This is a genomic window from Myroides sp. C4067 (assembly GCF_038039665.1).
GTDB lineage: Bacteria > Bacteroidota > Bacteroidia > Flavobacteriales > Flavobacteriaceae > Flavobacterium > Flavobacterium odoratimimum.
Window position 1 is genome coordinate 173015 of the sequence record NZ_JBBPHJ010000003.1, and the last position, 57671, is coordinate 230685.

A 57671-nucleotide genomic window follows, 5' to 3' on the forward strand; every position below is an offset into this window, starting at 1 on the left:
TTAAAAGGCGTTAGATTATAGTCATTTTATAAAGAGGCATTTATAAAAATGACGTATTTTTACGCAGTTTTGTTCTCTACCCAGTCATTGGGAATAAAGGGGCACAAAAATAGTAATGTAACTGATATAAACTTTAAAAATTGAAAACATTTTCTTCTATAGCTGATTTTAATTGCGATAAAAAAGTAGTTGCTACATTAGGTACTTTTGATGGAGTACACGTAGGACATCAGATGATTATCAAAAAGCTTGTTGATTCTGCTAAAGCTAATGGTGGCGAGAGTTTGGTGTTGACCTTCTTTCCTCATCCTCGCATGGTTTTAAAGCAGGATAACAGTATTCGATTACTGAATACTATAGAAGAGAAGAAAGAGCTTTTAAAAGGATTAGAATTAGATAATCTAGTCATTCAAAAGTTTGACTTAGAGTTCGCTCAGTTATCAGCAGAAGAGTTCGTAAAGCTGGTATTAGTAGATAAATTTAATATCTCTAAAATAATTATAGGCTATGATCATCGCTTCGGAAAAAATAGAACTGCTGATATTCATGATTTAAAGGCATTCGGTGAGAAATATGGCTTTGAAGTAGAGGAGATCTCTGCTCAAGAAATAGATCATGTCTCTATTAGTTCTACTAAGATACGCGTTGCTCTAGAAGAAGACGGTAATATGATGTTGGCGAATGAGTTCTTAGGGTATGAGTACTATTTCTCTGGTACAGTAGTACACGGTAAGAAATTAGGCCGTAAGTTAGGTTTTCCTACAGCGAATATTGTTGTGGACGAAGATTATAAATTGATTCCTGAGAACGGTGTGTATGTGGTAGAATCTGAGTTAAATGGAGCGAAAGTGATGGGAATGATGAGTGTAGGTATTAACCCTACCTTTGCAGACCATCCTTATACGATAGAAGTAAATTATTTAGATTGGGATGGTGATTTATACGACCAAAAGTTAAAAGTTCGTATCTTAGACAGAATAAGAGATGAATTAAAATTTAGTGGACTTGATGAGTTAATCGCGAAGTTAAAAGATGACGAACGTGTGACTCGAGAGTTCTTCAGTCGTTATGAAGGAAAAACTGTACCGTCAGATAGATAATTCTCCGTTAATTATCTTTCGAATATTCTTTGGTTTCTTATTCGCTTGTGAGTCATTCGGCGCGATTGCTACAGGTTGGGTAAGAGATAATCTAGTCGATGTAAAGATTACATTCTCCCATATCTATATGGACTTTCTACAGGTGCTAGTAGGTCCTCAGATGTATGTCTACTTTTTTGTGATGGGCTGTGTGTCAGTGGCTGTTATGCTTGGGTATCGATATAAGTGGACTATGCCACTGCTAACGATATTATGGGCAGGCGCTTATTTTATACAGAAGACATCTTATAATAATCACTACTATATGTTATTAGTGATCTGTGTGTATATGTGTTTCGTACCTGCTAATCGATATGCTTCTCTTGATGTAAAAAGCAACAGGGTAACAGAAGAACACTCCATGCCTTATTACATCTCTTGGCTATTTATCTTTCAGGTATTCATGCTTTATGTCTATGGTACTGTGGCTAAGTTCTATCCAGATTGGTTAGATGGTACGTTTACAAAGTTGATGTATCAAGGAGCTAATATTCCTGATGTGTTTAAGCAAGTATTTACACAGGATTGGTTCTATGTCTCTATTGCTTATTTAGGGATTATATTTGATGGACTAGTAGTGTTCTTATTGTTGTATAAACGCACGCGTACTTTAGCCGTTATAGCCTCATTGGTATTTCACTTGTTTAATTCTATCACCTTACATATCGGTATATTCCCTTATTTTGCATTGAGTTTTGCTGTGTTTTTCTATGAACCAGAGCAAGTAAGAAGTTGGTTCTTTAAGAAGAAAACTCCTTTAGATGAGGATACTTTAAAAGAAGAACAAGCTGTGGCAAGGCATTTCTCTCCTCAAGTGAAGTATTTCTTATTGGCATTTATGTTTGTACAATTAGTGCTTCCTCTAAGACATTATTTTATCAAGGGAGATGTGTTATGGACTGATGAAGCTCATCGTCTTAGCTGGCGTATGATGCTTAGATCAAGGAGTGGTTATACGAATTATATAGTAGAAAATAAAAAAACAGGGGATAGAAAGTATTACGATATAGAAGATGTGCTAACTAATAAACAGATGGCTCGCCTGTCTTCTCCAGATATGATCTGGCAGATGGCACAATATATCAAAAAAGAATATGAAGCAAAAGGAGAGGACGTGGCAGTATATGCTGAAAGTTATGTATCCATTAATCAACGTGATTTAAGTCAATTCGTAGATCCTAAAGTAGACTTAGGAGCTGTGGGTTGGGATTACTTTACGCACTGTGAGTGGATATTAGAGAAGCCTTTTTAGAATAAAAGAGATAACAAAAAACGCATACTGATCAGTATGCGTTTTTTGTTATTGTTTAGCTTCAGCAAGCTCTTTCTTATATTCTATTAGATGTAGACTAGTATCGTACTTACCATAGGTGAAGTAGCTAATCCAATCTCCTAGGTTGATGTATTTAGACTGGTCATTTAAGTCAATAATCATTGGTAAATGACGGTGCCCAAAAACGAAGTAGTCGTAATGAGTGGTTTCTAATTTGCGTTTAGCATATAGAATTAACCATTCGTTATCTTCGCCTAAGAATTTAATATCTTCATCTCCTGATATCAGTTTATTCTTAACAGATAGGTAAGAACCAAGTCTAACGCCGATGTCTGGATGTAACCATCTGAACAGCCATTTAGAGAAAGGATTAGTAAAGACTTTCTTCATTCTCTTATAGCCCATATCTCCAGGTCCTAGTCCATCTCCATGTCCGATAAAGAACTTCTTACCATTAATGTCAAATACTTTAGGCTCGTGATATACTGGTATTCCTAGTTCTGTCTGAAAATAGTCATCCATCCATAAGTCGTGGTTTCCTACAAAGAAGAAAACAGGAATGCCTCTATCTTTGATTTCAGCCAATTTACCAAGTATTCTTACAAAACCTTTAGGTACTACAGTCTTGTACTCAAACCAGAAGTCAAATAAATCTCCTAGTATGAATAAGGCGCCCATATCATCTTCTTTCTCGCGTAGCCACTGTAAGAATAACTCTTCTCTAGGAAGGCTTTTCTCTCGACTAGGTGCTCCGAAGTGCTGATCAGAAGCGAAGTATATACTCTTATCTGTATTAATTGTAAAACTCAAGTCCTATAAATTATCTGATTGATGCCATTCAGCGTATGATGATTCTGTTTCTTGTAATCTTAATGAATATAGTTCTATCCCTTCAGGTAATTTGCTTTTTATCTTCTGAGCGAAGTCAATAACCATGTTCTCGCTAGTTGGTTGATAATCGACAAGAATAACGTGGTGTCCGCGTTCTTCTAGTTCTTTTGCTAATTCTATATGAGGGGTATTTTTATTGAAAACAGTAGCGTGATCGAATACATCTACGATATCTCCTTTCACTATTTTTTTTAAGTCTCCAAAATCTATAACCATACCATACTTCACATTATTAGTATCCTCTATCGGAGTACCAATAACTGTAACAGCTAGCTTATAACTATGACCGTGTACGTTACGACATTTACCATCATAACCATATAAGGCATGTCCTGTTTCAAATGTGAATTGTTTTGTAATTCTAATCTTAGGCATAACTAAAAATTTTGGCAAAGGTACACAAAAATATAGTTGACCTCCTATATTTAGCGTAGCCTTTTCTCTTTATCCTTAAAGAGATGACTTCGTTTAGAATAATCTATATCTAACTTGGAAGGATACTTTAGGCCACCATTTAATTCGATTTAACCATTTCTCTCCTTTTTCGTTGTATTCAAAACTGTCTTGGAGATTGAAAAGCACTTTGCTTCCATCTTGTTTTAGTTCATAGTCCCCTTGGTACATCATCCCAAGCTCGAATGAGAAGCCTAGCTTTTTATTCGTTACCACTCTTCCTATTCCTATCCCTAGATAAGGCTTGATAATACTACCGAGTGTAACATCAGCTTCCATATTCCCTTCATTTAACTTGATTTGGTTCCCTTGAAAATCTAAGTATTCTGGCCATTCTCCATATAGAGGTTTTGCTCTATCTCCTTGATGATTGATTAGATATCCATCTAAGGCTGTTTTATTTTGACCAAAGTAGAAACCACCTGAAAGGAAGAATAGACCATCAGGTACAGGATAAAAGTCAACTAAGGTGTGAGCATGTATCATATGATTTTTACCTTTGATAGCAAGATTTGGTTTATAACCAAAAAGACGAACTAAATCCCCTTGAGGATCATCAATACCAACGTCATAGTGCTTAGAGTTAAAGAAGAATAAGTTTATACCTCCTCTAAGTTTTAAATAGCTGTTGATAAGAGTCAATGCTTCAAGCGTTAGCCCCATCGTAGATACTCCTGCACTTAATGTCCATTCATAGAAGCGTTGGTCAGAGTAGTGCTTCGCTATATTATCTCTCACGAATTCGTCTTCACCTACATGTAGTAAGTAAGCTGTAGAATTATTGGGAGGTAAGGTAGGAGGTCCTGACTTCTTTTTCTTCTTTTTGTCTTCTTTAGGTTGTTGTTGATCTGTTGTTTTCTCTTGACTTACTTCTTCTACAGTATTTACTGCTGTACTCTCAGTGGGTTCTTCTTGTGCGTAAGAGTTTGTAGAGTAGATAAATAAGCAAGATAAGATGACTGTTGTGATATACTTTAATTTCATGATATTTTAGAATATTCGGTAATTAATTTGAAAGTTTACCATTGGCCATAGTTTTAGCCATTTGGTTACTTTATCTGCATCTTCTATTGAAGCATTAAGGTCGCTTGTAGAAGCAACTGTTCTACCGTTTTGTTTTAAAGTATAGTCTCCTTGGTATAATACTCCAAGTTCAAACTTAACTCCTAAACGTTTTTTAGAAACAGCTCTTCCTAATCCAATACCTATATATGGTTTGATTACTTGACCTAATGTTAGCTCTGCGTTTATCTTACCATCTATTACTGCTAGTTCTTTGCCATCGAACTCTATTATAGGCCAGTCATGACCAGGTTTTAGTTCAGCTGGGGTACCATTACCATCTGTTAATAGTCCATCCGCTTCAAGTTTAGTACTTCCTAAATAGAAACCCGCAGTAAGATGAAATATTCCTTTTCTAAAAGGGTAATAATCTACTAGTGCGTGTCCATGAATAGCTTTTATACTACCATGCATTTCATAAGTAGGTGTATAACCAAAGGCTTCGTGTAGTATTCCTTCTTGATCATCAAAGTTTACATCGTACTTCTTAGAATTGAACTCAAAATAATCTAATCCTGCTCTAAGTTTTAAACTTGAATTAATAGGAGTCGCTGCTTCTATGGTAAATCCTAATGTAGAAACTCCGGCAGCAATATTTAAATGACTTAGAAAACCTCCTTCATAATGTGAGGTACTGTACCTCCCTTTATCTCTGTAATCATCTAGCTTTAGCGGTTCTGAAGCAACAGCTTTGCAAGCGATTAAAAGTATTGGAAGTAAGTACTTTAGTGATTTCATAGTTTTATATTTTTTAGCAAATATAGTACAATGAGTTAATTAAAATTAACATTATTGATAAAGAGATGATTATTGTAAGTAAAAAGATTTTATATTGACATGTTTTTATTTAATCTTGATGTATTGTGTTTTGTTTTTAAGAATAATGGTGTTTATATATAAAAAATCCTTCTAGAGATATTGTTCTAGAAGGATGAGATATGTTATTTAGCTTTAAATTGGTTAAGCGCATTTATTGTAAATTCTGATAATACTAGTCTACCTGATATTTCAGCACGTTGATGTAATAATTCTGTCCAATGGTCTGTTCCTTCCCAGAATATTTTCTTCATTTCGCATAGCGCTTCTGGGTTATATGAACTTATCTTAGTAGCGAAAGTCTCTACTTCTAAGTCAAGTCTGTCTACAGTATCATATACCTCGCTATACAATCCGTGATTCTGTGCCCAAGTAGCTGTTTTCCATTCGTGTGCTGCAAGAGACATTGCTGTGAAGGCTGTTTTACCTATTTTGCGTGAGACCGCAGGCTCGATTACAAAAGGCCCTATCCCGATGGCTAGTTCTGATAGTTTAATAGAAGCGTTCGTTGTTGCAAAACAGTAATCACATGCAGCTGCTAGTCCTACTCCTCCTCCTACAGTTTTGCCATGGACACGACCGATAAATATCTTCGGACTTTTGCGCATTGCATTGATAACATTAGCAAAACCTGAGAAGAAAGCCTGTCCTGTAGTAGTATCTTTAATAGAAAGTAATTCATCAAAAGACGCCCCTGCACAGAAGGCTCCTGTTCCTTCACTTTTTAGAATGATTGTATTAATATGAGTATTGCTACTAAGTTTAGTAATAATACTAGTTAGCTTTTCTAATTGTGAACTTGGAAATGAGTTACTAGCTGGACTATAAAATGATATAGTTGCTACTTTATCTTGAATAGATTCTGTTATAAAAGGTGTATTATGGTCTTGGTTCATGGTTAATAATTTTATTTTAAAAATAGTAAATAAAGATTAGAATGCCTTATTTTTCTGAGTTTCCTTTCTTTGATATAAATTTAACAGTCACATAATGTGAATATTAGGTGTTTTAATTTAGCAGTAAAAAGAGCTTATGGATAATGATACCTTGTTCACTTTCTTATAATTTAATTATTAAATCATATTTTATCAAAAAATAGTAATTTTTCACTTGCTTTTAAGGAATTGTATTCTGCTTTGTGTTGTATTAAATGTTAGGATGATGAACTGTTTTGAGTAAATTTGCACAAAAATAGAGTGTTTTTTATAATCTGTAATAAGCATTATTACAGATAGTTATCGGTTGTTGAAGAAAGTAATATATCACAATAGGTGATTTTTTTTCACAAAAAAACAATTATGGCTTAATATTTGTTTTTAACTATAGTGACGGTTAGTAATATTTGTTTTTTATATTATTAATTTAAGATTTAAGTAATTGATTTGAGAATATATTCTCAAATAAAAAGAGTAGAAAAGGAAAAAGAATAATAGTATCATAAAAACAACAACTATTTCTCAGTTGTAAATCACAATCAAGTTTAATGGGATTTTAAACACTTTGTAAAAGGTGTGGACTTCTATTTTCTAAATATCTGATGTCATGTAGAATATCAGCAAGGGAATCTTTGTCTAAAAAAATAGTGTTTTGTTTATTATGTTATTGTAAATGTGATTGTTATTGGTAATATGTTAGAGAAGTATAGATATGTTTTAGCGTTTGTACTATGTGTTTTATTAGGGCAGCTATCTCCTTTATATGCACAGTTTACAATACAAGAAAGTTTTACTCATCAAACAGTGAATAGCAAAGTAGTATTAGGGGATCATGCTATACTAACAGCTTCACAAGGGTTAGATCGTTCTGGAGAAGGATGGCTAAGACTTACTTCTGATGGAATGAATCAGAAGGGGTATGCTATTATAGAAGAGAGTTTTCCTTCTGATAGAGGAGTATTGATTGATTTTGAATATAAATCATGGCGTAGAAGAGACGGAAATACAAAAGGTGGAGCAGATGGTATCTCTGTATTTCTATACGATGGGAGTATTCCTAAGGGAAAATTTAGATTAGGTAGTTATGGAGGTTCATTAGGGTATGGGTCTGGCAATAATACATATGGTGTAACGGGGGGATATATAGCTGTAGGACTTGATGAGTATGGTAATTTTACTCATGAAGCTGTTGGAAGACCAAATACGAATGGCTCGTTTGCCCAAAGTGTTGTATTAAGAGGAAAGGTTACAAATGACCTCAGAACAACAGCTAGATATCTGACACATATAAAGAAACCGGGAGGTAAAAATATAGATAATTCTGAATTTATATACTCTAGACCTGATGACTATAACTTTTATAGAAGAGTACAGATCGAGATGAAACCTATCTTAGAAGAAGATAGAAGCAAGAAGAAACCCGATGGAAGTTACGCTCTTAAAAAGAAATTCCATATCAAAGTACGCTTACAGTCAGAACATAAAGGGGGATTTGTAGAAGTATTAGACTATAAATATGATGAGTTGCCTTACGAAACACTGAAGATTGGTTTTGCAGCTTCTACAGGGGCAGCTGTTAATATTCATGAGATAAGAGATTTAAATGTCACAACTCCTGAAGGATTAATGATTAACAAATCTGTCAATTTATTAGAAGCTAAGAAAGGAGATAAGTTAAGTTACACTCTAGAGATGTCTAACCATTCATCTGATTTGTATAAAGACTTCAAACTAAATGATTATTTATCCACGATAAAAGAATTCTTTAGAGTAGATGAGATCTTCTTTGATAATAGAGGTAATTATAAAAACACCTTGACACCTCCTTCTAATATTCCTAGTATATATAGTGCGAAGAGTATTGAGAATTGGAAAGTGAACCTAGACGCTCACTCTTCATCTAGAGTCATTATTAATGGAACAGTGATAGGCTACCCTGGTTTAGGAGTGTTATCTAATGAAGCTTATCTAGATGTAAGTAATCTAAAATTACCGTATGTAGATCCTACGAAGATTCGTTCTATAGCACATACGAATATTGTAGGCAAACCACATCCTAAGCCTTCTATCTCATCAGATGTAAGCGTAATATGTGAAGGAGACGAAGCGATATTAATTGCTAAAAAGCCATTGACTACTATTGGTACTGTAGAGTCTTACCGCTGGTTTAAAGACGGTAATTTATTTAAGGTACGCGAAGTAGGAGATGACTTAGAAGATAGAATAATCGAGGAGTTATTGCCTATAGAGAGCATTAGAGTTACAGAGCCAGGAGAATACAGTGTAGTATATGTTATCAATGGTGTGAGCTCAGAAGAATCTGCTATAGTGAAGATTAATGTAAATCCTATACCTAAGCTAAAACTGAAGAATAATTCTGATGTTCTAAGCTATACTTTGAATGTAGGAGATTCTTTTGTATTGCCAATTATGATAACTGATAATGCTAGAGATGTAATCACTTGGTACGACACAAATGGAGAAGAGATTATAGATAGAACGAGTCCTAAGGTATTTAACCAAGCAGGAGTATATAACTATACGGTAGTTGCTGAGAATGCTAATGGATGTTCGGATATCAAGAATATTCAAGTCAATGTATTTAATAACGAAGACTGTCCACCGACTTACGAGAGATACTGGGCAACAGATTATACAGCGTGGTATTCTGCTCTGACAGGAGGAGTATCTAATAAGAGTAATGCTATTGATGGACGACCAGATACTTATTCTACAATCACAGTAGGACTAGGACTATTAGGATTAGGTACTACATGGCAGAATATTTACTTCAAAGAAGACCAAGCCGCAGGAACTCCTGTGACAGTGAAGTTAGGTAAAGAATACAGTGGTTTAGTTGCCCTAGGCGGTATTACAGTAGTAGGACTTGATGCAAATGGGAAAAAGATAGGAACGTTACAAGGAGTAGATGGAGGACTAGTAGATCTATTAGCAGCAGATAATGTGTTGGAGTATACATTCGTACCATCGAATAAGAAAGGGCCGCAGAAATATAGAGGAGTACAAGTTGTCTTAGGATCTACAGTAGGTGTAGCTCAGAACGCTAAGGTGTATGGAGCTTATGTGACTAAGACTGTTGATAACCCTAGTTGTGCAGCTGTATTACCTAATATTAATCCCAATGTACTAGACGTACTCCATGGAGTAGAAGATATAGGACTAGGGGTAGCGAGTGCCACAGCCTCTGTTAGCCATCCTTGGAATGCAGTGGATGATGATCCTAACAGTTATGCAGTAATAGCAAGAGGGGTAGCAGTAGCGAATATGGCAAGTCTAACCGTAGTGTTTAAACAAACTGCTTTACCAGGAGATGAGTTGCATATTACAGCAGAAAATAAGAACCCAGGAGTGCTAAGTTTAGAATTAGTCAAAGGGTTTAAGATTCAACGCTATTTAGGAGATAAGAAAGTGGGCGAACCACTTACAGAATCTAATGGAGCACTTCGCTTGAGATTATTAGGGATAGGAGGTAGAGATAGATACAGAATTATAGTAGCTCCTTCTACAGAACCTTTTGATAGAGTGAAGATATCGTATGGCTCAGTTGTAGGAGTATTAGGAGATTTTACTCATATCTATAATGTAGATCTAGTCCCTAGAGTAGAAGTAGGTATGGAGATAAAGACTGATCAGTACGGTTATGAACTTGAACAAGTTCTTCAGTTATGTGAAGGAGAACCGTTGAGGATACAACCACAGAATAGTCACTGTACGAGTTATGAAGTGTACACTTCTGAGAAAGGAACGACTAGACTACCTGCTTTAGAAGATATGTTTACGATAGACTTGTCTAAGAACTATAAAGCAGGTGATGAGTTTACAGTATATGTACAGGCTGTTCGAAATGGCTGTACCATTGGCTCTAGAACTCCGATTAAGATTAAGATAAACAGTCTGCCTTCTGTAGAACGTGTAATCGCTAAGGATCACAAAGGAAAACAGACTACGGTAGTAGATCAAGTAATGATTAAAGGAGGGCAGTCATTACAACTTAGCTCTATAGTGTCAGGAGAGATACAGCGATATGACTGGGAATATTTATTAGATACAGAGAATGAGTGGAAGGCGTTTCCTTTCGCTACTGTAGATAATCCAGAAGTAGAGGTTAGATCAACAATATTAGAAAGAGATAAGGATAACAAGGTAATATTTGATCAGAACGATAGGCCTATTATTAAACAGCAGGGAGGAGTATTTATTACCAAACATGGAACAGGTGTGTTAATAATAGCCTTTCCTAAAGATGCCAAAGTTAATGGAGAGAACTGGCACAATAAAAAAGGAAAAGTGAGATTAACCATAACTAATTTGACGGGGTGTAGTACATCTGTAATCTATGATCTTACTTTTCTTAGAGGATTTAGAGAAGGAATATTCTCTAACCCGATGTTACCAAGTAAAAAGACAAAATAACAAAACAATACAGATATTAAATAGAATTTATAATCATGAAGAAAATTATCATTTTAGCCGCTTTCTTAGGAACGTTTTATACAGCATCAGCACAGGTAGGTATTGGTACACCAGATCCTGAAACATCAGCTGAACTTGAAATTCTTTCTAGCCACAGAGGGGTATTGATTCCACGTGTAAGTTTATCAGACTTAAATGTTTTTGCACCGATAGATGGAACTCAAGTAGAGAGTTTATTGATTTATAACCTTAATGAAGATACTTCTAAAGAGATATTAAAAGGATTCTATTACTGGACAACAGAAGATGGAGGACAGTGGAATAGAATAGTGAGCAAAGCGGAACTAACTACAGTTATCAATGGATTAGATAATAATGTGACAAAATTAGAAGGTGACGTTAAGAACATCCAGAATGTAATCAACTATATCGTACCTACTAATCCTGACAATAAAGATGCTGCTAAAGAAGGGCATTCTACTATTGTGTTTGATCCAGTGAAGAATGAGTTTAAATATGTGGTTTATAACACAGTTGATAATAAGTATGAGACAGCGAATGTAGACTTTGAAGATCTAGTATTAAAAGAAGAGACTAAAACATTCTTCCGTGAAGTAGCAGTATCTGATACTGATAAGACAAAGAAATTCCTTTTCTTCTCAGAGACGACGATTCAGAATTGGTTAGCTCAGAAAGGAAATGAAGGAAAGACTGAGATCGATGTGCCTAATGACGCAGATGGAGTAGTTACAATAGATGTAGTAGGAGAGATCGCTTCTAATGTATCGAACTTTTTTAATAGTAAAACGACTGTCCTAAAAGAAGGAAGTACTAGCGAGCACTATACTATAGAAGAGTTAATCAAGAATATCTCTACGAAGGTAGATGGTAATGTTATTTATAAGAATACAGGAGATAGTACGAATGCTAATTGGGAGTTCCAATTTTATAACAATGGCAAGTATGAGACTATTAACCTTAAAGATTTAGTAGCAGATACAGAGACGACTACAGTAGTAGTACCAGTAGTGAAAAATGGAAAGACTGTAGGGTATAAATATTTCAATGAAGAAGCTGTAAAGGCATTCTTGGCTAGTAATGAAGGTAAGACTGTTGCTGATATTACCGGAGATACTACAGGAGGTACAGAAGTAAATGTAGTAGGTGATATCGTAAATAACTTTAGTGATATTCTAAACCAAGAGGTAAAAGAGGGTGATGTTACTTATAAGGTAGGGGATCTAATCTCTAAGTTTATTAATAAAGGGGGGAATGTGTACTACGGAAAGATAGCAGACGATAAAGAAGAAGTGTTCTATACGATTGAAGATAACGGAGCGAAGAAAGAAATCAGCTTTGACTTTATCACGAACTATATTACGAATAATGTGGATAAGATCAAGAATATCTTAGGTGATCATATCGATGTTCATAATAGTAAAGTAATCTTCACTGGGAATACGATTAATAATAAGAAGGTATATAAGTTCATAGGGACTACTAATATCGCTAAAGCTAACTCCGCTAGAACATCAGGTGTGGCTATTCCTGCAGGTGCTACAGTAGGGGCAGTAGTAAGCATCCAAGTATTACAAGGAGAAATGTTGAAGACTACAGCTACTACGGATATTAAAGTGAGTGGTAGTACCTTAAACTTTAATATCGGATCTGGTAACCAGTATATCATGATTGGAGAAGGGAACTATAATGTAATTGTAGAGTTTACAGAATAGTTATATACAATATAGACAAGCAAACAAACAATAATCAAACAACTCACACCACACTGTGCGAGTCTTGTATTGAGACTCGCACTTTTTTTTCAATTACTTAAAGATAAATGATGAAGCAATTATATTTCGCAATGCTTGCTGTGCTATTCAGCGCTCTAAGTTTTGCACAAACTAAGATTGGTACATCGCCAGATATAAATAAGGATGCCATGCTAGAAGTAGAGTCTGCTGATAAGGGGTTATTACTACCTAGAGTAGAGCTTACATCCACTACACTAGCGAATCCTTTAAGTGCTCACGTAGCAGGTATGACAGTGTATAATACGAAGGCAGTTAATGATGTAGTCGTGGGGTTCTATTATAATGATGGAACGAAATGGCAACAAATGGTAACCAAAGATTATAAGGCAGTGAAGTTCTTCTATATGCCTTCTATTGTATTTGATACTTCAGAAGACAGAATAGGACAAACGATAAACTTATTTGAAGAATATAAGAAGCAATTCTCTTTACAGAACAGTAATCACTTTGTCAGTGAAGGAGCTCCTACTACAGGTATCCCTTATTTTGAGAAGCCGACAGACTTATACTATTATGTGACGAGTTATGATACAGATGTGTTTACGATAAAGTCAATATCTAAAGAAGGTGTGATGACTTATGATGTAAAGGCAGCAGCTACAGACTGTACGATTATGAATATCATATTCGTAGTGAAAGACTAATACTAGCGATAGAAGAAATGAAGATATATTTGAGATTATTACTGTGTATGGTGATGCTACCGACTATAATTTATAGTCAGGCAGTGAATAAAGGTATGTTTTATATTAAACCGGGTTCTATGGTCTCTGTATATTATACGCTGGAGAACCAAGGAGAAGGAGATTTTAGAAATAACGGTGAACTTTACTTACATCGTGACCTTGTTAATAACGGTAAAATATTTGACTATAAAGGAAATATTCCTCAGGGGAAGACCTTTCTTATCGGAACTGCGAAACAAACTATAGAAGGACAGGCAGGAACTCATTTTAATACTTTGATTCTAAATAACCCTATAAAGGAAAGAGCTTTTGATATCAAGACATCTGTGAGTATTGCGGGTGCAGTTGAGTTCACTCAGGGTATTGCTAAGGTAGATTCTCTTCAAGGAGCTTTTACCTTCTTAAATAAATCTAAGGTTCTTCATGTCAGTGATGCCTCTCATATCGAGGGAGAAGTAGAGAAAGAAGGAAATGAGGAGTTCACCTATCCTAAAGGAGATAAAGGATTCTATAGACAAGCAATAATATCTGCTCCTAAGCATCAGAAAGATATCTTCGTGGGAAAATATAGCTTAGACGATAAGCAGTTCTTCAAAGTCCGTAAGGCAGGTTCTGGGATAGTTGATAAGATTAATACGAGAGAGTATTGGCTGATAGAACATTCACAGACCACAGCGAGTAATATTGTGCTTACGCTGACTTGGGATGAGCGTACCACCCCTAAAGAGATTTATGAGCATGCAACTGATAATTTGCATATTTTGAGATGGGATGCCATAGAGCAGTTATGGGTAGATGAAGGGGGGATAGTAGACTTAGAGAATAAGACTGTGACTACACCTACGTCATTAGAGAAGTACGGCTTCTTTACACTAGGGACAGTGAGAACTGATAAAATGCTGAAGGGAGATGTAGTGATCTATAACTTCGTCAGTGCGAATGGTGATGGAGATAATGATTACTTCAGAATAGACAATATCCAACGATATCCAAATAACCGTGTCGAAATATTTAATAGATGGGGGGTCAAGGTATACGAGACTGCAAATTATAATAGTAATGGTAACGTGTTTAGAGGCTATTCTGATGGTCGAGTGACGATAAAGAAGAATGAACTATTGCCGACAGGTACCTATTTCTATATTGTCTCTTATGAGTATAAAGATGATAGAGGATCTAGTATGATTAAGAAAACGGGATACCTCCACTTAGAAATAAACTAATTCAATGAATAGAAATATTGTTGAGATTTTTTATATTACCTTACCGTAGTTAGAGAGAGCTAAGACATTGTGTTTTGGCTCTTTTTTTTGTTGTAGAATACAGAAGAATGCGATAATGTAGTAAAACAAATAATATCAGAAAGGATACTGTATGTTAAATATTTGATTATTATACTAAATTGTTAAGAAAAAGTATCTTTTTAATCTATGTGCCTAAGCTTATCTTTGTATAGTATATAATAGAAATGTGGTCGTTATATAAGAATAAAGAACACTATACTATAGGAGGAGGATCTACTAAGGGTATATATGGTGTTGAATGGATGACATGTTTATAATAGAAGGGACTGTAGTGATAAGTAACTTTTTGTTTTGTATAGACTGCTAATTCTAATTGATTAATAAAGAAAGTTTCGCAGGCTATTGTAGTTACTTTATGTGTATCAGTATCCTTCGTATCAGGATTAGATGAGTGTGATGTGTTTTTATACACAGTGTACACATACATATTAGCAGTAGGACAGTACATTAATTTTTTGTCACAAGTCTGCTCCACAGCGAAGTTTATCTTCTCTGCGCCGAATAAGGCAAAAATGATAATGAGTAGCCAGGCTATATGTCTGTTATAAAGATTCATCTGGTCACAAATATATTTGTTTCTAGATTACTTTATAGAACAGTTGTTAAATAAGAAAGGTTTTTTAACATATTTTGAATAATGAAAGAGAAAGTTTTATTTTTTGAAGTCTTAACACAAGAGGAGGCAGTAGAAATAGCTTATAATTGGAAGTATGAAGGAATATTGAGCTTTTATAATATGACCTCAGATTTAGAGGACTTACACGATTTTTTAGACGAGAATGTAAGAGGACAGAATACCTTCAGTGTACGTACTCCACGAGAGAAGGATATTATAGCCTACTTCTATTATGACTTAGTAGATCATAATACAGCAGAAGTCATATTAGGTATCAACCCAATCCACCTTCATAAAGGATATGGAAGGGAGATTATACAGTATGCAGAAGAAGCTCTACACAAGCGAAAAGCTGTGGAGAAAATAACTGTTGCTGTAGCGAAGTTTAATACTTTAGGAGTTGACTTCTATCAAAACCTTGGATACGCTAGCGTAGGTAAATTTGAGAATTATACTAATGGTGGGCTGTATACATTCTTAAAAATGGAGAAGAAACTATAATGTTTATTCTTCTGCCATTTTTTTGACAGAATAGTTTAGCCCTAGAGCAGCTATGATTACTAATGCAGCTGTACCTAACCATAAGACATCATATCCTAGTGTAGAAGCTACCTTTGTCCCTAGGATAGGTGAAATAATAAATCCGATAGCGAAGGTCAACCCATTCACGCCCATATAAGCACCTTTATTCTTACTACCAGCACGCATCGCTGTCACCGTAGAGGTAAATGGCATTGCTAGCATCTCAGAGACACATAAGATCGTCATAGATATATAGATAGAGATATAACTGTGGTCAAAAGCTAACATTCCGTATCCTAAGGCACTAATCATAACCCCGTAGAAGATAGTCTGTCTGATCGTAAAGAATTTTTCTGCGACATGTACTAATAACATCTCTGTTAAGAAGATAAGTAGACCACTGTACCCTAAGATAAGCCCTATTTCTACTTCATCCAGCCCTACAGCTTTCTCATAGAATATAGGTAGTGTACTTAATAGTTGTAAGAAGGCAATAGAGTATAAAGTACAGAATACACTGTATATTAAGAACATCTTATCCTTATATGGAGATTTATTAGAGACATCTTCTATCTCATTCAGCTCAGTGATATCTTCCTGTTCTAATAATAATTCTTTGTTCGTCTTTCTATTTCTAAAGAAGTAGATGAATACGACAGCTGCTAGAAACGCCGCAGTAGCATTCACGTAGAATAATAGCGCATACGATATCGCAGCTAGAATACCTCCCATAGCAGGCCCTATAGAGAACCCTAAGTTCACTGCCATTCTATTTAGAGAGAAGGCACGGGTGATATTCTCAGGTTTAGCATACATGGTGATGGCTACAGAGTTCGCCGGTCTAAACATTTCACTGACTGCACTCTGTAATAACATCATCAGTGCTAGACTGACTACAGACGTGAAGTGTGGTAACATGATAAATACTGGAATACTACCTATTAAGCTCAAGTACTGTACTTTATAGTTACCTATCTTATCAGTTACCCATCCGCCTACTGTAGTTCCTATAATAGAACCTACCCCAAAACAAGCTAATACATACCCCGTCTGTTCTTGACTAAAGTGAAGTTCTTTCGTCATATATACACCTAAGAATGGTAATACCATGGACCCCGATCTATTGATTAACATTACAATTGCTAGCATCCACGATGCTGATGATAGACCTTTGTAAGAGTCGATATAGATTTGAGCTATTTTTTTCATAGGTGTGGTAGTCGTTAAAGTATTATTCTATTTGTTCTGGTGGTATTGTATTTTGTTTTTCTGATTTTGATATATCTACACCTCTCAGTGCATTGAAAAAAGCTGCTCTACTCAGCGGCTCGTATTCTTGTGTTTCTCCTAGCATGACGATATCCTCACTAGCTGCCTTTCTGAAACTATAATTAGCTAGATTTCCTGATCTAGTACAGATAGCATGTACCTTAGTTACATACTCTGCAGTAGCCATTAAGTAAGGCATTGGTCCAAAGGGATTTCCTTTAAAGTCCATATCTAGCCCCGCTACGATCACTCTGATACCCGAGTTCGCAAGGTCATTACATACTCTGACAATTTCTTCATCGAAGAATTGGGCTTCATCTATTCCTACCACATCACATCCATCAGCTAATAATCTGATATGTGCTGCAGAGGGTACAGGCGTAGACCTAATCTCATTAGAATCATGAGATACGACGAATTCATCGTGATATCTTGTATCGATAGCAGGTTTAAAAATTTCGACTTTTTGTTTGGCAAATTTGGCTCTTTTCAGTCTGCGAATCAGTTCTTCAGTCTTACCAGAGAACATAGAACCACAGATAACTTCGATCCAACCAAATTGTTCTTTGTTATTAACGGGATTTTCGAGAAACATTTTGTAAATTTCAAGCTGAAACCAGCGGTTTTTTCTGTTATTTTTGTATGGAGCAAATTTATCAAAAAAAGCTCGTCAATTTACTAATGCAAAATAAAAGTTATGAAGAAAGTCTTAGAAGGAGAGTTGTTAAGTCTGGCTCATCGTGTATTACAATTGAAAGACAAGGAAGTAGATAGTTTATATAGAGAAGCTAAAGAATTATATGAGAAGCTTACCATCTTAAAATTCTATCAAGATCATTTTGAAGCAGGATTAATCAAAGAAGTTTCTCCTGAGCAATTGGACGATGCGCTAAAAGCCATGGCGATTAATGATTCGAATTCAAATACTGTAGATGAGGTAGTACGTCACCAGATGCCTATAGATCTAGTGGAAGAAGAATACCCTATCGTTGCAGAAACTGAAAAAGAGGCAATTAATACTATAGATGATAGCCTTCTTGCGGATAAAGTGAATAAAATAGCACCTGAAGTGGTAGAAGAACCTTCTATTATTCAGAAAGCTGTAGTCTATGACGAACCATTTATTACAGAGGTGTATATAGATGATAGTGCTAATGAAGCGGATGATGCTCAACTTCACCATTATTTAGATCAACATGAGGCTATGCTAAAACAGCTAGATGAACGTGAGGTAATCGCTAATATCGAAGTAGAAAATCCTGTGGTAGAAGAAGAGGTAGTAGCGCATATCACTGCTGAAATACCTGTAGTAGAGCAAGAAGTAAAAGAAGAGGAAGAAGACGAAAATGATGATATCGAAGTAACTACTTTCTATGAAGAAGAAGTTGTGGTAAAGGAAGAAGTGATAGAAACACCAATACCATCTATTGTAGAAGCTGTTAAAGAGGAGAGCATTGAGGAGGCATTAGTAAATATAAACGAACAGTTCGCTCCTGCTAAACTAGAAGAAACAATAGAGGAAACTACGATTACTTCTACCTATAAGGTAGAAGAAGAAGTAAAAACAGTAACAGAGAATAAACCAAATACGGATGATCCTTTCTTTGGATTCGACTTCAGTGATGTAGAGTTTGTGAGAGTAGAAGATGTGGATAAACAAGAGGTACAGAAGTTCAATACAGAGTTTGTACCTAAAGAACCTGTTGTAGAAGCTAGCTTTACACAACCAGAACCTATCGCTCCTGTAGAACAACACATCGAGCCAACTGTAGAAACTCCTGTGCCACAGAACACATTATTTAATGTAGAGCACACTTCTGTACGCGAACCAAAGATCAATAAACCAAAGTCTATTAATGATATTTATAGCTCTACTATCGTAGTAGGCTTGAATGACCGTATCGCTTTCGAAAGACATTTGTTTAACGGAAGTGCAGAAGATTTTAATAGAGTATTATCACAGTTAAATACAGTGAGCTCTTTTGATGAGGCAAATAGCTTAATAGACCATTTAGTAAAACCAGAATACAATAACTGGGAAGGAAAAGAAGAATACGAAGAACGCTTTATGACGTTAGTAGAAAAACGTTTTATATAATTATGGGGAAACTTTACTTGGTACCTACACCAATTGGAAATTTAGAAGATATGACGTATCGCGCAATAAAAGTATTGCAAGAAGTAGATTATATCTTAGCAGAAGACACACGTAATAGTGGAAAACTATTAAAACATTTTGAAATCTCTACACCGATGTTTAGTCATCACATGCATAATGAGCATAAGACTGTAGAAGGATTAGTAAAGAGAATGCAAGCAGGAGAGACCTTTGCACTGATATCAGATGCAGGTACACCAGCTATCTCTGATCCAGGATTTTTATTGACACGTGCGTGTGTAGAGCAGGGTGTAGAAGTAGAGTGTCTACCAGGGGCTACAGCATTCGTACCTGCATTAGTGAATAGTGGTTTGCCGAATGATAAGTTTGTCTTTGAAGGGTTTTTACCTGACAAGAAAGGAAGACAGACGAGATATCTAATTCTAGCAGAAGAAACGAGAACGATGATCCTTTATGTATCTCCTCATAAGTTAGTAAAGACCTTAGGAGAATTTAAAGAATACTTCGGTGAAGATAGACAAGTATCTGTCTCTAGAGAATTGTCTAAATTACACGAAGAGACTGTAAGAGGTACAGTGGTAGAAGTGTTAGCGCACTTCGAAGCGAAGCCTCCTAAAGGAGAGATTGTAGTGATCGTAGCTGGAAAAAGTAAATAATAAATAACCACCTGCCTTAGCAGATAGGTTATTACAGTATAGAGAATTGCCCGTAGCAGATTGCTATGGGCAATTTTTTTGTTTAAAAACGAGTGATGTTTTTTGTGGTGAACTTAGTCTAATAGTTTAGTTTCTGATAAGAAAGAGCAACCTCTTCAATACCGCTACAAGATTTCTTCAACAGTTCTTCAAGAAAGAGGCTTCTAACTAGAGCAATCTTGGGGAAATGTTGAAGAAGTGTTGAAGAGAATGCTAGTAATGCTTGTATTCAGTGACTTGAGTAGTAATAGACGTTAGATTGTTTTATAATCTGATTATTTGTTAATGTATTGATTGTTAGGTTGATATTTGATTTTGTTCACAGTATGAGGTGTAAAAAAGTGAGCCTTTTTTTATGTTTTTTTGCTTTGATACGGTTTTGTAGTCAGTTTTTTGATTAAAAATTACCCATAAAAGACATTCTATTAAGCAAAATAGCTTCTTTTGAGGTAATAAAAGAGGATATTTAGTCAAAGAAAGTGTTTTAGACTAAAAAAAGGGATATGCATATAAAGGACTGTTTATAGCGTTGTACTTTATCTTGTTATGTACATATTGTCTTGTATGTAGTGAAGTGTAGTATAGAATTTATCTGTTTAGCGAATAATTTTGTTGTAAGGAGAAATAGTTAGGCTATATCAGATAGTGAGAGGAAGGTTGGGCATTAGATTCTCTTTTTGCGTCTTCATTAACTAGTGAACATTGATTTTTTTTTGATACATTTGATAAAAACAGAACATTATGTCACATAAAGTAACTACAAGTTGGATAGAAAACATGCAATTCGAATCAACTAATCCAAGTGGAGGAACGATTAGAATAGATGCAGGCCCTGAAAATGGAGGAGATAATAAAGGTCTAAGACCTAAAGTATTAATGCTATCTGCTCTAGCAGGATGTTCAGGATTAGACGTAGCATCACTGATTAAGAAAATGAGATTAGATGTTGCTGATTTTAAAATAGAAACAGAAGGACTACTTACAGAGACAGATCCCGCTACTTATCATACTGTGATGGTAGATTATCACTTCTATGGAGCTAATCTAGACGAGGCGAAGCTAAAAAAAGCAGTTGATTTATCGATCGAGAAGTATTGTGGAGTAATGGATATGTTTAAAGAATTTGCAGAAGTTAAAACCAATATTCATTATCATAAAGAGTAATTAATGCGCTGGTATTTAAAACAAGATCCAGATGAAAAAATAGTTGCTCATTTACAAGAAGTTTTAGGTGTAAGTCCTATAGTAGGGAGGTTATTAGCACAGCGTGGGATAGAGACCTTCGAAGCTGCTAAGAAATTCTTTAGACCTTCTTTAGAAGATTTGCACGACCCCTTTCTGATGGCAGATATGACAGAGGCTGTCCATCGCATTCTAAACGCGATTAAGAATCGAGAATCTATCTTGGTTTTCGGTGATTACGATGTGGATGGAACTACGTCTGTCGCCTTAATGTATTCCTATTTAAAGAGCCTAGGTGCTCAGGTAGATACGTATATTCCAGATCGATATAATGAAGGATATGGTATATCGTATCAAGGGATAGATTATGCTATAACGCAAGGTATCCATCTAATCATAGCTCTAGACTGTGGTATAAAGTCTATAGAGCACATACAGTATGCTAAAGAGAAAGGTGTTGATTTTATAATATGTGATCATCACTTACCTGGAGAGATTATTCCTGATGCAGTAGCCGTGTTAGATCCTAAACGCGTAGACTGCCTATATCCCTATAAGGAGTTATGTGGATGTGGTGTAGGATTTAAGTTGATTCAGGCATTAAATACGATTCAGGGACTTCCTTTCGCCTCTATAGAACACTATCTAGATCTAGTAGCTACTGCTATCGCAGCAGATGTAGTGCCGATCACAGGAGAGAATAGAGTATTGGCGTACTATGGACTAAAGGTGATTAATGAAAGCCCACGTCCTGGTATAAAAGCACTGATGAAGTTATATGACTTAGCTATATATACGATGACAGATATTGTGTTTAAGTTAGCCCCTAAAATCAATGCGGCTGGAAGAATAGAACACGGTAACTTTACTGTAGATCTATTGACAGAAGCTACTGAAGAAGGAGCAAATATGACTGTCGAGAAAATCGTAAATATCAATGAAGAGCGCAAGTCGCTAGATCAAGGAATCACGGAAGAAGCGCTTAAACAGATCATCGATCAAAAATTAATTAACTCAAAGAGTACCGTAGTGTATAGCCCATCTTGGCATAAGGGGGTGATCGGTATCGTGGCTTCTCGTCTTATCGATACGTATTATAGACCGACTATTGTATTTACAGATAGTGGGGATTACCTAGCTGCATCAGCGCGCTCTGTTAAGAACTTTGATATCTATCAGGCTCTTGAGAAGTGCTCTGAACATCTTATTCAGTTCGGGGGGCATATGTATGCTGCTGGGTTGACAATAAAGAAAGAGAATCTAGAAGCTTTTAGACAAAAGTTTGAAGAAGTAGTGTCTAACACGATTCAGGAGACAGACCTTATACCCGAAATCGAGATCGATGCTAAGATACAGTTCTCAGAGATAACAGATAAGTTTCTACGTATCTTAAAACAGTTTGAACCCTTTGGTCCTGGTAATCCTAGCCCTAGTTTCTTGACAAAAGAGGTCTTCGATACAGGATATGCAAAATTAGCAGGAGCAAGAGGAGAACACCTAAAGGTGAGTTTTAAGCAGCGAAGAAATCCTGGATATAAGTTTAGTGCTATAGGTTTTAACCTAGGAGCTCAGTACGAGAATGTGAAGGATAAGCAGCACGTAGACATCATTTATTCTATCGAGGAGAACAATTGGAGAAATAAAACTTCTATTCAATTGCAAATAAAAGACCTACAGTTGTCTTGGTAATTGAATAAAGTGTTATTTTTATCCTTGATTAAAACTATTTATCAATCCTAATTTTATAAAAAATGAAAATCGCAGTAGTAGGCGCTACCGGTATGGTAGGTGAAATCATGCTAAAAGTATTAGCGGAGAGAAATTTTCCTGTAACAGAATTAATTCCTGTGGCTTCTGAGAAGTCTGTAGGTAAGGAAGTGGAATTTAAGGGTAAGAAGTATACCATAAAGTCCATGGAAGAAGCTGTTATGATGAAGCCGGATATTGCTTTATTTTCAGCAGGAGGAAGTATTTCTCTAGAGTGTGCACCGAAGTTCGCTGAGGTAGGTACTACAGTAATTGATAATTCTTCGGCATGGAGAATGGATCCAACGAAGAAGTTAATCGTACCAGAGATTAATGCTGATTCTTTGACTAAAGAAGATAAAATTATTGCTAACCCTAACTGTTCTACTATTCAGTTAGTGATGGCACTATCTCCTTTACACAAGCAATACGGGATTAAGAGAGTGGTAGTATCAACGTATCAGTCTATTACTGGTACAGGTGTGAAAGCTGTAAAACAGTTAGAGAATGAGTATAAGGATGTAAAAGGGGATATGGCTTATAATTATCCTATTCACCGCAACGCTATCCCTCACTGTGATGTGTTCGAAGATAATGGATACACTAAAGAGGAGATGAAGTTAGTCAAAGAAACGAAGAAGATTCTTAGAGATGATACTGTATTAGTAACGGCTACAGCTGTGCGTATCCCTGTAGTGGGAGGGCATAGTGAGACTGTGAATATAGAATTTGAAAAAGACTTTGATTTAGGAGATATTCGACAGATTCTTCACCAGACTCCTGGTATCACTGTACAAGATAATACAGATACAAATACATACCCAATGCCTCTATATGCAGAGGGGAAAGACGATGTGTTCGTAGGACGTATCAGAAGAGATGAGAGCCAAAAAAACACAGTGAATATGTGGATCGTAGCAGACAACCTTAGAAAAGGAGCTGCAACAAATACAGTACAGATTGCGGAGTACCTAGTGGCTAATAAGCTAGTATAATCTATTAAAATAAAGATATATAAAGCATCAAGTGTATTACTTGGTGCTTTTTTTGTATATTGAATCTTATCATTTTGTACTTTTATGTAGATTGTTGATATTTTGTGTATAAAAAGTTGTAACTTATCACAAATAAGTATTTTTATACTAGTTTAATGTTTAAATTTGTAGTATGATTCTCAAAACTCGATTATTATGTGCAGAATACTGTTAGTAGATGACCATCCTCTTATCGTAGAAGGATATGTATTGGCTCTCTCTAAAGATAAATTAGGACTCGGAGAGGTTGTCTTTGAAAAGTCATTTGACTGTTTGACTGCTAAAGAAACAATAGATGCTGCCGTTGAACGAGGTGATTTATTTGATCTTGCTATTGTTGACTTTTCTTTACCAAGTAAGGAAGGAGCACTACTAAGAGATGGAGGAGATATAGTAGCCTATATAAAGAAAGAAATGCCTTACTGTAAGACCATCATCTTGACTGGTCATACAGAAGTGATAACGATCTATAATATCGTTAAAAACATTAGACCTGATGGGTTAGTAAGTAAGCATGAGATTACACCTGATAACTTATTAGATATCGTTAAACGCGTATTAACAGGCGATCGTTATCAGAGTGATATCGTGAAGCACTGCTTAAATGAAATAGTAAGAAAGGAAGTAATGTATGATGATTACAATAGAGAGATTCTAGTATTGTTATCTAAAGGATATAAATTACAAGAATTAGAAAATCATATTCCTCTCTCTAATCCTGCTATCAAAAAAAGATTAGCAAAGATGAAGCATGTATTCGAAGTGTCAGATACCGCTAATCTAATACAACTGGTACTAAAAGAAGGTTTCGTATAAGAAATAAAAAAGCACTCTGTATGGAGTGCTTTTTGTTTATTAAAGGGTATCGTTCTTTTATTTTTATCTGTAATTATTTGGATCTATGATATTTGTCATTTTTTTACTAAGTGATCAATAGTACTTTTAATCTCGAAAAAAAAAGTAAGATATGAAAATAGAACAGATATATACAGGCTGTATTGCACATGCTGCTTATTATGTAGAGAGTAATGGTGAGGCGGCTATATTTGACCCTCTTCGAGATGTAGAGCCTTATCTAGAAAGAGCTAAAAGTGATAATGCAGTAATTAAGTATGTATTCGAAACACACTTTCATGCAGACTTTGTGAGTGGACACCTTGATATTATGGAGAAGACAGGAGCTAAGATTGTCTTCGGACCTACTGCAGCTCCTAGTTATGAGGCTGTTATAGCAGAAGATAATCAAGTGTTTAAGCTTGGGAACATTCAGATAAAAGTATTGCATACTCCTGGACATACGATGGAGAGTAGTACTTATCTTATTATAGATGAAGAGGGTAAAGAGCATGCTATCATTAGTGGAGATACACTATTCATCGGAGATGTAGGTCGTCCTGACTTAGTACAATTAGTCAAATCTGAGATTACAGAAGAAATTTTGGCTAGGCATTTATTCCAATCACTTCGCAATAAAATCATGGTACTACCAGATGAGGTAATCGTGTATCCTAATCATGGTGCGGGGTCTGCCTGTGGTAAGAATATGAGTAAGGAAACTGTAGATACCTTAGGTAATCAGAAGAAGACTAACTATGCGCTACGTGCTGATATGACAGAAGATGAGTTCGTAGTAGAGTTATTAACAGGATTAGCAACGCCACCTCAGTATTTTCCTAAAAATGTGTTGATGAATATCACAGGGTATGAGCAACTAGATAGTATCTTAGATAGAGGTAAAACACCGATGAGTATAGAGGCTGTGAAGGAACAGATGAAGAAGAAAGAAGTGATTCTGTTAGATACACGTATGCCACAGGCGTTCTCAGAGGGCTTTGTACCTAGTAGTATTAATATCGGATTAAACGGTCAGTTCGCTGTTTGGGTAGGTGAGTTGATAAAAGATATAAAAGCACCTATTGTTTTAATCACGGAGCCAGGGAAAGAAGAGGAGAGTATGATTCGTCTATCACGTGTGGGGTATGATAATACGATAGGGTATCTAGAAGGCGGAATAGAAGCTTGGAAGAATGCAGGTGAGCCTATTCATACTATTACTCGTATAACGCCTCAGGAGATGGATAGGCTCTATCTAGAGGATAAAGGAGTACTATTAGACGTACGTAAGATAAATGAGTTTAGATCAGAGCATTTAGAAGATTCGGTGAGTCTTCCTCTGAATGAATTAGAAGATAAAATAGATGTGATGTCAAAAGAGAAGAAATATATCATCTACTGTGCTGGAGGGTATAGAAGTATGATGGCTGCATCGATATTATATAAGTATGGAATTACTAATCTAGTGGATGTGTTAGGGGGATACAACGCAATAAGTAAGGAGAGTACACTAGACCATACAGACTTTGTGTGTCCTACATCTATGTTATAACTGTAGTAACATTGTTCTCAATATCGGTTATAAAGGTTAGTTAGTTTAGGTGTTGATCAAACACAAACGAGAACAAAAGTTAGAAAAGTTAAAAAAAAGAGAAGAAATTATGCTGAAACAAAGTAGGTATTTATAGCTTTGTTTATCATAATAGACGTAATATGGCAAAAATAGTAGGATTAGTAGGTGTAGGACTAATCGGAGGATCTATTGTTTTAGATCTAAAAGAAAAAGGGTTTGTAACGAAGGTATTGGCTTCAGATTTATCTGAGCGCAATGCTAGTAAGGCATTAGAACTACGTATCGCAGATGAGATCGTAGAACTAGATACTTTAATAGAGAAATCAGATATTATCATTATAGCGACACCTGTGAACGCGAGTGTAAAACTGGTGTCATATGTGTTAGACAGAATAGGAGATGGGCAGTATGTAATGGACGTGGGATCTACGAAGTCTTTATTAGATAAAGAGATAGAAGGACATAACAGAAGAGGACAATTCGTAGCTACACATCCGATGGCAGGTACAGAGTTTAGTGGACCTGAAGCTGCGTTTAAAGGATTGTTTAAAGATAGGGTAGCGATCATCTGTAATCCAGAGAAGTCTAATCCTAAGGCATTAAATGCAATCTCTGAACTGTATTATCACTTAGAGATGCGCATGATCTTAATGGATGCTGACTCGCACGATGAACATGTGGGGTATGTGTCTCATCTATCTCATGCGATATCTTATGCGCTAGCAGTAGCGGTCTTAGACAAAGAGAAAGATGACACAGCTATCTTTAATTTAGCTGCAGGAGGATTTGCTTCTACAGTTAGATTAGCGAAGAGTTCTGTAGATATGTGGTTGCCTATCTTTGAACAGAATGCAGAACATGTATTGCCGATTTTAGATACATATCTAGAGAAGTTAACTCAGTTCAAGACATATTTAGAAGCAGGTGATACTAAGGGGTTAACTGGTTTTATAGCTGAGGCTAATCGCATAAAGGATAAATTGAAAAAATAAGTAGATAGTGCTTGATATAAAGCAGTTTTGATTAACTTGTTAGTTCAATAAAAAATAGAGATTATGATTACACATATAGTGATGTGGAGGCTGAAAGATGAAAATAAGGAAGCCAATAAATTAGAAATAAAACGACTATTAGAAGATTTAAAAGGAAAGATAGAGGTACTAGAGTCTATCGCTGTATCATTTAATGATCCTCAAGCAGACCCTAAAAACTTTGAAGTGATTTTACATACAACATTTAAGAACCTTCAAGACTTAGATATTTATGTAAAACACCCTGAGCATCTAAAAGTAGTTGATTTTATTAAATCAGTAGTAACAGAGAGAGTAGCCATAGACTACTAGTAATGTATAATAGTACAGCTTTTTTTGTATAAAAAGTTAGTTATTTAGTTATCGATTTTAGTTTAAAAGCAGTTTGTCCAATGTGATAGGCTGCTTTTTTTATTGGAGTAAATAATAGGGTTTAAGACTTAATGCGTTTGTTTTTAGTTTTATATTGATATTTTATGTTTAAATTTAACTTAAAATAGTAATTAATTAAAATGTTATATGAAAAGAATAGCTCTGTCATTATTGTGTTTAATGTTGCCTATACTAACGGTTACAGCACAGACTAAAATAGATTTTACAGATATAGAAATTGTCAATCTAGGAGATGGACAACGCTATATAAAAGAAGTTAAGTCATCTACTCCTCTTAATGGGAAAAAACGAATCATAAATGGAGTAACCGAACAGTATATAGATGTGGACTTAAAGGATGGTCTGTTAAACGGTAAATGGGAGTATTACGATAAAAGTAAGTTGAAAGAATTACTTAATTTTAAGAATGGGTACATGGATGGCAAGCAACAGGCTTTCTTTGTTGCAACAGGTAAGCCGGAATATGAAGGAAATATGAAGATGGGGAAGAAACACGGAGAGTGGATATACTTCAGTAGTAATGGAAATAAACGTGAGATGGAGATATATGCAGATAATAGTATGACAAAGCGTGTTACTTACTATACTAGTGGTCAGGTAGAGCAAGAGCGAAACTTTAAACAAGGTAAAGAAGATGGTGTGTCTAAGGCATTCACTAATGAAGGAAAGATGAAGTATGAACGTACATTCGTCAACGGAAAACAGATTGGTAAGGAGCGTTCATTGATCTCTTCTAACAATGGTGATTTCTTTATTACCTGTAATTATAATGACAAAGGGAATAAGGATGGTGACTATAGTGAAGAATGGGCTGATTCTAAAAAGCCAAAAGCTAAAGGAAAATATCTCAATGGACAGAAGGATGGTAAATGGACTGAATGGACTTCTAGAGGAGATGTGAAAAAGGAAGAAACATATAAGAATGGTGTGAGACAGTAATCTAATCAACAATTAATTAATGAAAAAGATAATATATCTCTTAGTAGGGATGACTTTAATGTTAGGTAGTTGTAAGAAAGGTCGTTCAAGTAGTGAGATTAGTCTTTATTTTGATAGTATCCACAAAGCTAAAGAGGAGTACTTTAGCCATAAAATAACTATGGACTCTGCTGCTATAGGTGAAAGATTAGATCTTTTATTACCAACTACCCCAATTCTTATTAATGGTGTAGAGAAGCGGATACCCTTTATGTATACTTTTGATATATGGGAGCAAGGTGAAAATAGGTCTATGCAATTGATGGTAGGTGATTTAAAAGTAATTGATAGTGAACTAAATATTCGATTCAGTCATATATTCTCATTTAAAGAGGAAAGCGATATGCGAGCTGGAGATTTGTTTTTTATTCGTAGTAAAGATCCTCAAGCTATAACTGTAAATGATTTACTAGATGGTATTGAAGATCGGGTGTTATATTTTGATAATGAATGCGTTATTTATCAAATAGGTGAAAATATATATGCGCAATTTTTTAAGTATTTTGCTAGCGAAGGTATATATGCTGTATTTTATACGGATACTTTTTTTAAATTGAGAGGTGAGTTCTTACCTGTTAAACTTGATTTTATTATAGACGACCTTAGGGTGATTAAGACTTTCTTTAGTCAGAATAAATTAACTTCTTTTAAAACATGGAACGAATATACTAGAGTTTTTAGTCCTGGTATGTTACTTATAGTTGAGAAACAAAGACAGTATTTATCCAAGGTATTGTCTGATATTGCAGATGAAGATGTAGTAATTAATGGAGAACAGTATATTTCATTACCTTTAGATAAGGATATTAATAAGGTGTGGGATAGATTAAATAAACAAGCTTTAAATAAAGAATTTGTTTTAGATAATGATACTTATAAGTTTGATTTTAAAGATATTAATTATTGGTATAATGGACAAAAAACTGTTTCTGTATTTTATAAAGATAAGAATACAATCATATTGAAGTGTAATACATTAAATGGTTCTACTTATAGCTATATTAAGAAAATTGTACTTAGAGGTAAAGAGTTTCTTATTGTAGATTATAAGCTAATAGAATCACCTAATTTTTGGGAAAATGAACCGATGCTAATGTATAGGTTACGTATGTTAGAAAGTCTTACTGATGTCAAATAACAATAGTAAAAGCTCTTAGAGTAGTTCCAAGAGCTTTTACTATATTTTAATCTTCTTCCATTTCTCCACAGATAGGAGTCTCGAAAGCAGTTTTAAAGTCTGTTAAGTCTTTTTGTTTGAGTAAGAACATCAGCTTAGTGATGGCAGCCTCTGTCGTAATATCTTTACCAGAGATAACACCTATTTCTTTTAGCTCTGTACTTGTCTCATATTTACCCATATGTACACTACCACTAGAACATTGAGTAACATTGATTACTTTAAGTCCCTTTTTAATAGCTTGTCCTAATGTTGTTAAGAACCATGCTTCAGTAGGGGCATTACCAGCGCCATAAGTCTCAAGTACGATTCCTTCTAGGTCTTTAATATTTAGAATAGCCTCTAATACATTCTGCTGTATGCCAGGGAATATCTTTAGAATCATCACATTACTAGACATCTCTTTGTGTACGAGTAGTGGTTCTTGAGTATGTGTGTAGTTCAGCAGAGGTTTATTGATACGTAGGTTCACTCCTGATTCTGCTAAATGAGCAATATTAGGAGAGGTAAACGCATTAAATAATTCAGCACTTACTTTAGAAGTTCTATTTCCTCTGTATAATTTGTATTCAAAGTATAAACATACCTCTTGAATGACTGGAGTGTTGTTCTCTTGTACAGCAGCTACCTGAATAGCTGTGATAAGGTTTTCTTTAGCATCTGTACGCAAGTCTCCAATAGGAAGCTGAGAACCTGTTAATATAACAGGTTTGCGCAAGTTCTCAAGCATAAAGCTCAGTGCAGATGCTGAGTATGACATCGTATCCGATCCGTGTAGAATAACGAATCCGTCAAACTTATCATAGTTCTCTTCTACTACACTTGCCATCTTCACCCATAAGGCAGGGCTCATATCAGAAGAGTCTATCGGTGTTTCGAATGAATAGGTCTCTATCGAACACTCTAACATGTGTAACTCAGGTATACGCTCTACTAACTGATCAAAATTGAACGCACGTAAAGCACCTGTCTTAAAGTCTTTTACCATACCGATAGTTCCACCAGTATAGATTAAAAGAATAGCAGGACTATTGTTCATCACTCAATTTTAGTTTATTAATAACAGGATTAGCATACATAGCTAAGAAGCCATCTACGATTATTTTGTTCTCTTTATCTACACGTAGTTCAAGACGTCTTTCAAATAATTGCCTCTCCTTTTCTGTGTATTTATCCGCGAACTTATTGCTGTTATGCATGATATCATAAGCAATATAGTTAGTAGGCCATAAGAAATAGTTAGCGATAATAGACTTATCTATTTCTGTAGCTACAGCTTGCATTTGCTTATTAGTCTTATCTACAGTGTTTTTAATATTATCTAATTCTTGGTCTAGAACATCTCCTACATGGATATGAATACCACGCTTTTGACCGATGATTCCACTATATAAGTTGATAAAGTCTTCATTCTTATCTTTGATATATACTTCATCATTCGCTTTAGCCAATAGCTGAGGCATCTTAAGTGCATCCGTAGGATCATATTCATACGAGATAGATACAGGTACTATCTTCACTTTTTTGAAGTAGTCCATTAAGTTAGCCTCATCAGAAGCCATTCCTATCATCTTCAGAACTCCTTGGTGAGTTGCATCATTTCCATCTTTGGTACGTCCTTCTCTCTGCGCTATCCACACAGATCTGTTCTCTTCGAATAAAAGATGTTGTATATATTCAGACATTAGTTTAGAACTTTCTAATAGTTCTCTAGGTGGTAATCCACGTTTAACTAAGAAGTTTCTATTTACTTTAGCTAGCGCTAGTAAAAATGATTTCTGCACTAGGTTATCCCCTATAGCAGAGGCTGTCATAACTAATTTATTGTCTTTAAGAGCAACGTTTAGAAGAGAAGTATCCATAAGGATATCTCTATGGTTAGATACGTATAGATAAGCTGTGTCTTTATCTAATTTGTCAAACCCAGAAGTGGTCAAACCATTAGAGCTTTTCTCTAGGATTCGTTGAATAGAGTGGTAAGCAAAATCATCTTGAAATTGTTGAATAGACTTTACTTCCTTTAAGGCATTCATCCATTCCTCTTCCGTTTTATTAGGAAAAGTATATCCCATTAACGCTTTTATCATTGGGTGTTTAGAAATCTGTTGTAAGACTTCGTGTACCTCGTGATCGTGGTAGTGGCGTATAGAATCAAACTTAGACATTAGTGTAATGTATTATTATAAACAAGTTATGTTGTTTTCGTGTTTTAAATTCCAAACACAGCTATTGAATTTGCTGTAGTTTGTTTTGCTATCTCTTCTAGAGGCAGCGCGTAAATATCGGCTAATTTTTCTGCAATATTCACGATATATGCACTTTCATTTCTTTTTCCTCTAAAAGGAACAGGTGCAAGGTACGGAGAATCAGTTTCTAATACGATATGCTCCAGTGGTATTTTGTTTAAAAACTGATCTATTTTACCATTTTTAAACGTTGCTACCCCACCTATACCTAGCTTTAGGTTATAAGAAATAGCTTTTAGCGCTTGTTCTTCTGTACCTGTGAAGCAGTGGAATATCCCTCTAAGGCCTTCTCCTTTTTCTCGTTCTAGTACTTCGAACACTTCGTCAAAAGCATCTCGACAGTGTATATTAATAGGCAATTTATATTTCTTTGCCAATTGTATTTGATATTGAAAGGCTTCTTGCTGTATGGCTAAAGTACTTTTGTCCCAATACAGGTCAATGCCTATCTCTCCTACAGCGTAATAAGTACGTCGTTCGAGTTCACGCTCTACATAAGCCAACTCTTCTTTATACGTCTCTGATTTTACATCAGTAGGATGTAGTCCCATCATAAGAAATACATTATTAGGGAACTCTTGCTCTAGTTCAAACATTGCATTGCTATAGCTTGAATCTATCGCTGGTATAAAAAAACGCGTAACTCCACTAGATATTGCACGATTTATTGTTTCTTTACGATCTTCTGCAAAAGCATCTGAGTATAAATGTGTATGCGTGTCAGTAAATATCATTCTAATATTGTATTTTTCTATAATGTTAGATTAATGCTACAAAAGTACCTTTTAAAAAGAATTTAAACTACATTTGATTGATGGAAAACATGAAAGATATATTAAAAAAGGGAGGATATAAGAAAATTAAGTTTAAAATATCTAAAACGAACCACCTTTTTGTCAAAGCTAAAATCAATGGAATACTAGGGGACTTTATCCTAGACACAGGAGCATCTAATAGCTGTATTGATTTTAGTCATATAGACCATTTTAATATTATTCCTGAGAATTCGTCTACTAAAGCCTCAGGAGCAGGGGCTAATGGAATGCATACCCAAGTAGCCTATCATAATCATTTACAAATGAGCCGTTGGCATAACAAGAGTTTTAACCTAGTAATTATAGATTTAACTCATGTCAATGTTGCCTTAATAGAGTATAAAGTAAAGACTGTACACGGGATTATTGGCTCAGATGTATTACTACAAGGGAATGCAATTATTGATTATAAAGAGCAAGTGCTCTATATACAATAAATCTATTGTCTTGATTTACTCCACTCTTCTGCTACTAGTTCTAATTCTTTATACCAGTCTTCACCATATTTTCTGATTAGAGGGGCTTTTAAGAACTTATATACAGGTACGCTTAACTCTTGACCTAGGGTACAAGCATCACTACAGATATGCCATTTGTGATAGTTCACAGCAGAGAAAGAAGAGAACTCTTTGATACGTATAGGATATAAGTGACATGAGATCGGCTTTTTCCAGTCGATTAGACCTTCGTTATAAGCTTTTTCTATTCCACATAGTGCCATTTCATTTTCGTAGATTACATAAGCACATTCTCCGCCTTCTATTAGAGGAGTCTCATACTCATCATCATCACCATATACAGATGTACCTTGTTCTTCTATTGCCTTAATACCTTCAGGACGTAAGAAAGGTTTTACTTTATCATATACAGCTCTAAGTATCTCTACTTCATCATCTTCTACAGGCGCTCCTGCATCTCCGTCTATACAGCATTCCCCTTTACAAGCCGAAAGGTTACATACGAATTCTTTTTCTAGAACTTCTTCTGATACGATTGTTTTTCCTATTTGAAACATCTGAATATAATAATTAATTGGCTGCAAAATTACAAATCTTTATGTAATAAAGAGACAACCCCTTTAGATTAACCTTTTTCACTAAGTAATTTAGGATGAATATAAAGTTCATAATATAAGATAGTTGTACCAGATTAGTAGAATAGTGTTAATTACGCTATTATTTTACATGTTAATGTTTTTTAGATTATTTCATTGTAGCGCTTATATCTATGATGTGTGATTCAAGAATAGTGATGAGTTCTTGATAAAAATAGTGAAAAACCACGTTTTATGACTTTTATATCTCGTTGTTAAAATATATAGTGGTAATGTTAAAGGATTGTCCGAGTGGTGGTTTTTTTGTACTTTCGGATGGTAAAATCAAATTCTTTATCATTCGAAATGAAAATTTTTAGTTACATAGTTATAGCATTTGTTGCGGCATTGATTGTATTAAATATCACAATGTTAGATTTTAATAACCTATTCCAAGGGGATAGTCTAATCGCATTAATTGGTATTGTAGCATTGCTTTGCGCAGTATGCATCTTATTGATTTACCGTACATCTAAAATGATAAACGATAAAACAAAATAAGACCTATGGAAGTATTCGATGTACTAATCATAGGGGGAGGTGTATCAGGAGTTTCTTGTGCGCAAGTTATTGGTAGTGCTGTAAAGAAACCTTTTGTAACAGATAAGAAAGTAGGTATTATTATGCATCAGAAGAGCTCAATGCTTCAAGATGCTATCTTCTATAATGCTTATGGTATAAAACAAGGGACTTTAGGAAAAGACCTATTAGAACAGTCTATAGAAGACTTAAATTACTACAACCACATTGACCAGATCGCAGGTGAGAAGGTTATTTCTGTACAGAAGAGAGATGGAGTATTTGAAGTCAAGACGAATAAGGAAGTATACTATACTTCACTTGTAGTAGTAGCTATTAATTCTAGTCCTACCTTTGAAGTAGAAGGATTAATGGAATATGTGATACCACATAAGAAGTCACTAGCTGCTAAGAATAGAATCCAGTTGAGAAACGAGGATCACTTAGTAACAGAAGGAGTTTATGTGGCAGGAACATTAGCAGGACATAGGAGTCAGTTAGCAATAGCTGCTGGTAGTGGAGCTGCTGTAGCTACAGACATTCTGACTTTGTGGAACGGAGGAATAGAAACTCATAGCCACGATAGTACTAGAGTGAAGTAATAAGATAAAAAAAAGAGGTAGTTTAATCCAGATTAAACTACCTCTTTTTTTTGTATTGATATTTTTTAATAAACCAATCCTACGTTATCTATCCATAAACGACTATCCGTATTACCGATATACGCACCACCATTACTAGAAGAGAATTGTACGATTAGGTGAGTTACCTCGTCATCTGCAGTACCCCAACCTTCTTCTATGATCGGCACCATCTTACCTTTGCTATTTCTAGTGTAGTATGCATTGCTACCTGTTCTAAGTGCCATATGTGCACCATAGTAACTCTGCTTCGTGATATCGCCATAGTTTACAGTCAGGCGGTGTTTGTTTTGCCACGTTTTTACAGATTTATCCATCAGTTCCCATCCCGTACCTATACGTTTAGCATATACATTACCATCTTTGTCTTCCCATCTCTTTTGTAGTAGAATCTGTATCTCAGCCTTGTCATTTCGCTTAGCATCAGTTCCGCTTCCCATACCATTCACACGTTTAGAAGGACCACCAGTAGTTACTTTATAGTCAAACTGCAGTGCTTTAGGCTTTTTAGTAAAAGGGATACCTGTTACTAGTTTACTTTGAGGGTTTTTAGTATCTGTGATAGGTTCTATCATTTCCCCTAAAAAGATTGTTCCACTAGCGAGTACATTGATATTAATTACTCCTAGTACTTTCACTTTCTCTATACGAGTCTCTAAACGAGCAGCGTACCCATTATCTCTTTTTTCTGGAAATACAGTTACACTCCCTTTCGTTATACCGCTTACAGTAGCTAGTACAGATGAGGTCGCCCATGGAGACTTTTTATTCTTATAAGGCGTATTGTCCTTTAGTGTATCTTTTGTTTCAGTGATTTCGTATAGGTATTGTGTATTACCCCCGATGATAAACGATTCTTTAACTTCGCGTACCATCCAGTGATCCATATTACCTAGTTTTATAGATTCTACTTTCTCACTCTGCGCCGTAGCTAGCAGCGGCATAGCACACATGGCTAGTGCTAGTATCTTATGTTTAGTTTTGTGTATCATTGTTTTGTTGTTTATTCTTTAATATTATTCTTTTTCAGCATTTCGAAATCTTCTTTCTTCAAGTTCATTTTAGTATAAGGAACAGCGATATCGTGGTCATTTAAGTACATACGAGCTTCTGCATTAAAAGCTCTATTGACTAACGATAAGTCCTTTTCTAGATAAGAAGTGCGAATATGTGCTGCATTAATCATCGTATGGAATACTGCATTCGTAGAGATAGGCTTATTTTTATTCTCTTGTACCGCAGTGATTCTCTTTTCATTGTTATCAATATACTCATCTGAGAACCACATTAAGAATGGTATTCTTAGCTGATAGTAGGTTGGGCTTGGCGAAGCGTGTAAGAACCTATTTCTATCATCGTCGAATAAGTCCTCTCCATGGTCAGAAGTATATAGCATAGCTACTTCCTCATTCGTCTGTTTCAGGGCTTCTATCGTTTTAGATAAGAAGTGATCTGTGTATAAGATAGAGTTGTCATACGCATTGACTAGATGTTCTTTCTCAGACTTCTTTACACCACCTATCTCATCAGGAGTGAACTGTCTGAAGTTCTCAGGGTAGCGCTCCATATACTTAAAGTGGGACCCATAGGTGTGTAATAAGATGAATAGATCTCCAGTAGTCTCCTGAATGTGTTTTTGCATTAAGTCTACTAACTCTTCATCATAGTGATTCTCTGTCATACGTGTATGGCTATCAGTAGTACGTATCGTCTTATAGATATCTGCTTCTTTAGTGAAGTATTCTATAAACGAAGAGTTCTCTGCCTGATTAGACAGTGATATCGTGGTAAAGCCAGCTTCTTTAAACGCGTGTACAATACCTTTTTTGACATAGATAGAATTATAGTTTTCTGCCTCTGCCTCTGATAAGATGATCGAGACACTCTTATGTGTCGTATTCGATTGCGTTAACGCATCTTTAAACACGACCAAGTTCTTCTCATTCTTTAGCTTCGGATTGGTCTCGCGATCATATCCATACAGAGACCAGTTATCAGCTCTACTCGTCTCACCTATGATCAGTACATATATTTGTCTTTTATCAGTAGAGATGCTGTCTCTAGTAGCTTTAAAGGTAAAATCTTTAGAGGTCTCAGGGTATCGATTGACCTTATCCCATTTATTCACAGCGAATCCTAAGTTGTGTAACGCATTGATAGGATACACATCTTGGTTAAAGGCAAATGTACCTGTGTTCTTATTCGCACTGAAGAATGATAATACTAGTGACGCTATTAATAACAGTACTGCAGGTAATAGAGTCTGTCTTCTAAAGCTCCAGTCTAAGAAGTTCTTTCTCTTCCACTGAAGTATGGCGAATACGATAGGTGGAATGTATAAGAAACACACAAAGGCGATAGAAGGCAATAGACTACCTAGTAGTTCATTTATTTCTGAAGTATTCGTAGTTGCTACGTTTAGAAACATATCTGCAGCTATCACATCTTCTCCGAATAGGTAGAATAACACGATCTGGAAAGCGTGCAAAAACAGGAATGGAAAGCATAGTAGTAACCAGGCTCCCGAATTTTTAAACGCAGAGAATATTGTCATGAACAACCCTAAAGGAAACAGTATGACTACGATTTTCCCAATTAGATTCACGGGTTGTGTAAAGACAAAATAAATGCTCGGAACCATATTGACAGCAATATAGAACCAAAACAAGGCGATCGGGTTATTTATGATTCTACTAAAGAATCCTTTTTTATTTAATTGTTCAGTCATTTTATCCCTTAAAACGATTCATAGATATTAAAGTAGAAACCACTCTGACCTTTACCGAAACCATAGTCAAGACGTACGTTTACTCTATTTTTAAACTCCCATCTATATCCTATACCATAGGTTGGTAAGGTGTGGCTCCAGTCAAACTTGTCCATATTCTCGAACACATTACCAACACCACCCCATACTGCTACACCATGTCGGTTATGTATTTTTTGTCTTAGCTCTACCTGTGTATTGATCTGTTTTCTATCGCGATATTGCCCACTGTAGTACCCTCTCATCTGTCTAGCTCCTCCTAGCTTAGAAAGCATTGTCCATGGCACTTCACCATTGTTAAACTCTCCGTTTAGGTCGAAGGCTATTAGACCATCTTTCCACACCTGCTGGTATGCACGCGCTGTAAAGTTAATCTTTCCGAAGTGCTTATTACTTCCCAGTGTTTTCGGGAAAAAAGTCTGTTCATATTGGATAAAGATTCCTTTACTCGGGTTAGGGATAAAGTCTCTACTGTCATATGACGCGATAAATCCTCCTCCGATAGCCGTGTCTTTAGAGTCTGTATCAGGTCTCACCTCCATATCTCTGAAGTTTCTACTCTGAATATTCTGAGCAGAAAAGACTAATCCTACATATGTATTCGGCAACACTTTTCTCAATACATCAAATTTCAAGCCTAAGTGATATTCATCGTACTTCACATAGTCTCCTTGGCTACCTGCCTCGTATCCTATACCATAGTATTTACTAGGCATATATTTAAATGCCATATCATAGTGAAATCGGTAATCATCATTAGGAAATATCGTTGTGTTCTCTACTCCGATAGCGAAGAATCCACTTGTCGTAAAGTTAGTATAAATAGCGAGATCAGATGGGGGTAAGTCTAGGTTCTCTTTATCTACTCTGTATAGTCCAGAAGCGACTATCCCTAGTCCTAGTTTAGTATCTACAGAGTAGCTTGGCCCACCTATGAATGAGAGGTCAAATTTGCTCTGTGATTTATCTTTCTTAGCTTCTTCAAAATAAGAAACTACACGTTCAAAAAATTTCTGTTTTGCTGCCGTGCTATCCCGTTGCTCTTCATTAGAGATGACTTCTGCACTTTGTTGTGCAAAAGATACGGTGTTCGTTATCAGTGTGATAACGAATATTGTTGTTAGTAAGTATTTGTTTATCATATAATAATATAAGCTTGCAAATTTACGCAATTTCTAGGTCTTAGAATCTGGTAAATTCCTAAATTAAAATGATACAAAACGTTTCTTAACTAACTTTTAGAAAGTTTATAAAACATTTAGGTTTTAGCTTTTGCTAACGACTAATAGTTGTGCAAATACTATTACTAAAGAAAGTATTAATATAAAACCGATAATGAAATATTGTAACAGCGAAATTTTAATTTCGTGAAATCTCATTGCCTTTAAATACAGCACCACAGGAATGACTAATGCTAATATAACACCTGCTATCGCTGCATACCCTAATGCCAAGATAAAACCTTCTGGATAGAAGAGTGCAAATAGTAGTGGCGGTATGAATGTACAGATAGCAGCTAAAGGCTTGATTAGGTTTTTAGACTTATTTTTAAACAAGTCTTTATAGTAATCTAACAACCCAATACTTACACCTAAAAAAGAGGTACCTAATGCTGTTGCTGCGAAGAAACTAAATAAAGTCTCAATATAGGTAGAATTAGATAATTCTCTTATGCTAAGTAATAATCCTTTTACCTCAGAGTGCTCTTGTAATATCTGCATAAACACAGTCTGGTCTAGTGTCCCTAATATGACTATCTGCCAAACTAAATAAATAACAAGAGGAAGTAAACTCCCTAGTATAAAGGCTCTTTTTAATAGTTTCTTATTTCCGTCTAGGTAATCAACGATACTTGGGATACTACCATGAAAACCAAAAGAGGTGAATATCGCTGGGATAGACATAATCACAAGCCCTTGTGATAAAGGCATATGGAGTAGGTTAGCCCCTTTGATCAATGGAGTCATAAGAATCACTAATAACACTAGAAAAACTAATTTCCCTGTAAAAAGTATGCGAGTGAACCAATCTACCCACTTAGTACCCGTGATAACGATAGCACTAAATACAACAGAGAAGATGAGTACGGCTAAGCGATCATCAATATTTGTGTCGAATAAGAGGTCTATATTCGTCTTTAGGATAGTACCACCACCAGACATATAAGCAGCTGTTAGCCCATAGATTAAGAACATAAGGCTTAGCCCTGCTATTCGGTTAAGAGTGAATCCAGCGTATTTTCTAGTCAAGGTATCAAAACCATCTTTTTGACTATTAAAGTCATAGATACGCACCATCAATAATGCTGTATAACACATCGCAAACCAGATAACAAATAGAAGTAAACTAGCCCCTATAAATCCTACTCCTGCTGATGTGATAGGCATGGCTAACATACCTCCACCGATAGAAGAACCTGCGATGATTAATATACTTCCTAATAGTCTGCTATTCATTATTGTTGATTTTTTATGAAGAACAAAGGTAACAAAACACAAACAATAATTTTTGTTCTATACTGAACACATTTGTACAGTGAAGAATAGGATTATAAATAATAACTGTACAGTTACAGTAGGACGAGAGCGACTTTCTCAGCAGTGGTCGCATAGTGGTCGGCTAGTGATGGCATAGTGGTCGCATAGTTTTGGCTGGTTTTAATGCGACCACTATGTGATCATGATGTTAGCATTGCTCTATCATAGCGTAGAAGGGATAAATATTTTTAATCTGTATTATAATGTTTTATTAGGAAACTTGTTTTACTGTTAGAATTTAGTTTATAAGTCTGTTATCACTGTGGTTGTTCAGAGTAATATCACATACTATGGATAGAGTATTTTAGGCTTGTGAGAAGTGTTGAGTTAGGGTAGGAAAATGAATAAATACCTTGTTTATAAAAGAGATTAATCGAATAAGAATTAGAAAGATATTGACTCTCAATATGAACTAATTATTAAATATTATCATTCATATTGTCTATTTCTAGCATTCTTGTCTATATTTGCAGTATGCAAGCAAAGAAAAACATATCAAGAATATTGTTGGTGGTAGCCATTATGTTTACCATCGTTTTTCAGTTTATGCATAGTTTTGAACATATTGTTTCTTCAGTAGAGTACGAAAAAGAACACAGTACACATGCTCATTTTAATGAAAGTAGAGGAGATCTATCGGATCAACTTACTTTTAAGGAAGCACATAGTCAGCTAGACAAGTGTTTTGTCTGTGATACTATACTTAACCCTGCTATCACTTCAGATGTATTGTCTGTAGAGTTCATTACTTATGATGTAGCCAGATCAGTTCAGGATATTGTATCACTATCTATTATACCTCTTTCACAGGTATTCTTTTCCCTTAGGGCACCCCCTGTATCAGCATAAATTATTGTTTAAGTCTTTTGCAATCTTTGCAAAGGGATAGATTATTTATGTACAATTAAATTATTAGCGATTAAATGAGAATATCTATTCTTATGCTTTCACTAGTGGCTTCTATTGGTACTTACGCACAACAATATGTTGTAAAGGGTAAGGTATCAGACATATATGGAGAAGCATTAGTAGGGAGTAATATAACTTTTTCGGGATTACAGTCTGGAACTGACCTGAAGGGACAATTTATATCTACACCTGTATCTGCAGGTCAACACCGTTTATTAGTTGAATATCTTGGTTATAAGACTGTTGATACCTTGCTTACAGTGAAGTCTGATATGTATTTAGATTTGCACCTTAAGGAGGACAATACACTGCTAGACCAAGTAGTTGTATCGACACATGGGCTAAAGACGATTGCGAATACTGAGGTAGTTAGTAATAAGCAACTAGTAGAGAGTTTTTCAGGCTCATTTGCTAAAACCTTGACATCAGTACCAGGGGTTAATGCTATGGAGATAGGGGCAGGAGCTTCTAAACCTATTATTCGAGGACTTGGATTTAACCGTGTAGCTGTCGCTGAGAATGGGGCCAAACAAGAAGGTCAACAGTGGGGAGCAGACCATGGATTAGAGATAGATGCCTTCAGTACTGAAGAAGTAGAAGTGATAAAGGGTGTAGGTACTATTGAGTATGGGAGTGATGCAATCGGAGGTGTGATCAAGATTAATAATGAGAAGGTACCAGAGGTACACTCATTTAGTGGCAGTGCTACTATGTTTGGCAAGACAGTTAACGATTCGTATGGTGCTTCTGTACAGGTAAAGGGAAGAGATGAGAAGTTCTTCTATAAGTTTAAAGCAACAGGTCAAGATGCTGGTGACTATCGTGTACCTGTGTCTGAGATAAACTATTTAAACACTGTGATTCCTATCTATGGCAATAGAATGAAGAATACTGCTTCTAAGAACTTTGCACTATATGGACAAATAGGATATGTGGATAATAACTTTAAAAATATCCTGAGCATTAGTAATGTTTATGACAAGAGTGGATTCTTTCCAGGATCTCACGGATTGCCTAATGTGGCATCTGTAGCAGATGACGGGAATCACCGCAATATAGAATACCCACGTCAGAACGTCAATCACTTTAAGGTAGTGAATACAACTACATGGGATAGTTCATTACAAGATAAGTGGACTTTTATGGTCGCTTATCAAAATAATAGAAGACAAGAGCACAGCTTGTTTCACTCTCACTTTGATGATCAAACACCACCAAGTTCTAACCCTAATCTAGAGTTACAGTTTGTATTAAATACAGTAGATGCTTCTGTGAAGTATGAACATCTATTTAATAACAACCATAAGTTGACATTAGGAGTACAACAGAATTTTCAGAACAATACCATTGACGGATACGGATTCTTATTACCCAAGTTTAATAGACAGAGTACAGGTGTATTCGGGATGTATGAGTATTTCGTGAATGATAAATTGACTTTAGAAGGAGGAGCACGCTTTGACTATGCAAGTGTACATGTTAAGCCGTTTTATGATCAATTCTTATTTGACTATTTAAAAGAACAGGGCTATGCAGATCAGCTAGCTAATAAATATGCACAGAGAAGTACGACTACAGATAGAGACTTCAATAGTGTGAATGGAATGGTAGGTGCAAAGTATACGCTAAACGACAACTTTAATTTTGGAGCTACCGTGGGTACTAACTTTAGATTCCCCACTGCTATTGAGTTAGCATCTAATGGTGTTCACCACGGAGCTTTTAGACATGAGAAAGGGAATCCTGATCTTAATCCAGAGAAGGGGATTGCATTAGACTTTAGAGCAGAGTTTAAGACTCCTACGTTTAATACGACGTTTAGCCCTTATTTATATTATTTTTCTAATTATATCTACCTAAAGCCATCAGGTAAGTTCTCTATACTACCAGATAGTGGGCAGATTTATGAATATACCCAGTCAGAAGCTATCATTAGCGGTTTTGAATGGAAAGTAGAGAAACGTTTTTTTGATCGTCTAAATATATCAGCAGTACTTGAGTATATCTATAATCAGCAAGTGTCTAATGGGCAGAACGGAGCTTATCCATTGCCATTCACTCCTCCGATGAATGTATTCGGAGAGGTTAGATATAGCTTTAGAGATACGGATCTGTTTAAAGAGTCAGAAGTGTACTTTAACGGGAAGTGGTATGCTGAGCAAGAACGTATTGCACAGGGAGAAGAAGTGACACCTAGTAGTCAGAGCTTCGGTGCTGGAGTGTCTTCTACAGTACAGTTTGGTAAGTTTAAGGCGCGTACTACACTGTCTATCTCAAATATGTTCGATACGAAGATATTAAATCATACGAGCTTCTACAGACCATTAGGTATACCTGAGTTAGGACGTTCAATACAATTGATGATACAAGTACCATTCTGATATGACAGATAAGAACATACGTGCTATAGTATGTTCGCTATGGTGTACTTTATTCTTAGTACCTATACTGAACAATACTCTTCACTATGTCATCATTGATCATCACTTTGGGCAGAAGTCAGCTAAATTAGAATATGTAGATAGTAATACGATTCACTACTGTGAGCAGTATATATGTAAGCTCTCACCTGCTATAGAACACATAGTCTCCACACTAGTGTTATGGGTCGAGAGAGTACACGATGAATTAGTAATCGAGGTAGTAGTCAGCTATAAAGAGTGTCTGTTTCCTTTTTATTGGTTAAGAGGACCACCTGCAGAAGAGTTAACTCATTTTGCACTAGGTAAGAACAAAGACATTTAACTCATTCTCCAGATTGTGCTAGGCTAAGTATAAAGTCACAATCTGGATTTTTAAACATTAAAAAAATGAAACAATTAAAATATATAGCAAGCGTAACTTTATTAAGTAGTATATTATTTACATCATGTCTGAAGAGTGATTCAGATGTAGATACTCAAAAACCTGTGATCGTGTTAAACGCACCAGAAGAAGGAGCTAAATTAGAAGCAGGAGAGACTATCCACTTTGATATGGATGTATCAGATAATATCGCCTTAGGGTCTTATGATATTGACATTCACTCAGCTGAGGGGCATACGCATACACACAGTGTATCTGTACGACATGCTGACCACGATCATGACCATGATCACGATGATGAAGAGAACGCACACCGCAAATCGTTTAAATATAAAAATAGCTGGGATGATATCTATGGACAGCGAAATGCACATATACATCACCACGAAATCTTAATAGACAAAGAGGCAAAGAGAGGTGAATACCACTTTGTAGTAAAAGTATTAGATAAGGCAGGTAACCAAGCTATGGAATTTAGAACTGTGAATATTGTAAACCCAGGAGAGGGAGATCATGATCCCGACCATGAACACAAGCATTAATAATAGGAAATAATGTTAATATATAGAGAGTAAGGAGGATTCCTCCTTGCTCTTTATATATTTATGGATATATTTACTAACTTATTATTTAAGAAAACAATAACTAACTTAAACATTTATGAGAAAAACACTTATGACTTTACTAGTTGCTACAATCATAGTTTCTTGTAAGCAAGGAGCTACGGAAGAAGCAAATGTAGAACTAAAGTACCCAGACACGAAAAAAGGTGAGGTAGTAGATACTTACTTCGGTGTAGAAGTAGCTGACCCATATAGATGGTTAGAAGATGATAGATCAGAAGAAACTGCTGCTTGGGTAAAAGCAGAGAACCAAGTTACTTTTGATTATTTAGCTCAGATTCCTTTTAGAGATGACCTAAAGAAACAAATGGAAGAGGCATGGAACTACGAGAAGATCGGTGCTCCATTTAAAGAAGGTAAATACACTTATTTCTTTAAAAATGACGGGTTACAGAATCAGTCTATTTTATACCGCAAAGATGAAGCTGGTAAAGAAGAAGTATTCTTAGATCCTAACACATTCTCTAAAGATGGTACTACATCATTAGGAAGTATTGATTTCTCTGAGGATGGTTCTAAAGTAGCTTACGCTATCTCTGAAGGTGGAAGTGACTGGAGAAAGATTATCGTTCTAGATGCAGAAACAAAACAAGTGATAGGTGATACATTAGTAGATGTGAAGTTTAGTGGTGTTTCTTGGTTTGGTAATGAAGGGTTCTATTACTCTAGTTATGATAAACCAACAGGTAGTGAATTATCTGCGAAGACAGATCAACATAAATTATATTACCACAAATTAGGTACAGCTCAGAAAGAGGATGCTCTAATCTTCGGAAAAGATCAGAAGAGACGTTACGTAGGTGGAGGAGTGACTAGTGATAATAAATATTTAATTATTACAGCTGCTAATTCTACTTATGGAAACGAGCTTTATGTGAAAGATCTAACTGTAGCGAATAGTCCTATTGTTACTGTAGTAAATAACTTCGATAGCAGTAATGGAGTATTAGATAGTAAAGATGGTAAATTATATATCGTAACAGATTATAAAGCACCTAACACAAGAGTAGTAACTGTAGATGCTAAGAACCCAGGACAAGCGAATTGGGTTGACTTTATCGCAGAAACGAAGAATGTATTGACACCTTCAACAGGAGCTGGATATATCTTCGCTAACTACCTAAAAGATGCTGTAGCGTATGTAGAGCAGTATGACTATACAGGTAAAAAAGTGAGAGTAGTAGAATTACCAGGAGTTGGAACTGTTGGTGGTTTTGGTGGTAAAAAATCAGACACTACATTGTACTATTCTTTCACGAACTATATCACTGCAGGAAGTATCTATGCTTTCAATCCAGTAGATGGTACGTCTAAAGTATATGAGCAACCTAAAGTGAAGTTTGACTCTTCTCAATATGAGTCTAAACAAGTATTCTATACTTCTAAAGACGGAACTAAAGTACCGATGATCATTACACATAAAAAAGGTCTTAAGTTAGATGGTAAGAATCCTACTATGCTATATGCTTACGGAGGGTTTAATATTAGCTTGACTCCTTCATTTAGCATTGCTAATGCTATTTGGTTAGAGAATGGTGGTGTATATGCTGTACCAAACCTTAGAGGTGGTGGAGAGTATGGTAAAGAGTGGCACGTAGCAGGTACTCAATTACAAAAACAAAATGTATTTGATGACTTTATCGCTGCAGGTCAGTACTTAATTGACAATAAATATACTTCATCTGATTTCTTAGCTATTAAAGGTGGATCTAATGGAGGGTTATTAGTAGGAGCTACTATGACTCAACGTCCTGATCTTATGAAAGTAGCTTTACCAGCAGTAGGAGTATTAGATATGTTGCGTTACCACACATTCACAGCAGGTGCAGGATGGGCGTATGACTATGGTACTTCAGAAGATAGCAAAGAGATGTTCGAGTACTTAAAAGGATATTCTCCTCTACACAATGTGAAAGCTGTAGCATACCCTGCTACAATGGTAACTACTGGAGACCATGATGATAGAGTAGTACCAGCGCACAGCTTTAAGTTTGCAGCTGAGTTACAAGCTAAAAATACAGGTAATAACCCTATGTTAATTCGTATTGAAACGAATGCAGGACATGGTGCTGGTAAATCTATTGCTCAACAAATACAAGAGCACGTAGACTTACAAGCATTTACATTATACAATATGGGTATCAAGAAACTGAAATAGGAAACAACAGTTTTTAAATCCAATAAAGGCGAGTCAATATTTTGACTCGCCTTTTGTTTTTTTAAGAGACCTATTTTTATTCGTTTAGTTATAGTTCAGTCCAGTATGTTATTGATTCAGTTTCTCTATTAGATTAATAATGATTCTAGAAAATATAGATGTCACTAGTATCACAATATCAGATGCATACCTATAATTTATATTGCTCTCACTTTACCAATTTTGCTTTCTTAAGATTAAAAGTGAAATAGAAATTCTCAATTTGTAACAAACAAGACATATCTTGACATATATTTTAGACTTTTAAAATGTATGTTTGTGGAAATTATAAACAAAAACATGAAAAAATTATTAGCTATATTTATAGTATTAATGTGTGTTATGAGTTTTAATTCTTGTTCAAAAGACGAAGAGTTGAACCCTATTAGTACTTACAGATTAAAAGTAACAACAAATCCTAAAGAGACATATTTAATATTAACTTATGAAGGTGTGGGAGGTAATAATAGATATGAAATAGAAGGTAATAGTGAAATAGAAATTAAACAAAGAAAACACCACTCTACACAAATAAAGGTTTTAGTTTCCAATAATCCTGATAACAAAGTTAAATCACCATATATAAAATTAGAGTTATTTAAAGGAAAGAAATTAATAGCTTCGAAAGAAGGTTCTTATTTTGTTCAATTATCTCATTAATTTTTTTCTTGTTTTTTACAAAGTCTATATAAGTACTTTCACTTTAAAGAAATAAAAGTGCAAAAAAGTCTTTGGACTGACTTTAAAAAGTTGGACAAATTGATGCAACTTTTTCAATACAAGTGAATGAGACTTACAAGCATTTACATTATACAATATGGGTATCAAGAAACAGAAATAGGAAACAACAGTTTTTAAATAAAATAGAGGCGAGTCAATATTTTGACTCGCCTTTTTAATTTATCGCCTTTTTCTTTATGATGTTTTTATCTTTGGAAAGCCTCCATCTACACTTAGCTCTGTACCTACTATGTATGAAGCGGCATCAGAAGCTAAGAACATGACTGCTTCTGCTACTTCAGACGCTTGACCGAAGCGCTGTATAGGCACCTGTGGTGCAAAGGAAGTCGTGAAAGATTCGACCTGTTCTTTGGATAAGTTTGATCGGTCGAAGTAATTCGTTTGGATAGGACCAGGAGATATAGCATTAACGCGTATTCCTCTACTGATTAATTCAGAGGCAAAGGTCTTAGTGAACGATTGTACAGCTGCCTTAGCAGCAGAATAGACACTAGAGTTTTGCATCCCTACTTCTGTGACAATAGAAGTGTTTAGCACAATAGCGCTATCACTAGACATAAGAGGTAAGACCTGCTGTACAGTGAATAGAGTCCCCTTAACGATAGTATTGAACATCTCTTCATAGTGCGTCTCGTCTATTAGTTCTAGTGGAGCATATTTGCCAAAACCAGCATTGACAAACACAATGTCTAAACGAGTAGTATAGTGTCGTAACTCTTCACCTAGACGCATAAGGTCTACCATATTACCTGCGTCAGAGACGATACCTATAGCCTGATGACCTAGTTCTGCTACTGTACTGTCGATAGTATGTTTATTTCTACCTGTGATGATGACCTGTGCACCGTGTTGGATAAATAGGAGTGCCGTTGCTTTACCGATACCACTAGTTCCACCAGTGATAAGCGCTATTTTACCTTTTAGTTTCATTTTACTGTATTTAGAAACCCAAAAGTATATTGACTCTTACTCACTCACAATCCGTTTCTTGCTACTCTGCTTATTCGTATTTATAATTTTTTACACCAGCATTTATTTCTACTTCTATGAAGTTTTGTTCAGGTGGTATAGGGCATGAGTACTTAGGGTTATACACACAGAATGGATTATAAGCCTGATTAAAGTTTAGAGTGATAAGGTCTCCTTCTGGTATCTCTAAATCTATATATCTACCTCCACCATAAGTAGTCACCCCAGAAGTAAGATCTGTAAAGGGTAAGAATAGATGATTAGCATAGTCTTCTTTCTTTAGGATATCTAGATCCTGAAAGACATCTACTTTATGTTCTTTTTTATCTAATGTAAAGTGTAGTTCTCCGTATTTGACATAATTCAGCTTATTCGAAGTCGTTGTAGGCATCGTAAAAGGCTTTTCGTCTGGTGTGCGAACTAGTTTAGCTTCTACAACATAATCTTCTGTTATAGGGAAGAAATCAAGTCCTTTAAACTTCTTTAGGGCATCCTTAGGTAATGGAGATGTTTTAGAGTCGCTAAACTCTTTGTTGAGTTCTTTTTGGAATACCTCTGCTCTTTCTATATCTGTTTTAGGTTGAGAACACGATACTAGTAGGGATAATACTGCTCCCAACATAAATAGCTTTTTCATATTGGTTATTGTTGTTTGAGGTAAAAGTAACAAAAAAGGTTTGCCCAAAAAAGGCAAACCTTGATATAATGTTGTTTCACTGATTATCCTAAGTGAGAACGTAGCATCCAAGCTGTTTTCTCATGCGCTTCCATTAAGCCGATTAAGAAGTCAGCAGTACTCTTATCATTAGACTCTTCGATAGCATCTATATTCTGTCTGATGAATGATACGATTACCTCATAGTCTATTAATAACTCAGCTATCCAAGACTTACTATCTGTATCTGTAGTTTTTCTCTCTTCTGTTAAGTGAGTTAGTTTTAAGTAATCTTTTAAAGAAGAAGGAGCATAGTGTCCTAGAGTTTTAATACGTTCTGCTACAGCATCTACATTCACTGCTAGTTCTGTATATAGTTCTTCGAAGTATACGTGTTTAGAATGGAAGTCTACCCCCGTTACGTTATAATGAGCATTTCTCGCTTTAGTGTAAAGGATAAACTCATCTGCTAATAATTTAGATAGTACTTCTGCATTGAATTGACGTGCGTTGTCTGTAAGACCGATATTTGTTTTCATAGTGTTTTGATTTTTTATTACTATGTAAATGTACGAAATATATTAGGCAATGTCATTGATACGTAATTGTTTATATTTATGAAGATATTAAAAATATCTATAAAATTTATAGTATCCTTATAAGAGTAAACAAAAAAAGGAGCTCGTCATGAGCTCCTTTCCGTATTCTATAAATACTATTTTTTTAGTTTGTCAGCTGCGTCTTTCATCGCACCTTTTACTTCATCAGCTTTCTTTTCAGTAGCTTCTTTCACTTCTTCTACTTTTTTCTCAGTAGCGTCTTTTACTTCTTCTACTTTTTCTTCAGTAGCATCTTTAGCGTTTTCTACTGCATCACCAGCTTTTTTGCTTACTTCTTCGAATTTAGCTTTAGCATCATCCCAAGTTTTTTGTGCAGCTTCTAAAGCTTTGTTAGCTTCTTCTTGAGCTTTTTTGTCTCCTTTTTTAACAGCTTCTTCTACTGCTTTCTTAGCATCAGCTAATTTTGTTTCAGCTTCAGTTTTAGCTTTTTCAAATTCTGATACAGCAGCTGATTCTTCTGTTGTAGCTTCTGTGTTTTCTACAGCTGGAGTTGTTTCTTCAGCTTTTGTGTCTTTACATGAAGTAGCGAATAATAATCCAACTACTGCGAATGATAACAATACTTTTTTCATAGGAATTTATTTTAGTTCCTAACAAAGTTATAAAAAAACTATGTTAATACTGTAATTTAAATAGTTAAAATAGGATTACTTCTTTTTATTCTCTGTTTTATTAGCTCCTTTCTTATTAAAATCGAGAGGACCGAAGTTGTTCACATAACGTGTGATTGTATTCTTTCTTTTCGCGATATATGGTCCAGAGTTATTGGCTTTATATCGTCTCGGACTCGGTAGGATGACCGCAATACCTGCTGCTTGATTAGCAGTTAAGCTCTTTGCATCTTTATTATACCAATGCTTTGCCGCAGCCTGTGCTCCATAGACACCATCACCCATCTCTATACTATTTAGATAGACTTCTAGGATTCTCTCCTTAGGCCATAAGAACTCTATCAGTACAGTGAAGTACGCTTCAAAGCCTTTGCGGATATAACTACGCCCTGGCCATAAGAACACATTCTTAGCAGTCTGTTGTGAGATGGTGCTACCGCCTTTGATCTTTTTGCCTTTTTCATTGTTCTTCATTGCTTTCTCTATGGCTTTAAAATCAAAACCATTATGCGTCAAGAAGTGTCCATCCTCACTAGCGATCACTGCCTTCTGTAGATTGACATTGATGTCGTCTAGAGGTACCCATTTATGTTGTAGTGTCATTGGTTTGCCGTCTTTGACCTGTTCATACAGTCTGATAAACATCAGTGGGGTATAAGGTACAGGGACAAAACGAAAGACTAGTACTGAGAAAATACTCAGTCCAAAAAAGAGAAGTGCTAGCTTTAAAAAGAAGCGTGTTATTTTTCGTATCATGACGAAAGAATGAATATAAATCGGCGCAAAAGTAAATAAAAAAACGGTTGCTAAATAAAAAAATACTACAATAAAAAACTCGCCAAAATAGCGAGTTTAGGTTGTAATCATAATAAGTAATAAGAAAGAATAGGAGTCAAACCTCTCCTTCTATTTTATTGAGGATTAGTTGTCCACAGCGATGCTGTTTTAACCATTGCTCTTCTTGGTAATCTCAATGTAGCTACGATAAGCTCTGCGAAGTCCTCTGGCTGTAAGATATGATCAGGGTTACCATCTGTAAGCCCTAATTCTATAGACATATCTGATGCGATAGTACTTGGCGTTAGCGTACATACTCTAATATTGTTTTTGCGTACTTCCTTCATTAGTGATTCAGACATCCCGATCACTGCAAATTTAGACGCAGAGTATGCAGACGTAGTTGCATTTCCGTTAAGACCAGCTGTAGAAGCTACGTTAAAGATATCTCCTTCATTCTGATCTATTAAGTGAGGTAGTACTTCTCTAGTCACATTATACACTCCCATCACGTTAGTAAGTAAGATCTCTTCCCAACGCTCAGCAGACATATCTGTGAATTTTCCGAATTCTGATATACCAGCATTGTTCACTAATATATCTACTCCTCCTAATGTTTCTATTAATTTAGCTATTTCAGCTTTTACTTTTGCTTTATCAGTCACATCGAATACGGCATAAGTAGCTTTCACTCCTAATGCTTCTAACTCTGTAACAGTTGCTTGTAATGTTTTCTCGTTTCTACCAGTAATAGCAACGTTTATCCCTTCTTGAGCGAAAGCAATAGCAGTAGCTTTACCTAATCCTCTTCCACCTCCGGTGATAATTGCGTTTTTACCTTTCAATTTCATGTTTTTAATGCTTTTGTGTAAATATATGTAAATTAATGAGAAATTAGTGTTTTGTAAACGTTAAACTTACTTGATTTTTATAAATTTTTCGATAGAATTCCACAAGTTATAACGTTTTATAAGTGCTTGTTTAGAGATTGCGATGACATCTTGCCACTTTTGTTGGTCATCTCCACATAGCTCAGAGATCATCTTCATCGCCATCGGACCATGCTCATCTCCATCTAGTTCGATATGACGTTCGAAGTAATACACTAGTTTTGTCAAGTCTGTTTCAGGGAAGTTTTGTTGAAAACCTTTTAAGATTTCGGTAAACATATCAGGTATCAAATCTTCGCGACCAAATGTGAAGGCTGCTGCGATCTCATGTGCTTTACCTCCTTCGATAGTCTTGAATGTGAAGTTTAAAAACTCTTTTACCCCTTCATCTAAGTCTGTCTGTGCTATCGCTTCGAAGATAGGTGTACCAGACTTAAGAGTGCGGATAAGTGCTTCGATAGCAGTAGTATCTGCTTTAGCCGTTATCATCGCATCTAAGTACATCTCGAAGTGGCTCAGACGCTGTCCATCATAGGCTAAGTCTGACTCTTCTGCTAGTACAATCTCATTGATCAAATAGCGTGTCTGCGGAAACTCTGAGGCAAACCAAGGAGTCGTAGTACAAGTCAATTGTTGTTGTAACGCTTTAAGCAATGACATAAAATCCCATACCGCATATACATGCCCTTCCATAAACGTACATAAGTGAGGGATAGTCTTTATTTTATGATAAAGAGGGTGTTGAAGTAACGCATTTCTTTCTTCAGCTATCTGTGCATTGATTTCTTGAATAGTCATATCTTCTAAAATTTAGTACAAAAGTAAAAAAGCTTCACCGAAAGGCGAAGCTCTTTGTATAAAGTTTATCTATAAAGATATTTATTACTTAAATGCAGGGAATCCTGTCACATCCATACCTGTTATTAACAAGTGGATATCATGTGTCCCTTCATAGGTCACTACAGATTCTAAGTTCATCATGTGGCGCATGATAGAGTATTCTCCTGTGATACCCATACCTCCCAACATCTGACGCGCATCACGTGCGATGTCTAATGCCATAGCCACATTGTTTCGTTTAGCCATAGAGATCTGTGCAGAAGTAGCTCTTCCTTCGTCTCTCAGTACGCCTAATCTCCAAGTTAACAACTGTGCTTTAGTGATCTCTGTGATCATCTCTGCTAATTTCTTTTGTTGTAACTGAGTCGCACCGATAGGTTTGTCGAACTGTATGCGCTCTTTCGAGTAGCGAAGTGCTGTGTCATAGCAGTCCATAGCAGCTCCGATAGCTCCCCATGCGATACCATATCTAGCAGAATCTAGACAGCCTAGAGGCGCTCCTAATCCTGATTTGTTTGGCAATAAGTTAGCTTTAGGTACTTTGACATTATCGAATATTAACTCCCCTGTAGCCGAAGCTCTCAGTGACCACTTATTATGTGTCTCTGGAGTAGTGAAGCCTTCCATACCACGCTCTACGATCAGCCCGTGTATACGCCCTTCTTCATTCTTAGCCCATACTACAGCTATGTCTGCGAATGGAGCATTAGAGATCCACATTTTAGCCCCATTTAGTAGGTAGTGGTCTCCCATATCTTTAAAATTAGTCAGCATCCCACCTGGGTTAGAACCGTGATCTGGTTCTGTCAATCCGAAGCATCCGATATACTCTCCCGTCGCTAGCTTAGGTAGGTACTTCATGCGTTGCTCCTCATTACCGTACTTCCAGATAGGGTACATCACGAGTGAAGACTGTACTGATGAGGTAGAACGAATACCAGAATCTCCTCTCTCGATCTCCTGCATGATTAGTCCATACGAAATTTGGTCTAATCCTGCTCCTCCGTATTCTGTAGGGATATAAGGACCGAATCCACCTATCTCGGCTAACCCTGGTATTAATTGTTTTGGAAATTCTGCACGTTGAGCGAAGTCCTCTATAATAGGAGAAACTTCTTTCTTCACCCATGCTCTCGCTGTATCTCTAATTAATTTGTGTTCATCACTTAACAAGTCATCTAATAAGTAATAATCAGGTGCCTGAAATAAATCTGGTCTCATATATCAATATCGTTTTTTGTGGTTGTATAACAAAAATAGACATTATTTCGAATTGACCAATTTTTACCTCTAAAAGAGAATATAAAAATTCAAATAAGTGTCATTTTTATACAAATAATGCTTTATTTCTATCTTAATCTATAGTAGAAGGTTCGGGTACAACCTGAATACAGTTCGGTAAACTACCTCTTATCCCAAGTAAATACTGGGTATTACCGAATAGCTTCCGAATAAAAATAAATGGAATAAGCTTAAAGTTTTGAATCATAGATGTCTATGTGTAATAAGAAAGTGCATATCTGTGCAAAAAGAGCTAATGAGGTCATTATCTCCATAAGAGGGCGGGGGATATTTGAAATCATAAAGAGGGAGAAGTTTATTCTTTGAATAATATTGTTCTGTATAAGTTGAATTACCTATCTTGTAGAGATTAAATAGTAAGCTATGATGAATAAAGTAATGATATTAATCGCATTATTCTTCTCTATAGGAATAATGGCTCAAGATAAACTACACGTAACAGGTAAGATTACGGGGATAGATAATAAGACTAAACTTAGTATCTCAGGAGGAGAGAAAGAAAAGGAGTTCTATCTAAAGGATGGTGTGATAGATGTAGAGGTTGATCTAAAAGAAGCACCTGCATCTGTATTTATAATAGTGTATTATGACAAAGATATTAAGTACACTTCTTTTTTCTTAGGTAACGAATCTGTGACTATCGATGCTTCTATTGATGATTTTCCTAATGAGGTAGTTGCTAAAAATTCGAAGTATGATGGATTGAGATATGAGAACTATTCATTAAGTAAAGATCTTGATAAGAAGCGCAATGATATTGACGAGATTATAGAAAAGGAAATCGGAGAGGGGTCTAAACCTGAAGTTGTATACGCTAAGTACAAAGATGAATTAGATGCTATTAGAAAAGAAAATGCTGGGCGTCAGTATGAGTTTCTTAAGAAACATATTAATACTGATTATGGTAGACATTTAATTAGGTTTTATGTAGATCAATTTACACTAGAACAGTTTAAGACTTTGTATAGCTTAGTGGATCCTATAAATATGGATAGAAGTGAGATTAAGTTTTTAAAGGCTTTATGTGATTCTAAACAGTTAGAAGTAGGAGATATATATTATGACTTTACCGCATTAGATTTGAAAAATAAGGAAGTTAGGTTCAGTGACTATTATAATGGTAAGTATGTTCTATTAGATTTCTCTAATGTTAACTGTGGCTATTGTTATATGGCGGCTCCTAAGACTGCTTTGATAGCTGAAGAGCTAAAGGATAAAGTAATGTATGTCACTTATCACACAGGTGATAATCTGAAAGAAGCTGAAGAGTATTATGAGCTAAAAGGAAAGAAAGGAAACATAATTTGGAATAAGGAAGGAGACCTTCACCCTATGATGGCTATGTACCGAAATATGAGCACTCCATCTTATTTATTATTTAGCCCTGATGGGAAGCTTATAAAAGAAGTTAATGGATCTAAGGCAGACCTTAAGTCGATTATATTAGAAGAGATAGAGTAATTTAAGTATACTAAGCACGGAATATACCCGTGCTTTTTGTTTTATAATGCGTCTTTATTTGAAGTTTTAAGATAGACGTATCTAAGGAATGATTATCTATTAAATATCAACAGGACAAAAGTCTTTTACCATCAAGAAGATTACATATATTTTCGCTGTGAATAAAACAACACAACAAAATGAGAACTAAGATTGATACCACTAAATGGGAGAGAGGGGAGCAGTATGCTTTTTTTAAACAGTTTACAGAACCTTTCTTTGGTATTACAGTGCAAGTAGATTGTACTACGGTGTATAATAGAGCTAAAGCGAATGAGGATTCTTTCTTCCTTACTTATCTACACGATGCACTTAGAGCAGCGAATGAGGTAGAGGTGTTTAGATATAGAATAGTGGATAACGAGGTATATCTGTATGATGAGGTACACGCATCACCTACCATCAATAGACCTAATGGGACTTTTGGGTTTACGTATATGAATTATTACGCTGATAAGCAGACTTTCTTCGCAGAGGCGAAAAAAAAAATAGAGAGTGTACAGCAGTCGACTTCATTATTACCTGCGTCGAATAGTGAGAATGTACTACATATCTCTGCCTTGCCATGGCTAGACTTTACGAGTATGAGTCATGCACGTAACTTTGACTTCCCAGATAGTTGTCCTAAGATTTCTTTTGGGAAAGTAATGGAGGAGAATGGTCGTAAGCGTATGGCAGTATCTATACATGGACATCATGCACTGATGGATGGATATCACGTAAGTCAATTCGTAGAACGTTTTCAAGAATTATTAAACGAACAATAGGATGAGTACAACTGCTGTTCCGTTAGGAATAAAAAGAATAGCAACACTGTGTGTGTTGAGAAATGGGAATAACTTTATGCTTCTAAAGCGTTTAAAAGAACCCAATAAAGATACGTATACTCCTGTGGGAGGTAAGATAGAACCTTTCGAAACTCCTGAAGAGGGGGTGATCCGTGAGACATTTGAAGAGACAGGGATAAGAGTAGATAAGGTGAAGTTCTGCGGTATACTGACAGAGACTTCTCCTGTGAAGTATAATTGGCTAAGCTATGTGTATGTAGCAGATATCGATGCTGTCACTCCTTCTGAGTGTAACGAGGGAACTTTAGAGTGGATAGCGTATGAGGACTTGCTAAATGTACCTACTCCGAAGACAGATTGGTTTATTTATAAGTATATCTTAGAGAGTAAGCCTTTTGTATTCCATGCTCTATACGATGGAGATTTGAATCTGTTAGAGATGAAGGAAGAGATTTCTAATGAGGAATTAGGAATTTAGAATTAGGAATGTTTGGTTTACGGTTAATGGTTCACAGTTTACGGTTTTTGCCTGTGGCATTAGGTATAGGTAGGGTGTTGCTGTAGAGACGCAAGATTTTGCGTGTCACATAAAGCAGGTAGTTATACAATTAAAGAAATATAAAAAGCCCTACTGTCACAGTAGGACTTTTGCTTTATGTTAGTTTATTTTATTCTGTTTTCTGCGTTTTCTGATACGTCTGATGATCAAGATTAATCCAATTGAGATTAAGATAAATGGCCAGATATAGAATAGCCCTATCACAAATGATAAAAGATTACTCCATCCAGAACCAAAGGCAGATGATACTTCATATCCAAAGCCTGTTGTTGATTCTCCTTTTTCATAGAA

At 35.6% G+C, this 57671-nt stretch carries 55 protein-coding genes (1 of these 55 cut by a window edge); 30 read left to right on the forward strand and 25 right to left on the reverse strand.

Going from position 1 to position 57671, the window contains the following annotated elements; all coding sequences use genetic code 11:
• The first annotated feature begins 140 nt into the window (after positions 1 to 140).
• Both AABL87_RS03155 and AABL87_RS03160 read left to right on the forward strand, forming a co-directional pair.
• Entirely contained in the window at positions 141 to 1100 is a 960-nt protein-coding gene (locus tag AABL87_RS03155; RefSeq protein ID WP_006257667.1) for a bifunctional riboflavin kinase/FAD synthetase, read from the forward strand.
• Positions 1069 to 2391: an HTTM domain-containing protein gene (locus tag AABL87_RS03160; RefSeq protein ID WP_071307109.1), complete on the forward strand. Its 1323-nt coding sequence runs from the start codon at positions 1069 to 1071 to the stop codon at positions 2389 to 2391. Before AABL87_RS03155 ends, AABL87_RS03160 begins: the two co-directional genes overlap by 32 nt.
• 48 nt (positions 2392 to 2439) lie before the next feature.
• Here the strand turns inward: AABL87_RS03160 and AABL87_RS03165 are convergent, their stop codons facing one another.
• The 5 genes from AABL87_RS03165 to AABL87_RS03185 form a co-directional block, all read right to left on the reverse strand.
• On the reverse strand, positions 2440 to 3222 hold the full coding sequence (locus tag AABL87_RS03165) for a UDP-2,3-diacylglucosamine diphosphatase (protein ID WP_071307110.1): 783 nt from the start codon (positions 3220 to 3222) through the stop codon (positions 2440 to 2442).
• A 3-nt stretch (positions 3223 to 3225) separates the two neighbouring features.
• Positions 3226 to 3678, reverse strand: coding sequence for a 6-pyruvoyl trahydropterin synthase family protein (locus tag AABL87_RS03170; RefSeq protein WP_006257664.1), 453 nt, complete (start codon positions 3676 to 3678; stop codon positions 3226 to 3228).
• A 93-nt stretch (positions 3679 to 3771) separates the two neighbouring features.
• On the reverse strand, positions 3772 to 4740 hold the full coding sequence (locus AABL87_RS03175) for a hypothetical protein (protein ID WP_341276929.1): 969 nt from the start codon (positions 4738 to 4740) through the stop codon (positions 3772 to 3774).
• A gap of 6 nt (positions 4741 to 4746) precedes the next feature.
• Positions 4747 to 5556, reverse strand: coding sequence for a hypothetical protein (locus AABL87_RS03180; protein ID WP_071307112.1), 810 nt, complete (start codon positions 5554 to 5556; stop codon positions 4747 to 4749).
• Between the two features lie 203 nt (positions 5557 to 5759).
• Positions 5760 to 6530, reverse strand: a complete 771-nt coding sequence (locus AABL87_RS03185) for an enoyl-CoA hydratase/isomerase family protein (RefSeq protein ID WP_071307113.1) — start codon at positions 6528 to 6530, stop codon at positions 5760 to 5762.
• A 732-nt stretch (positions 6531 to 7262) separates the two neighbouring features.
• On the opposite strand from AABL87_RS03185, the gene AABL87_RS03190 reads away from it, so the two are divergent.
• The 4 genes from AABL87_RS03190 to AABL87_RS03205 all read left to right on the forward strand — a co-directional run bounded on the left by AABL87_RS03190 (position 7263) and on the right by AABL87_RS03205 (position 14726).
• On the forward strand, positions 7263 to 11003 hold the full coding sequence (locus AABL87_RS03190) for a lectin-like domain-containing protein (RefSeq protein ID WP_071307635.1): 3741 nt from the start codon (positions 7263 to 7265) through the stop codon (positions 11001 to 11003).
• Between the two features lie 35 nt (positions 11004 to 11038).
• Entirely contained in the window at positions 11039 to 12736 is a 1698-nt protein-coding gene (locus AABL87_RS03195) for a hypothetical protein (protein WP_071307114.1), read from the forward strand.
• A 107-nt stretch (positions 12737 to 12843) separates the two neighbouring features.
• Positions 12844 to 13461: a hypothetical protein gene (locus tag AABL87_RS03200; protein ID WP_083387839.1), complete on the forward strand. Its 618-nt coding sequence runs from the start codon at positions 12844 to 12846 to the stop codon at positions 13459 to 13461.
• Between the two features lie 17 nt (positions 13462 to 13478).
• Positions 13479 to 14726 (forward strand): gliding motility-associated C-terminal domain-containing protein, encoded by a 1248-nt coding sequence (locus AABL87_RS03205; protein ID WP_341276930.1) that lies wholly within the window; start codon positions 13479 to 13481, stop codon positions 14724 to 14726.
• A 274-nt stretch (positions 14727 to 15000) separates the two neighbouring features.
• On the opposite strand, the gene AABL87_RS03210 is transcribed toward AABL87_RS03205, so the two are convergent.
• Complete coding sequence (locus tag AABL87_RS03210; protein WP_006257656.1) at positions 15001 to 15363, reverse strand: hypothetical protein; 363 nt, start codon at positions 15361 to 15363, stop codon at positions 15001 to 15003.
• Positions 15364 to 15444: 81 nt separating this feature from the next.
• Here AABL87_RS03210 and AABL87_RS03215 point away from each other — a divergent pair, with 81 nt between their 5' ends.
• Positions 15445 to 15924 carry a GNAT family N-acetyltransferase gene (locus tag AABL87_RS03215; protein WP_006257655.1) on the forward strand — a complete coding sequence of 160 codons (480 nt, stop codon included), beginning with the start codon at positions 15445 to 15447 and terminating at the stop codon, positions 15922 to 15924.
• Positions 15925 to 15927: 3 nt separating this feature from the next.
• Here AABL87_RS03215 and AABL87_RS03220 read toward each other — a convergent pair whose 3' ends face one another.
• A complete protein-coding gene (locus AABL87_RS03220) occupies positions 15928 to 17154 on the reverse strand; it encodes an MDR family MFS transporter (protein ID WP_006262609.1) in 1227 nt (408 codons plus the stop codon).
• Positions 17155 to 17176: 22 nt separating this feature from the next.
• Complete coding sequence (locus AABL87_RS03225; protein WP_006257652.1) at positions 17177 to 17809, reverse strand: thymidine kinase; 633 nt, start codon at positions 17807 to 17809, stop codon at positions 17177 to 17179.
• Between the two features lie 102 nt (positions 17810 to 17911).
• Here AABL87_RS03225 and AABL87_RS03230 point away from each other — a divergent pair, with 102 nt between their 5' ends.
• The 11 genes from AABL87_RS03230 (at position 17912) to AABL87_RS03280 (ending at position 29937) form a co-directional block, all read left to right on the forward strand.
• A complete protein-coding gene (locus AABL87_RS03230; RefSeq protein ID WP_071307116.1) occupies positions 17912 to 19312 on the forward strand; it encodes a hypothetical protein in 1401 nt (466 codons plus the stop codon).
• 2 nt (positions 19313 to 19314) lie between these two features.
• Positions 19315 to 19989 carry a 16S rRNA (cytidine(1402)-2'-O)-methyltransferase gene (gene rsmI / locus AABL87_RS03235; RefSeq protein ID WP_006262611.1) on the forward strand — a complete coding sequence of 225 codons (675 nt, stop codon included), beginning with the start codon at positions 19315 to 19317 and terminating at the stop codon, positions 19987 to 19989.
• Positions 19990 to 20769: 780 nt separating this feature from the next.
• Positions 20770 to 21192 carry an OsmC family protein gene (locus tag AABL87_RS03240; RefSeq protein ID WP_071307117.1) on the forward strand — a complete coding sequence of 141 codons (423 nt, stop codon included), beginning with the start codon at positions 20770 to 20772 and terminating at the stop codon, positions 21190 to 21192.
• Between the two features lie 3 nt (positions 21193 to 21195).
• Entirely contained in the window at positions 21196 to 22899 is a 1704-nt protein-coding gene (recJ, locus tag AABL87_RS03245; RefSeq protein WP_341276931.1) for a single-stranded-DNA-specific exonuclease RecJ, read from the forward strand.
• Positions 22900 to 22961: 62 nt separating this feature from the next.
• Positions 22962 to 23951 (forward strand): aspartate-semialdehyde dehydrogenase, encoded by a 990-nt coding sequence (locus AABL87_RS03250; RefSeq protein WP_006257647.1) that lies wholly within the window; start codon positions 22962 to 22964, stop codon positions 23949 to 23951.
• Between the two features lie 195 nt (positions 23952 to 24146).
• Positions 24147 to 24806, forward strand: coding sequence for a response regulator (locus AABL87_RS03255; RefSeq protein WP_006262614.1), 660 nt, complete (start codon positions 24147 to 24149; stop codon positions 24804 to 24806).
• Positions 24807 to 24957: 151 nt separating this feature from the next.
• Positions 24958 to 26376, forward strand: coding sequence for an MBL fold metallo-hydrolase (locus AABL87_RS03260; RefSeq protein WP_341276932.1), 1419 nt, complete (start codon positions 24958 to 24960; stop codon positions 26374 to 26376).
• A 161-nt stretch (positions 26377 to 26537) separates the two neighbouring features.
• A complete protein-coding gene (locus tag AABL87_RS03265) occupies positions 26538 to 27389 on the forward strand; it encodes a prephenate dehydrogenase (protein WP_071307120.1) in 852 nt (283 codons plus the stop codon).
• Positions 27390 to 27452: 63 nt separating this feature from the next.
• Entirely contained in the window at positions 27453 to 27740 is a 288-nt protein-coding gene (locus AABL87_RS03270; protein ID WP_341276933.1) for a Dabb family protein, read from the forward strand.
• Positions 27741 to 27947: 207 nt separating this feature from the next.
• Positions 27948 to 28760 carry a toxin-antitoxin system YwqK family antitoxin gene (locus AABL87_RS03275; RefSeq protein WP_006257642.1) on the forward strand — a complete coding sequence of 271 codons (813 nt, stop codon included), beginning with the start codon at positions 27948 to 27950 and terminating at the stop codon, positions 28758 to 28760.
• A gap of 19 nt (positions 28761 to 28779) precedes the next feature.
• Positions 28780 to 29937, forward strand: a complete 1158-nt coding sequence (locus AABL87_RS03280) for a hypothetical protein (protein WP_006262619.1) — start codon at positions 28780 to 28782, stop codon at positions 29935 to 29937.
• Positions 29938 to 29983: 46 nt separating this feature from the next.
• On the opposite strand, the gene AABL87_RS03285 is transcribed toward AABL87_RS03280, so the two are convergent.
• From AABL87_RS03285 to AABL87_RS03295, 3 genes are read right to left on the reverse strand one after another with little or no spacing between them, the layout of a single operon-like run.
• The gene (locus tag AABL87_RS03285) at positions 29984 to 31015 is read right to left on the reverse strand and encodes an asparaginase (RefSeq protein ID WP_016650043.1); all 1032 of its coding nucleotides are present in this window, start codon (positions 31013 to 31015) and stop codon (positions 29984 to 29986) included.
• On the reverse strand, positions 31005 to 32141 hold the full coding sequence (locus AABL87_RS03290) for a 1-acyl-sn-glycerol-3-phosphate acyltransferase (protein WP_006262621.1): 1137 nt from the start codon (positions 32139 to 32141) through the stop codon (positions 31005 to 31007). The genes AABL87_RS03285 and AABL87_RS03290 overlap by 11 nt, the downstream gene beginning before the upstream one ends.
• A gap of 44 nt (positions 32142 to 32185) precedes the next feature.
• Complete coding sequence (locus AABL87_RS03295) at positions 32186 to 32956, reverse strand: TatD family hydrolase (protein WP_016650044.1); 771 nt, start codon at positions 32954 to 32956, stop codon at positions 32186 to 32188.
• An 80-nt stretch (positions 32957 to 33036) separates the two neighbouring features.
• Here AABL87_RS03295 and AABL87_RS03300 point away from each other — a divergent pair, with 80 nt between their 5' ends.
• Positions 33037 to 33474, forward strand: coding sequence for a retropepsin-like aspartic protease (locus AABL87_RS03300; protein WP_016650045.1), 438 nt, complete (start codon positions 33037 to 33039; stop codon positions 33472 to 33474).
• A 2-nt stretch (positions 33475 to 33476) separates the two neighbouring features.
• Here the strand turns inward: AABL87_RS03300 and AABL87_RS03305 are convergent, their stop codons facing one another.
• Positions 33477 to 34052 (reverse strand): DUF3109 family protein, encoded by a 576-nt coding sequence (locus AABL87_RS03305; protein WP_036471107.1) that lies wholly within the window; start codon positions 34050 to 34052, stop codon positions 33477 to 33479.
• A 384-nt stretch (positions 34053 to 34436) separates the two neighbouring features.
• Here AABL87_RS03305 and AABL87_RS03310 point away from each other — a divergent pair, with 384 nt between their 5' ends.
• Both AABL87_RS03310 and AABL87_RS03315 read left to right on the forward strand, forming a co-directional pair.
• Entirely contained in the window at positions 34437 to 34631 is a 195-nt protein-coding gene (locus tag AABL87_RS03310; RefSeq protein WP_006260500.1) for a hypothetical protein, read from the forward strand.
• Positions 34632 to 34636: 5 nt separating this feature from the next.
• Positions 34637 to 35251, forward strand: a complete 615-nt coding sequence (locus AABL87_RS03315) for an FAD-dependent oxidoreductase (RefSeq protein ID WP_341276934.1) — start codon at positions 34637 to 34639, stop codon at positions 35249 to 35251.
• A 65-nt stretch (positions 35252 to 35316) separates the two neighbouring features.
• Here AABL87_RS03315 and AABL87_RS03320 read toward each other — a convergent pair whose 3' ends face one another.
• From AABL87_RS03320 to AABL87_RS03335, 4 genes are all read right to left on the reverse strand, one after another.
• On the reverse strand, positions 35317 to 36282 hold the full coding sequence (locus AABL87_RS03320; protein ID WP_341276935.1) for a PCMD domain-containing protein: 966 nt from the start codon (positions 36280 to 36282) through the stop codon (positions 35317 to 35319).
• An 11-nt stretch (positions 36283 to 36293) separates the two neighbouring features.
• Positions 36294 to 38018: a phosphoethanolamine transferase gene (locus tag AABL87_RS03325; RefSeq protein ID WP_006262627.1), complete on the reverse strand. Its 1725-nt coding sequence runs from the start codon at positions 38016 to 38018 to the stop codon at positions 36294 to 36296.
• Positions 38019 to 38026: 8 nt separating this feature from the next.
• Positions 38027 to 39199, reverse strand: coding sequence for a BamA/TamA family outer membrane protein (locus AABL87_RS03330; RefSeq protein WP_341276936.1), 1173 nt, complete (start codon positions 39197 to 39199; stop codon positions 38027 to 38029).
• A 123-nt stretch (positions 39200 to 39322) separates the two neighbouring features.
• A complete protein-coding gene (locus AABL87_RS03335) occupies positions 39323 to 40513 on the reverse strand; it encodes an aromatic amino acid transporter (protein ID WP_341276937.1) in 1191 nt (396 codons plus the stop codon).
• A gap of 555 nt (positions 40514 to 41068) precedes the next feature.
• Between AABL87_RS03335 and AABL87_RS03340 the strand changes: the two genes are divergently transcribed.
• From AABL87_RS03340 to AABL87_RS03365, 6 genes are all read left to right on the forward strand, one after another.
• Positions 41069 to 41443, forward strand: coding sequence for a hypothetical protein (locus AABL87_RS03340; protein ID WP_071307130.1), 375 nt, complete (start codon positions 41069 to 41071; stop codon positions 41441 to 41443).
• 74 nt (positions 41444 to 41517) lie between these two features.
• Complete coding sequence (locus tag AABL87_RS03345) at positions 41518 to 43884, forward strand: TonB-dependent receptor (RefSeq protein ID WP_006257629.1); 2367 nt, start codon at positions 41518 to 41520, stop codon at positions 43882 to 43884.
• 1 nt (position 43885) lies between these two features.
• Positions 43886 to 44248 carry a hypothetical protein gene (locus AABL87_RS03350; protein WP_006257628.1) on the forward strand — a complete coding sequence of 121 codons (363 nt, stop codon included), beginning with the start codon at positions 43886 to 43888 and terminating at the stop codon, positions 44246 to 44248.
• Positions 44249 to 44313: 65 nt separating this feature from the next.
• Positions 44314 to 44850 carry a DUF4625 domain-containing protein gene (locus AABL87_RS03355; RefSeq protein ID WP_341276938.1) on the forward strand — a complete coding sequence of 179 codons (537 nt, stop codon included), beginning with the start codon at positions 44314 to 44316 and terminating at the stop codon, positions 44848 to 44850.
• A 133-nt stretch (positions 44851 to 44983) separates the two neighbouring features.
• A complete protein-coding gene (locus AABL87_RS03360; RefSeq protein WP_006257626.1) occupies positions 44984 to 47089 on the forward strand; it encodes a prolyl oligopeptidase family serine peptidase in 2106 nt (701 codons plus the stop codon).
• A 339-nt stretch (positions 47090 to 47428) separates the two neighbouring features.
• A complete protein-coding gene (locus AABL87_RS03365) occupies positions 47429 to 47788 on the forward strand; it encodes a hypothetical protein (RefSeq protein WP_225581463.1) in 360 nt (119 codons plus the stop codon).
• Positions 47789 to 48043: 255 nt separating this feature from the next.
• Here the strand turns inward: AABL87_RS03365 and AABL87_RS03370 are convergent, their stop codons facing one another.
• The 8 genes from AABL87_RS03370 to AABL87_RS03405 form a co-directional block, all read right to left on the reverse strand.
• Positions 48044 to 48799 carry an SDR family oxidoreductase gene (locus AABL87_RS03370; protein WP_259638063.1) on the reverse strand — a complete coding sequence of 252 codons (756 nt, stop codon included), beginning with the start codon at positions 48797 to 48799 and terminating at the stop codon, positions 48044 to 48046.
• 70 nt (positions 48800 to 48869) lie between these two features.
• Complete coding sequence (locus AABL87_RS03375; protein WP_006257623.1) at positions 48870 to 49460, reverse strand: DUF1684 domain-containing protein; 591 nt, start codon at positions 49458 to 49460, stop codon at positions 48870 to 48872.
• Between the two features lie 98 nt (positions 49461 to 49558).
• On the reverse strand, positions 49559 to 50032 hold the full coding sequence (locus AABL87_RS03380) for a Dps family protein (RefSeq protein WP_006257622.1): 474 nt from the start codon (positions 50030 to 50032) through the stop codon (positions 49559 to 49561).
• Between the two features lie 176 nt (positions 50033 to 50208).
• On the reverse strand, positions 50209 to 50685 hold the full coding sequence (locus AABL87_RS03385; RefSeq protein WP_006257621.1) for a hypothetical protein: 477 nt from the start codon (positions 50683 to 50685) through the stop codon (positions 50209 to 50211).
• A 75-nt stretch (positions 50686 to 50760) separates the two neighbouring features.
• Positions 50761 to 51480: a monofunctional biosynthetic peptidoglycan transglycosylase gene (gene mtgA / locus AABL87_RS03390; protein WP_006262636.1), complete on the reverse strand. Its 720-nt coding sequence runs from the start codon at positions 51478 to 51480 to the stop codon at positions 50761 to 50763.
• 155 nt (positions 51481 to 51635) lie between these two features.
• Positions 51636 to 52352 carry a 3-ketoacyl-ACP reductase gene (locus tag AABL87_RS03395; RefSeq protein ID WP_006257619.1) on the reverse strand — a complete coding sequence of 239 codons (717 nt, stop codon included), beginning with the start codon at positions 52350 to 52352 and terminating at the stop codon, positions 51636 to 51638.
• Positions 52353 to 52418: 66 nt separating this feature from the next.
• Entirely contained in the window at positions 52419 to 53189 is a 771-nt protein-coding gene (locus tag AABL87_RS03400; protein ID WP_253112343.1) for a DUF3050 domain-containing protein, read from the reverse strand.
• Between the two features lie 84 nt (positions 53190 to 53273).
• On the reverse strand, positions 53274 to 54452 hold the full coding sequence (locus tag AABL87_RS03405) for an acyl-CoA dehydrogenase family protein (protein WP_006262638.1): 1179 nt from the start codon (positions 54450 to 54452) through the stop codon (positions 53274 to 53276).
• 447 nt (positions 54453 to 54899) lie between these two features.
• Here AABL87_RS03405 and AABL87_RS03410 point away from each other — a divergent pair, with 447 nt between their 5' ends.
• The 3 genes from AABL87_RS03410 to AABL87_RS03420 all read left to right on the forward strand — a co-directional run bounded on the left by AABL87_RS03410 (position 54900) and on the right by AABL87_RS03420 (position 57299).
• Positions 54900 to 55994 carry a TlpA family protein disulfide reductase gene (locus tag AABL87_RS03410; RefSeq protein WP_341276947.1) on the forward strand — a complete coding sequence of 365 codons (1095 nt, stop codon included), beginning with the start codon at positions 54900 to 54902 and terminating at the stop codon, positions 55992 to 55994.
• 179 nt (positions 55995 to 56173) lie between these two features.
• Positions 56174 to 56800, forward strand: a complete 627-nt coding sequence (locus tag AABL87_RS03415; RefSeq protein WP_341276939.1) for a chloramphenicol acetyltransferase — start codon at positions 56174 to 56176, stop codon at positions 56798 to 56800.
• Position 56801: 1 nt separating this feature from the next.
• A complete protein-coding gene (locus AABL87_RS03420) occupies positions 56802 to 57299 on the forward strand; it encodes an NUDIX hydrolase (RefSeq protein WP_341276940.1) in 498 nt (165 codons plus the stop codon).
• A gap of 180 nt (positions 57300 to 57479) precedes the next feature.
• Here AABL87_RS03420 and AABL87_RS03425 read toward each other — a convergent pair whose 3' ends face one another.
• Positions 57480 to 57671, reverse strand: the end of a protein-coding gene (locus AABL87_RS03425; protein ID WP_341276941.1) for a DUF4349 domain-containing protein. Its footprint extends 648 nt past the window's final position; the window shows 192 of its 840 coding nt (coding positions 649-840); the start codon falls outside the window, past its right edge — the gene reads right to left on this strand; its stop codon occupies positions 57480 to 57482.

Bases quoted from the DNA above. Each gene is read 5' to 3' on its own strand.
- AABL87_RS03220 (WP_006262609.1), bottom strand. From the start codon at position 17,154: ATGAAAAAAATAGCTCAAATCTATATCGACTCTTACAAAGGTCTATCA.
- AABL87_RS03330 (WP_341276936.1), bottom strand. From the start codon at position 39,199: ATGATAAACAAATACTTACTAACAACAATATTCGTTATCACACTGATA.
- AABL87_RS03290 (WP_006262621.1), bottom strand. From the start codon at position 32,141: ATGTCTAAGTTTGATTCTATACGCCACTACCACGATCACGAGGTACAC.
- AABL87_RS03240 (WP_071307117.1), top strand. From the start codon at position 20,770: ATGTCACATAAAGTAACTACAAGTTGGATAGAAAACATGCAATTCGAA.
- AABL87_RS03345 (WP_006257629.1), top strand. From the start codon at position 41,518: ATGAGAATATCTATTCTTATGCTTTCACTAGTGGCTTCTATTGGTACT.
- AABL87_RS03370 (WP_259638063.1), bottom strand. From the start codon at position 48,799: ATGAAACTAAAAGGTAAAATAGCGCTTATCACTGGTGGAACTAGTGGT.
- AABL87_RS03320 (WP_341276935.1), bottom strand. From the start codon at position 36,282: ATGATACACAAAACTAAACATAAGATACTAGCACTAGCCATGTGTGCT.
- AABL87_RS03340 (WP_071307130.1), top strand. From the start codon at position 41,069: ATGCAAGCAAAGAAAAACATATCAAGAATATTGTTGGTGGTAGCCATT.
- recJ (WP_341276931.1), top strand. From the start codon at position 21,196: ATGCGCTGGTATTTAAAACAAGATCCAGATGAAAAAATAGTTGCTCAT.
- AABL87_RS03195 (WP_071307114.1), top strand. From the start codon at position 11,039: ATGAAGAAAATTATCATTTTAGCCGCTTTCTTAGGAACGTTTTATACA.
- mtgA (WP_006262636.1), bottom strand. From the start codon at position 51,480: ATGATACGAAAAATAACACGCTTCTTTTTAAAGCTAGCACTTCTCTTT.
- AABL87_RS03405 (WP_006262638.1), bottom strand. From the start codon at position 54,452: ATGAGACCAGATTTATTTCAGGCACCTGATTATTACTTATTAGATGAC.
- AABL87_RS03160 (WP_071307109.1), top strand. From the start codon at position 1,069: ATGAAGGAAAAACTGTACCGTCAGATAGATAATTCTCCGTTAATTATC.
- AABL87_RS03385 (WP_006257621.1), bottom strand. From the start codon at position 50,685: ATGAAAAAAGTATTGTTATCATTCGCAGTAGTTGGATTATTATTCGCT.
- AABL87_RS03255 (WP_006262614.1), top strand. From the start codon at position 24,147: ATGTGCAGAATACTGTTAGTAGATGACCATCCTCTTATCGTAGAAGGA.
- AABL87_RS03270 (WP_341276933.1), top strand. From the start codon at position 27,453: ATGATTACACATATAGTGATGTGGAGGCTGAAAGATGAAAATAAGGAA.
- AABL87_RS03365 (WP_225581463.1), top strand. From the start codon at position 47,429: ATGAAAAAATTATTAGCTATATTTATAGTATTAATGTGTGTTATGAGT.
- AABL87_RS03170 (WP_006257664.1), bottom strand. From the start codon at position 3,678: ATGCCTAAGATTAGAATTACAAAACAATTCACATTTGAAACAGGACAT.
- AABL87_RS03395 (WP_006257619.1), bottom strand. From the start codon at position 52,352: ATGAAATTGAAAGGTAAAAACGCAATTATCACCGGAGGTGGAAGAGGA.
- AABL87_RS03315 (WP_341276934.1), top strand. From the start codon at position 34,637: ATGGAAGTATTCGATGTACTAATCATAGGGGGAGGTGTATCAGGAGTT.
- AABL87_RS03185 (WP_071307113.1), bottom strand. From the start codon at position 6,530: ATGAACCAAGACCATAATACACCTTTTATAACAGAATCTATTCAAGAT.
- AABL87_RS03415 (WP_341276939.1), top strand. From the start codon at position 56,174: ATGAGAACTAAGATTGATACCACTAAATGGGAGAGAGGGGAGCAGTAT.
- AABL87_RS03230 (WP_071307116.1), top strand. From the start codon at position 17,912: ATGAAGAAAGTCTTAGAAGGAGAGTTGTTAAGTCTGGCTCATCGTGTA.
- AABL87_RS03325 (WP_006262627.1), bottom strand. From the start codon at position 38,018: ATGACTGAACAATTAAATAAAAAAGGATTCTTTAGTAGAATCATAAAT.
- AABL87_RS03350 (WP_006257628.1), top strand. From the start codon at position 43,886: ATGACAGATAAGAACATACGTGCTATAGTATGTTCGCTATGGTGTACT.
- AABL87_RS03410 (WP_341276947.1), top strand. From the start codon at position 54,900: ATGAATAAAGTAATGATATTAATCGCATTATTCTTCTCTATAGGAATA.
- AABL87_RS03360 (WP_006257626.1), top strand. From the start codon at position 44,984: ATGACTTTACTAGTTGCTACAATCATAGTTTCTTGTAAGCAAGGAGCT.
- AABL87_RS03175 (WP_341276929.1), bottom strand. From the start codon at position 4,740: ATGAAATTAAAGTATATCACAACAGTCATCTTATCTTGCTTATTTATC.
- AABL87_RS03375 (WP_006257623.1), bottom strand. From the start codon at position 49,460: ATGTTGGGAGCAGTATTATCCCTACTAGTATCGTGTTCTCAACCTAAA.
- AABL87_RS03180 (WP_071307112.1), bottom strand. From the start codon at position 5,556: ATGAAATCACTAAAGTACTTACTTCCAATACTTTTAATCGCTTGCAAA.
- AABL87_RS03400 (WP_253112343.1), bottom strand. From the start codon at position 53,189: ATGACTATTCAAGAAATCAATGCACAGATAGCTGAAGAAAGAAATGCG.
- AABL87_RS03200 (WP_083387839.1), top strand. From the start codon at position 12,844: ATGATGAAGCAATTATATTTCGCAATGCTTGCTGTGCTATTCAGCGCT.
- AABL87_RS03300 (WP_016650045.1), top strand. From the start codon at position 33,037: ATGGAAAACATGAAAGATATATTAAAAAAGGGAGGATATAAGAAAATT.
- AABL87_RS03305 (WP_036471107.1), bottom strand. From the start codon at position 34,052: ATGTTTCAAATAGGAAAAACAATCGTATCAGAAGAAGTTCTAGAAAAA.
- AABL87_RS03215 (WP_006257655.1), top strand. From the start codon at position 15,445: ATGAAAGAGAAAGTTTTATTTTTTGAAGTCTTAACACAAGAGGAGGCA.
- AABL87_RS03420 (WP_341276940.1), top strand. From the start codon at position 56,802: ATGAGTACAACTGCTGTTCCGTTAGGAATAAAAAGAATAGCAACACTG.
- AABL87_RS03205 (WP_341276930.1), top strand. From the start codon at position 13,479: ATGAAGATATATTTGAGATTATTACTGTGTATGGTGATGCTACCGACT.
- AABL87_RS03225 (WP_006257652.1), bottom strand. From the start codon at position 17,809: ATGTTTCTCGAAAATCCCGTTAATAACAAAGAACAATTTGGTTGGATC.
- AABL87_RS03380 (WP_006257622.1), bottom strand. From the start codon at position 50,032: ATGAAAACAAATATCGGTCTTACAGACAACGCACGTCAATTCAATGCA.
- AABL87_RS03355 (WP_341276938.1), top strand. From the start codon at position 44,314: ATGAAACAATTAAAATATATAGCAAGCGTAACTTTATTAAGTAGTATA.
- AABL87_RS03210 (WP_006257656.1), bottom strand. From the start codon at position 15,363: ATGAATCTTTATAACAGACATATAGCCTGGCTACTCATTATCATTTTT.
- AABL87_RS03265 (WP_071307120.1), top strand. From the start codon at position 26,538: ATGGCAAAAATAGTAGGATTAGTAGGTGTAGGACTAATCGGAGGATCT.
- AABL87_RS03260 (WP_341276932.1), top strand. From the start codon at position 24,958: ATGAAAATAGAACAGATATATACAGGCTGTATTGCACATGCTGCTTAT.
- AABL87_RS03295 (WP_016650044.1), bottom strand. From the start codon at position 32,956: ATGATATTTACTGACACGCATACACATTTATACTCAGATGCTTTTGCA.
- AABL87_RS03275 (WP_006257642.1), top strand. From the start codon at position 27,948: ATGAAAAGAATAGCTCTGTCATTATTGTGTTTAATGTTGCCTATACTA.
- AABL87_RS03250 (WP_006257647.1), top strand. From the start codon at position 22,962: ATGAAAATCGCAGTAGTAGGCGCTACCGGTATGGTAGGTGAAATCATG.
- AABL87_RS03335 (WP_341276937.1), bottom strand. From the start codon at position 40,513: ATGAATAGCAGACTATTAGGAAGTATATTAATCATCGCAGGTTCTTCT.
- AABL87_RS03310 (WP_006260500.1), top strand. From the start codon at position 34,437: ATGAAAATTTTTAGTTACATAGTTATAGCATTTGTTGCGGCATTGATT.
- AABL87_RS03190 (WP_071307635.1), top strand. From the start codon at position 7,263: ATGTTAGAGAAGTATAGATATGTTTTAGCGTTTGTACTATGTGTTTTA.
- rsmI (WP_006262611.1), top strand. From the start codon at position 19,315: ATGGGGAAACTTTACTTGGTACCTACACCAATTGGAAATTTAGAAGAT.
- AABL87_RS03285 (WP_016650043.1), bottom strand. From the start codon at position 31,015: ATGAACAATAGTCCTGCTATTCTTTTAATCTATACTGGTGGAACTATC.
- AABL87_RS03280 (WP_006262619.1), top strand. From the start codon at position 28,780: ATGAAAAAGATAATATATCTCTTAGTAGGGATGACTTTAATGTTAGGT.